Here is a 54,177-nt window from a genome sequence, read left to right as displayed (position 1 = left end):
GGCTCCTCCAACTTGGCCTCGCCGCTGCGGACGAGCACGACATAGTCACCGGGCTCGATGCTCTCCTTGAAGTCGTTGTAGCCGGAAACGACGCGATCGCCCGGGCTGCCTGCCGAGTCCTTCTTGAAGACTTCGTAATAAACGTCGATCGGCGGCTTCTCGCCACCGGCCGACAGGACGGCCGAGGGCACGAAATTGAACTCCGGCTTGGCCGGCTCTTGCGCCGGCTGGGGAGAGGGAGCCGGCGCGGGCGCCGCCACCGTCTGGACCAGTGCCTCCTCGAGACCATTGGCGTCGGAGGCCTGGATGTATTTGCCGCCGGTGTTCTGCGCCAGGCACGCCACCTGCCTGCCCTCTTCCGCCGTGAGACCGAAGCCGACGACATGGGCAGTGAAGTCGACGCCCGCCTGCTCCAGTTCCTTGCCCAGTGCGCAGGCATCGGCGTTGCAGGTCTCGAGCCCGTCGGTGATGAGAATGACGGTCGCCTTGTCCTCCGTGTATTTGAGGTCCTCGGCAGCCTGCTTGACGGCAGCCGTCAGCGGCGTCTTGCCCAGGAACTTCAGGCCGTCGGCAGCGGCGGTGATGGCACCAGCAGAACCGGCCGCCGGCGGCACCACCAGCTCGATGTCGTTGCAGCTGCCCTTTTCGCGGTGGCCATAGGCCATGAGCCCGAGCTCGGTGTCGGCGGGAACCGTCTTCAGCACCGAGCGCAGCGCCTCGCGGGCGATCTCGAGCTTGGGCTTGCCGTCGATCTGGCCCCACATGGACCCCGACGCGTCGAGCACGATGATGGCGCGCTCGGCGGCATGCACGGCTACTGCTCCCGACAGCATGAACATGGCCGTCAGGACACCTCGTGAGAACGTCTTCATGCTGCCCCCTCGCCGGTTCAGATGTTCCGTTCATCGGAAGCTAAACAAGCCTGCGTGCCCTGACAACCCTGCGGCCTAGTAGGTCGTTCTCCGTTCCTCGCTCGGCGGCCGGCCGAACTGGAGGCGGTAGCTCTGGGCGAAATAGGAATGCGAGGTGAAGCCGGTGGCGATCGCCACGTCGAGGATCGGCATATTGGTCTGACGCAGCAGTTCGCGGGCGCGCTCGAGCCTCAGCCGCATGTAGTAGCGTCCGGGCGTGACGTTGAGATGGCGCAGGAACAGCCGCTCGACCTGGCGGACCGAAAGCCCCGCCGTCTTGGCGAGCTGCACGGCCGACAGCGGCTCGTCGAGGTGATCGGCCATCAGCTCGACGATGCGCTTGAGCTTGTCCGACTTGCCGGTCAGGTCGCGTTCGGGGCCGACGCGCTGGCGGTCGCCTGCGTTGCGGATGCGCTCGTGCTGGAACTGGTTGGCGACCTCGTTGGCGAGATTGGAGCCGAAGTCGCGCCGGATGATCTCCAGCATCAGGTCGATCGAGGTCGTCACGCCGGCGCAGGTGTAACGCTTGCGGTCGATCTCGAAGACGTTGTTGGTGCACTCGATATCCGGGAACTTCTCCATGAAGCCGGCGCGGTTCTCCCAGTGGATGGTGCAGCGGTAGCCGTCGAGCTGGCCAGCCTCGGCCAGGATCTGGGAGCCGACCGAAAGCGCGCCGAGCGCGCCGCCCCGCCGCCCCCAGGAGCGCAGCGCGCCGAGCACCTTGCTCTTGCCCGGGAACTCGGTGACCACGCCGACGCAGGCGAACAGGATGTCGACCGGGGGTATGTCGGCGACGCTGTAGTCGACCTTGAGCGGCAGGCCGTTGGAGGCCATGACGGCCTCTCCATCCGCGGAGACCGTGGTCCAGCTGTAGATATCGCGGCCGATCAGGCGGTTGGCCGAACGGCAGGTGTCGATGGCCGCGACCAGCGAGAACATCGAAAATTTGTCGACCAGGAGGAAGGCGAACTGGCGACGTTCGGGATCGGCATGCGACATGGCGGCCAAGTCTACAGGAAGTGTCGAAAGGAAAGCAGCGCCCGGCTGGGAGATGCGGTCCCTGCTCAGAAATCCTGACGGCCCACGCCCGCGTGCCGGGATGCCGACACCAGCGTGTTGGCCATCAGCATGGCGATGGTCATGGGGCCGACACCGCCCGGAACCGGGGTAATGGCGCCAGCCACCCGCTCGGCCTCGGCATAGGCGACATCGCCCACCAGCTTCGACTTGCCCTCGCCCTTCTCGGGTGCGGGAATGCGGTTGATGCCGACGTCGATGACGGTCGCGCCCGGCTTGACCCAGTCGCCCTTGATCATTTCAGGTCTTCCCACCGCGCCAACCAGGATATCGGCCGTCCGGCAGAGCGCCGGCAGGTCCTTCGTGCGGCTGTGGGCGATGGTGACTGTGGCATTGGCGGCAAGCAGCAAATTGGCCATCGGCTTGCCGACGATGTTGGAGCGGCCGACCACCACAGCGCTGAGACCGGAAAGATCCTTGCCGTGCCGGCGCTCGATGAGCAGCATCGAGCCGAAGGGCGTGCAGGGCACGAGCGCCGTCTCGATCTCGCCGGTGGCGAGCTTGCCGACATTGACGAAGTGGAAGCCGTCGACGTCCTTGTCCGGCGCGATCGTCTGGATGATCCTGCCGGCGTCGATGTGGCTGGGCAGCGGCAATTGCACCAATATGCCGTGGATCGCCGGATCGGCATTGAGCCGTTCGACCAGGGCAACCAGCTCGGCCTCCGAGGTTTCGGCGGCCAGCGTATGCTGGACCGAATGGAAGCCGCATTCCTTGGCCGTGCGCGACTTGTTGGCCACGTAGACCTGGCTGGCCGGATCCTCGCCGACGATCACCACGGCGAGGCCCGGCTGGATGCCCTTGGCGGCGAGTTCGGCAACGGACTTCTTGACGCCCGCGACCACCTCGGCCGCTACACTCTTGCCGTCTATGATCTCTGCCATGGGCTTTCTCCGTATGCCTTCGGTCTCGGGCGGCATTGTCACCATATTTTCGACCTGCAACACCGCCAATGCGGCGTCCGGTGCCGTAAACTCGAAACCGAAGTCTAATTCAGAAATAGCGACGCGCCCGCCGCTCCCGCAGCAGATTCAGCTCCTTGCGCAGTTCGCGCAAGCTCTCGCCGATTTCATCGATCTGGCTCCGCGACGCGCTGTCGGACGACGGCGAGACCAACGGTTCGGCCGGTTGATACCGCAGCCGGTCGCTTTCGCGGTGTTCGGCAGCATTCGCCGCCTGCGGCACGGGCTGGCCAGGGTCGGAGCGCGGCGATGCCAGCCGAGCGTCGTCGTCCGCATCGGGAGACCGTGGCCGGGCCGGCGCTTCGGCGGATGCGGCAACGGCGGGAACATCGCCGCCCGTCCCGGGAACGCGTTCCTGCGACGGACCCTCAGCCCGTCGCCGCGCGCGGGCACGGCGACGATCGGCGGTCTCGCGCAGCCCGTCGAGGGCACCGCGCAGGCCGCCCAGGCCGATGCCGGCGAGAAGCCCCAGCAGCGATCCGGCGACGGCGATGATCGCGCGCCGCGGTCCCGTCGATTCGAGCGGGGGATTGGCGCGGGAAATGACCGTGATGTTGGCCGGGTTGATGTCCTTCTGTTCTCCCGTCTCGCGGGCGCGCAGCAGGAAGGATTCGTACACGGCACGCTTGGCCGCCACGTCGCGGTCGAGCTCGCGCAGCGTCACGAGCTCGTTGCTGACCTCGCCCTGGCGCACCTTGAGCTGGGCCAGCCGCGCGGCGAGTTCCTGTTCCGTCTGCACGGCGCGCCGGAGTTCCACCTGGATCGAGGCGGCGACGCGGCGCAGCTCCGCGGCGATGCGTTCGCGCGCGCCGGTCAGCTGGGCCTCCACGGCGAGCCGTTCGGGATGGCGGGGGCCCAGCTTCACCGACAGCCTGTCGGCTTCCTGGGTGAGCGTCGCATACTGCGCCCGCAACTCGGTGATCGCCTGCGAGGCCACTGCCTCCGGCAGCGAGCCGCTCAGCGCCGACTCGATATTGACGTTACGCGTCGAAGCCGCGCGCGCATTGAGTTCGAGCGTGCGCGCCCGGGCCGCGGTGAGCTGGTCGTTGACGCGCTGGATCTCGTCGTCGGTGATCAGGCGGCCCTGGGCATCGATGATGTCGTTTTCCGCCTTGAAGGCCTCGACCTTGCGCTCGGCCCCCTCGACTGCCTTGCGCAGTTCCTCCAGCCGGGCATTGAGCTCCTCGGTTGCCCGGCCGGCCGTCCCCGCCTGCATCTCGGCGTTGGTCTGCATGAAGACTTCGGTCATCGTGTTGGCGATGAGCGCGGATTTTTCGGCGCTTTGCGTCTTGGCGCCGATCGAGACGACGAAACTCTTGTTGCCGCGCTCGATGGTCAGCGCCTCGAAGAGGTTGTTGACCGCCAGCACGTGGGCACGGTCCGCTCCGTTCGCCGCAGGCGTCGTCTCGCGGCCGGGCATGATCTCGCCCAGGAGCGACCGGAGGCCACCCCCGCCGGTCCCCTTGCCGTTGAACTCGGGATCGTTGGCAAGGTCGAGCCGGTCGACGACCTTGGTCAGAACCGATCCCGACGTCAGCACGCGCACCTGGTTCTCGACCAGCGTCAGCGTGGCATCCCACGGCAATCCGCTGTCGGTGAGTTCCCGTTCGGTCAGCTTGAGATTGCGCGGATCGACGATCATCTCCGTCCACGCCTGGAACATCTTCGGCGTCGAAAGCGCGATGGCAACGCCGGCCAGCGCGCCGATCAGGGTGGTCGTGGCGATCAGGAGCTTGGACCGGGCGATCCCGCGCACGATCGCCATCGGCTCGAGCATCGGCTCGCGCGGGCCGTCGTCCCGCATCAGCTGTTCCTCGAGCGAAGGGGCATCCGGGGGGGGCGGCATGTTCTGGATGGCGGCGATCTGTTCGGCCACCGGCGCGACGCTGCGCGCCAGCCGGCCACGCCAGCCGTCGACGGCAGAATCCTTCGCTTGCGAATCGGCAGCGGCTTCCGGCTCGCGGTCGGCCAGCTCCGCACCCCGAGCGGCTTCCGACGACGCGATGTCTGCTTCGGCCGCGCGTTCGGCTTCGCGGCGGAACCGCGCGAAGCGATGGCGGACGGCCTGGTCCTGCCCGTCGTCCTGCTCTGATGGCGTGACCGACAGCAGCGAGCCGCCGCGGGGCTTGCCGGACGCATCGCGTGCGCGCCGCGCGGGCTGCCGATCGTCAGTGTCTCCGATGTCCGCCATAGGGGGCTGCTTCCAACACGATGGGCCCGGATCGGGTGCCCGGGCGTTAACCCACGCTAAACAGACATGGGAAACAAAAGGTTAATCGATCGGCGGCCGATGTTCATTGAAGCAAATCACGCGCCGGCCATAGTCATGCGCGCCGCGATGGAAAGCTTGATCGCAGCATCGGCGAGGAACATTGTACGGGCATGAGCCGACCAATCTCGAGACGTCGATTTCTGGCGCAGACCATGGGCGTGGGCCTGTTTTCCCTGACGGGAGCGCGGGCAGCCAATGCCAACTGGCCGAAGATCGACGCGACGTTCCTCTTCGCCGCCGATATCCATGCCTGCCGCATGGCCAGCGGCCTCAGCCCCAATTGCCTGCAGGAAGGCAAGACGGACGAGAACCTGCGCCGGCATATCGCGGCGCTCAACGCCGTCGAGGCGCACACATGGCCGGTGCAGATCGGTGGCGCGCCGACGGGCCTGGCGAGCGCCGGCCAGCGCATCGGGCGCCCGCTCGGCCTGGTCATCGGCGGCGACATGACCGACGACGGCGGCGGGCAGGTGACGGAGCCGCGGGAAGGCACGCAGCTCCTGCAGTTCAGCCACCGCTACCAGGAGGGCGCCGGCCCCGACCGGGTACATGTCCCCGTCTATGTCGGGCTGGGCAACCACGATCTCGACCAGGACGGCCCCTCGCCGAATGTCGACTGGTACCGGCGCGAAATGCGCGACTATGTCGAGATAAACCATCGGCCAAGCGTGTTCTTCAAGCCGCCGGTGCCGGCCGCCAACTACGATGCGCTGTCGGACTGCTATTCGTGGGACTGGGGCGGGTTGCACCTTATCCAATTGCACCGCTTCGCCGGCGATGCCTCCAAGGGAGCAGTCGGCGCGCTTGGCTGGCTCGGCAACGACCTGCAGACATACGCCGGCGACAGCCGGCCGGTGATCCTGTTCCAGCACTATGGCTGGGATACGTTCTCGATCGAGCGATGGGACCCGTCGGCAAGAACGTTCGACGCCACCGGCGCCGGCAAGCCGCACTGGTGGAGCGACGAAGACCGGCGTGCCATGCTGGCGGCGCTCAGGGGCTACAACGTGATCGGCGTCTTCCATGGCCACCAGCACGAGACGCCCATGGTCTACGCGCGCGACGGCCTCGACCTGTTCAAGCCCAAGGCGGCCTTCATGGGCGGCTTCGCCCTGGCGCGCGTGACAGACGCCTTCCTCGACGTCGTTCTGGCCGAGGCCGGGCCGCGTGGCGACGTCACGTTTACCAACGCCTTCACCAAACGGCTGGACGATGCACGTTGAGCGGGCATTCGGGCTTCCTCCAGGTGGAGAGTCGGTCTATGTCAGGTTGTTCGGAGGGCATTGAATGAGCACCAGACTGATCCTCGCCGGCTGCGGCAACATGGGCTACGCCATGCTCAAGGGCTGGCTGAATTCCGGCAAGCTGGCGCCCGGCGAGACCTTCGTGGTCGAACCCAACGCGGAACTCAGGGCCCGCGCGGCGGAGCTCGGCAGCCGCGTCGCCTCCGAGGTCGGCGGCATTCCGGCCGATGCCGCGCCGGAAATCGTCGTCATCGCGGTCAAGCCGCAGGTCATCCGCGAAGTCACCTCGGACTACCGTCGTTTCGGCAATGGCCGCACGACCTTCGTCAGCGTCGCCGCCGGCACGCCGGTCGGCACCTTCGTCGACATCCTCGGCGCACGCACCCCGATCGTCCGCTGCATGCCCAACACGCCGGCCTCGATCGGCAAGGGCATGATGGTGGTCTTTGCCAACGATCACGTCACCGACCAGGCGAAGGACTTCGTCGGCGACCTGTTGTCGGCCAGCGGCGAGGTGACGACGATCGCCGACGAGGGCCTGATGGACGCCGTGACTGCCGTTTCGGGTTCGGGGCCGGCCTATATCTTCCACTTCATCGAATGCCTGACGGCGGCGGCCGAGAGCGCCGGCCTCCCCGGGGACACTGCCCGGCTGCTCGCCATGCAGACCGTCTATGGCGCGGCGAGCCTCGCCGCCGAAAGCCGGGAAGACCCGGCCGTGCTGCGCAGGCAGGTGACCAGTCCGAACGGCACGACCGCGGCGGCACTCGCCGTGCTGATGGGCGAGGACAGGCTCAAGACCCTGCTGACCGAGGCGGTCGAGGCCGCCCGGCTGCGCTCGATCGAACTCGGAAAATAGCTAACGCCTGTCGGCTTCGGCCTGCAGTGCCCGGATGTGGGGAGCCGCGGCCTCGTTGACCGCGCGCTCCATGTCGCGGAACCGGCGGACGACCTCCGCGCCAAGCGGCGTCAACTCGGCGCCGCCGCCATGCCTGCCGCCGGTCTTGGCCTCCACGACCGGCTTGCCGAACATGTCCTTGAGTTCCTCGACCAGGTCCCAGGCGCGCTTGTAGGACATCTCCATGGCGCGCGCGGCCGCCGAGATCGAGCCGGTGGCGGCGATTTGTTCGAGAAGCTCGACCTTGCCGGGGCCGAGGCGGCCCTTGGGATCGAGATAGAGGCGCAAGGTCAGCGACGGCATCGGCTACTCCAGTCAGTCGCTGGTTAGCACAGCCCCGGTCCCTCTAGAAAGATTGGCGCGGTCGAAGGCCACCGTCTTGATCACCGCGAAGACGTCGCGGCCAGGCGCCAGCCCGAGCGTTTCCAGCGACTGGCGGGTGATGCGCGAGACAAGCATGTCGCCGCCGCAGTCGAGGCGGAGGTCGACCTGCGCACCGTCGACCGCGCCGATCTCGACGATGCGTCCCGGCAGGACGTTGAGCGCGCTCAGCCCGTGCGGCCGTTCGGTGGCGATCATCACGTCGCGCGCCCTGACGCGGACGCGCACCGTCGCGCCATCGCCGAGCGGGAGCCGCGGCACGCGCATCTGCCCCGCCGCGGTACCCAGCACCGTCATGCCGAATGCCTCGTCGTGGCCGAGCACCTTCATGTCGAGCACGGCACCGCCCTCGCCCACTTCCTCCGGCGGCAACAGGTCGAGCCGCTGCATGATGTCGGTGGTCGGGCCGGCGGCGGCGACCTTGCCGTTCGCCATCACCACGATGTCGGTGGCGAGCCGCGCCACCTCGGCGACGGAGTGGCTGACATAGACGATCGGGACCTTCGTCTCGTCGCGCAGCCGCTCGAGATAGGGCATGATCTCGGCCTTGCGGGCGTCATCCAGCGAAGCCAGCGGCTCGTCCATCAGCAACAGCCGGGGACTGGCGAGCAGCGCCCGTCCGATGGCGACGCGTTGCTTTTCGCCGCCCGACAGCAGCGCCGGGCGTCGCGCCAGGATATGGCCGATGCCGAGCATGTCGACCACGCGGTCGAATTCGGCATAGCGCTCGGCGCGCGGCGTGAACCAGCGGCCGTAGAGCAGGTTCGAGCGCACGGTCAAATGCGGGAACAGCCGGGCGTCCTGAAACACGCAGCCGACGCGTCGCCCGTGGGCGGGCAGGAAGGTGCGGGACGCAGTGTCGACCAGCGTCCGCCCGTCGATGACGATGCGGCCCGTATCCGGGCGGATCAGGCCGGCAACGAGGTTGACGAGCGAGGTCTTGCCCGAGCCCGACGGCCCGAACAGGGCGGTCAGATGCCCGGCACTCTCGAACCGGACTTCGAGCTTCAGCGCGCCGAGGCGGTGGCCGATGTCGACGGAGAGCGTCATTCCACGACCATCCGCTGGCCGACCTTGCGGGCGAACATCTCCGACACCACGAGCGCCAGCATCGATATGGCGACCGAGATCAGCGTCAGCCTCAGCGCGCCGGCGTCGCCGCCGGGCACCTGGGTGAATGTGTAGATCGCAGAGGGAAGGGTCTGGGTTTCGCCGGGAATGTTGGAAACGAAGGTGATGGTGGCGCCGAATTCGCCCATTGCCTTGGCAAAGGACAGGATCATGCCGGCGACGATGCCCGGCAGGATCAGCGGCAGGGTCACCGTCGCGAACACCCAGATTGGGCTCGCGCCCAGCGTGCCTGCGGCCTGTTCCAGCCGGCGGTCGACCGATTCGATGGAGAGGCGGATGGCGCGCACCATGAGCGGAAAGCCCATGACGGCGCAGGCAAGGGCAGCACCCGTCCAGCGGAACGAAAAGACGATGCCGAAATTCTCGGCCAGGAAGGAGCCGATCGGCCCGCGGCGGCCGAAGCTCAGGAGCAGCAGGTAGCCGGTCACCACTGGCGGCAGGACGAGCGGCAGGTGGACGACGCCGTTGAGCAGCGACTTGCCCCAGAACTTTCCGCGCGCCAGCAGAAGCGCAATCAGGATGCCGAAAGGCAGGCTGCCGGCCATCGCCCACAGCCCGACCTTGATCGACAGGCGGACCGCATTCCATTCGTCAGGAGTGAGGTCCAGCATTCCCTTGTCGCATTCCCTCAAAAAGCCTGTCCCACCCCGGCAGGCGGGATGGGACGCAAGTTTCCCCTATGGCGTGAGCTTACCCGGAAAGCGGTAAACCACTCCCTAGTCTAGTTGGAAGCCACCGGAGCGATCATGGTGAAACCCTGCGCTTCGAAAAGCTCCTTTGCCTTGGCGGACTGAAGATACTTCACGTACGCAGCCGCGTCCGGGTTCTTCGCGTCCGCCGTCAGGCCCACCGGGTAGACGATGGGAGGATGCGTCTCTTCCGGGAAGGTGGCGATGATCTTGACGCCCGGCTCGGCCGTTGCGTCGGTCTGGTAGACGATGCCTGCCGGCGCCTCGCCGGTGGCCACCAGCTTGAGGGCGGCGCGCACGTTCTCGGCCTGGGCCAGCTTGCCCTCCACCGACGACCAGACGCCGAGCTTTTCCAGCGCGGCCTTGCCGTATTTGCCGGCCGGCACGGCCTTGACGTCACCGATCGCGAGGCGGCCGTCGCCGAGCAGCTTGGCGAGATCGAAATTGGGCGCGATCTCGACGGCCGCGGCCGAGTCCTTCGGCGCGATGAGCACGATGCGGTTGCCGAGCAGCTTGACGTCGGAGCCTTCCTTGATGAGCTTCTTGTCGGCAAGATACTTCATCCAGTCGAGATCGGCGGAGATGAACACGTCGGCCGGCGCGCCTTCCTCGATCTGCTTGGCCAGCGCCGAGCTCGCCGCATAGGAAGCCGTCGCAGCCTTGCCGTTCTCGGCCTTCCAGGCCGCGTCGACGGCGTCGAGCGCGTTCTTGAGGCTTGCCGCCGCAAACACCACGACGTCGCCGTCGGCGCGCGCCGAAGGCAGGCCGAACGACAGCACCGCGGCCAGGCCGCCCGCGATCGCGGCGAGCCGCAAGCCAAATCCCCTACGCGTGAACATCATGATCCCTCCGAAATCTTTCGGCCGTCGGCGGCCGAGTTCGTTATATTCATACGGATATAACACATGGCAGGCAACTACCCGACCAGGTGGTTTTCCGAAGAAAGATCTGTCGTCCATTTGACGGTTGTCGACTGCACTTGGCACTGCAATCCGAGGGAGACTGGCCGCCCGGTTCATGGCATATGTCGCTGGCTTACCATGGGGATCGGGAAGTCTTGGCGACCGCGCCGGCGCCCTTGCCCCCTGCCGCCACACCGAGAAGAGCTTCCCCCAATGTCCGGCATCACCACCTACGAGATCATCTGGCTCGCCGTCGCCCTGCTCGGAGCAGGCGCCATCACCGGCCTCCTCGCAGGCGTGTTCGGCGTCGGCGGCGGCGCAGTCATCGTGCCGGTGCTCTATGAGCTGTTCCAGGCCGTCGGAGTGCCCGAAGAGGTGCGCATGCCGCTCTGCGTCGGCACCTCGCTCGCCATCATCATCCCGACCTCGATCCGCTCGTATGCCGCCCACCGCGCCAAGGGCGCGGTCGACATGACCATCCTCCGGCAATGGGCGGTTCCCGTCATCGTCGGCGTCGTCATGGGCAGCGTGATTGCGCGCTTCGCACCGGCCGACCTGTTCAAGGCGGTGTTCGTGGTGGTGGCGGGCATTTCGGCGATCCGGTTGCTGTTCGGCAAGGATTCCTGGCGGCTCGGCCTCGACATGCCGGGCAAGCTGGTGATGAACGCCTACGGCTGGATCATCGGCGTGCTGTCGAGCCTGATGGGCATCGGCGGCGGCCAATTGTCGAACCTGTTCATGACCTTCTACGGCCGCCCCATCCACCAGGCGGTGGCGACCTCCTCGGGCCTCGGCGTGCTGATCTCGATCCCCGGCGCGATCGGCTACATTTATGCCGGCTGGCCGCGCGCGGCCGAGTACCCCGACGTAGCGGCGCTGCAGTTCCCCTTCGCGCTCGGCTATGTCTCGCTCGTCGGCCTGATCCTGTTCGTGCCCACCAGCGTGCTGACGGCGCCGCTCGGCGCAAGGCTCGCGCACGCCCTGTCGAAGCGCAAGCTGGAGGTCGCCTTCGGCATCTTCCTGCTGCTCATCAGCCTGCGCTTCCTGCTCAGCCTGATCGGCTGAGGGGTTCCGGTCTCACCAAACGAAAACGCCCGGCACTGCCGGGCGTTCGCATTTTTGAAGATGAGCCGGTCACGCCCTTTCGAGAGCGACAGCGATGCCCTGCCCGACCCCGATGCACATGGTGGCAAGCGCCAGCCTGCCGCCGCGCAGGTTGAGCTCCAGCGCCGCCGTGCCGGCGATGCGGGCGCCCGACATGCCAAGCGGATGGCCAAGCGCGATCGCGCCGCCGTTCGGGTTCACGTGCTCCGCGTCCTCGGCAATGCCGAGTTCACGGAGCACGGCGATGCCTTGGGAGGCGAATGCTTCGTTGAGTTCGATCACGTCGAAGGCGGACGGCTGGATGCCGAGCCGCGCGCACAGCTTCTTCGTCGCCGGCGCGGGGCCGATGCCCATGACGCGCGGCGCGACACCCGCCGAGGCGCCGCCCAGGACGCGGGCGATCGGGGTCAGGCCATATTTCCTCACCGCCGCCGCCGAAGCGACGATCAGTGCCGCCGCCCCGTCGTTGACGCCCGAGGCATTGCCGGCCGTCACCGTGCCGCCCGGGCGGAACGGCGTCGGCAGCTTGGCCAGCGTCTCGATGGTGGTGCCGGCGCGCGGATGCTCGTCCTTGGCGACGACGATCGGGTCGCCCTTGCGCTGCGGGATCGTCACAGGGGTGATCTCCTTACCCAGCCGGCCGCTCTCCTGTGCCGCAACCGCCTTGTTCTGGCTGCGCACGGCAAAGGCGTCCTGGTCGGCGCGGCTGACGGAGAAGTCCTCGGCGACGTTCTCGCCGGTCTCGGGCATCGAATCGACGCCGTACTGCTTCTTCATGACAGGATTGACGAAACGCCAGCCGATGGTCGTGTCGTGGATCTCGGCATGGCGCGAGAAGGCGGTCTCCGCCTTGGGCATGACGAACGGCGCGCGGCTCATGCTTTCGACGCCGCCGGCGATCATCAGCTCGGCCTCGCCGGCCTTGATCGAACGGGCGGCATAGATCAGCGCGTCCATGCCCGAGCCGCAGAGCCGGTTGATGGTCGTGCCCGGCACCTCGACCGGCAGTCCGGCCAGAAGCAGCGACATGCGCGCGACATTGCGGTTGTCCTCGCCGGCCTGGTTGGCACAGCCGAAGACGACGTCGTCGACGGCCGCCCAGTCCACCGAGGCGTTGCGTTCCAGGAGCGCCTTGAGCGGCACCGCGCCAAGGTCGTCGGCGCGGACCGACGACAGTACGCCGCCGAAACGGCCGATGGGGGTGCGGATGTAGTCGCAGATGAAGGCTTCAGCCATCCTTGGATCCTCTCTTGGCGGAAACTGCCTCGCCCTTGTGGGCGGCGTCGGTGCGCGCCTTTAGATCACGCAGCGTCTGCAATTCCAACTGTGTCGGCACTGGCGTTTCCTCCAGCGTATCGGCGAATTTCACCGTCCAGCCGCAGGTCTCCTGGACCTTGTCGCGGGTGACGCCGGGATGCAGCGAAACGACCGTGAATTCCTTGGTCACCGGGTCCGGCTTCCAGATCGCCAGGTCGGTGATCAGCAGTGTCGGCCCCTTGGTGTCAATGCCGAGGCGCCGGCGGTGGTCGCCGCCCTCGCCATGGCCGAAGGAGGTGTAGAAGTCGATCTTCTCGACCATGCCGCGCTTGGACTGCGCCATGGTGATGTAGATCTCCTTCGAGGAGGTCGCGATCTCCGGCGCGCCGCCGCCGCCCGGCAGGCGGGTCTTCGGATGGGCGTAGTCGCCGATGACGGTGGTGTTGATGTTGCCGAACTTGTCGAGCTGGGCAGCCCCCAGGAAGCCGATGGAAATACGGCCTCCCTGCAGCCAGTAGCGGAACATCTCCGGCACCGAGACGGTGGTGACGGCGGTGTCGCACAATTCGCCGTCGCCGATCGACAGCGGCAGCACGTCGGGTGCCGTGCCGATGGTGCCGGATTCGTAGATCAGCGTGATGTCGGGCGCATGCGTCAGCCGCGCGACGTTGCAGGCGGCCGAGGGCGCGCCGATGCCGACGAAGCAGACGTCGTCGTTCTTGAGCGCGCGCGAAGCGGCGATCGTCATCATTTCATTGGGGGTGAAGCCGAGCTCGCTCATGCCGCGTTCCTCAGGTGTTCGACGCGCCCGGCAAAGTCGTCGGCGGTCTTTTCGATGACGTTCTTCTGCATCCATGCGGCGAAGCGGTCGCGGTCGGCGGCGATCTCGTCCCATTCGAGATAGGCGGCGTTGTCGCGAACGTAGTAGCCATGGGCGTAGGACGGGTGCGCCCCGCCCGGCACCACCGAGATCGCCGTCACCGACCAGCTGGGCAGCACCGTCAGGTTCGGGTGCAGGTCGTCGAAATCGTCGACCACCTCCTCGACGGTCACCACCGCGCGCCTGGCGGCAAGGGCCGCCTCCTTCTGGATGCCGATGATGCCTTCGACCAGCACGTCGCCCTTCCTGTTGGCCTTCTGGGCATGGATGAAGGTGACGTCGGGGCGAACCGCCGGCACCGCCGCCAGCACCTCGCCGGTGAACGGGCACGTCACCGACTTGATGTTCGGGTTGACCCTTGCGAGTTCGGCGCCGCGATAGCCGCGGAAGATGGCGCAAGGCAGACCGGCCGCCCCCGCCTCATAGGCGTTGGCCATGGCGGCATGGCTGTGCTCCTCGATCTCGAGGGCGTGCGGAAAGCCGTTCTCGACGGCGTCGCGCAGGCGGCGCAGCAGGCCGACGCCGGGATTGCCGGCATAGGAGAAGATCGCCTTCTTCGCCATGCCCATGCCGATCATCTGGTCGTAGATCAGGTCCGGCGTCATGCGCACCAGCGTCAGATCCTTGAAGCCCTGTCGGATCGCCTCATGCGCGGCGGCCGTGGGAATGAGATGCGTAAAGCCTTCGAAGGCCACGGTGTCGCCGTTGCCGAGGTTTTCGGCGACCGCCCTCGACAAGGGGAGGAATTTGGTCATCGCGTTTCGTCCCAATGGTCAAAAGTTCGTATTGCGAACATTTGTTTTCTATGCGATACATTCTTGGAGCAAGATTGCCGCAGAGTCAAGAACGAGGCTCTGCCCAGCCGGTTTTCGGGGAATGCCGCCATGCGCGACGATGAGAATGGGCGAGACCACGTCACCTCGCTTGAGCGCGGCCTGGCCGTGATGGAGATCCTGGCGGCCAATCCGCGCGGACTGACGCTCACCGAAACGGCCGAGAAGGCCGGGCTGACGCGCGCCGGCGCACGCCGCTTCCTGCTGACGCTTACGGCAACCGGCTACGCCGTTCAGGCCGGCCGCAACTTCTCGCTGTCGCCTAGGCTCTTGGCGCAGGCGCGCATCTGGCTGCACGGCGTGCCGCTATGGACCTTCGCCGAACCCTTCATGAAGGAAACGGCCGCCAAGCTGCACGAGTCCTGCTCGGCCGCGATCCTCTCGGGCGAGGACATGGTCTATGTCGCGCGCGTGCCAGGGCCGCGCATCATCGCCGTCGACCTGCAGGTCGGCGCCCACCTGCCCGCCTTCTGCACCGCCATGGGCCGGGTACTGCTGTCGGGACTTTCCGAGCCGGATCTCGGGGCCTTCCTGGCGCGCGCGGCACTGGAGCGGCGCACGCCGAAGACCGTCACCGACGTGGCGAAGCTCAGCGAGATCATCGCCTCGGTGCGGACGAACGGCTACGCCCTGGTCGACGAGGAACTGGAAATCGGCCTGCGGTCGATCGCCGTGCCCCTGCGCGATCGCTCGGGCGCGATCGTCGCGGCAGTCAACGTTTCGACGCAGTCGACGCGCCACACGCCGACGGAAATGGAGGCGGAGATCCTGCCGATCCTGAAACAGACCGCGGCACGGATCAGCGACTTCTTCGTCGGGCAGTGATCAGGGGCGCATCGAGCCGGTTTCGACATAGCGCTGGTGCCAGGACAGCGCCTCGCTGAGCAGCGACGGCGACTGCAGGCCGTAGGAATGCTTCAGCGCCCGCTCGAAATAGTCGGCCAGCGCCGGGCGATAGTCCGGATGGGCGCAGTTGTCGATGATTAGCCGCGCGCGCTGTTTGGGCGACAGGCCGCGCAGGTCCGCAAGCCCCTGCTCGGTGACCAGCACCTGGACGTCCTGGTTGATGTGATCGACATGGCTCGCCTGCGGCACGATGGCCGAGATCTTGCCGCCCTTGGCCGTCGATGGTGTCATGAAGATCGACACATAGGCGTTGCGGGCGAAGTCGCCGGAACCGCCGATGCCGTTCTGGATGCGCGACCCCATGATGTGAGTCGAGTTGACGTTGCCGTAGATGTCGGCCTCGATCAGGCCGTTCATGGCGATGCAGCCGAGCCGGCGGATCAGTTCGGGATGATTGCTGATCTCCTGGGGGCGCAGGATCATCTTGTCGCGGTAGCGGCCCATGTCGGCGTTTAGGCTGGCCGCGGCTTCCGGGCTCAGCGAAAAAGCAGTGGCGGAGGCCATGCGTAGCTTGCCCGAGTCGATCAGGTCGAGCATGCCGTCCTGGATGACCTCGGTGAAGGCGGTCATGTTCTCGAACGGGCCGTCGACGAGCCCGGTCAGCACCGCATTGGCGATGTTGCCGACTCCCGACTGGATCGGCAGCAGCGACGCCGGCAGCCTGCCCTTGTTCACCTCATGGGCGAAGAATTCGAGCAGATGGCCGGCGATCGCATGGGCTGTCTCGTCGGGCTTGGAAAACGGCTGGTTGCGATCGGGCGCGTCGGTCTCGACGATCGCCACGATCTTTGCGGGGTCGCAGCGGAAATAGGCCTCGCCGATGCGGTCGTCGGCCTTGACCAGCGGGATCGGCACGCGATGCGGCGGCAGCGCCGTGCCGTAGTAGATATCGTGCATGCCCTCGAGCTCGGCATTCTGCCAGCGGTTCACCTCGAGGATCACCTGCTCGGCACGGTCGAGCCAAGTCTTGTTGTTGCCGACCGACGACGACGGCACCAGCGAGCCGTCGGGCCGGATGGCCGAGACTTCGACGACAGCCGTGTCGAGCGGGCCGAGAAAGCCCTGCCAGGCGACTGGCGCCACCTGGCTCAGATGCATGTCGAAATATTCCATCTCGCCGCGGTTGATCTTGTCGCGGGCGATCGGGTCGGAATTGTAGGGAAGGCGGAACTCGATGCCGTCGGCCTTGGCCAGCGCCCCGTCGAGTTCAGGCCCCGTCGAAGCGCCGGTCCAGACGCGCAGACTGAACGGATTGCCCCTGGCGTGCTCGGCCTCGATGCGGGCGGCGAGCGCCACGGGCACGGTCTTGGGATAGCCAGAGCCGGTGAAGCCGCTCATGCCCACGGTGGTATCCGGCCTGATCAGGGACGCCGCCTCCTCGGCGGTCATCACCTTCGAACGCAAGCTCTCGCAGCCGATCCGTGCCATGTCGCCTCTCCAGCGCTTGTCGTTTCGCCCTCTCCCATCGCCGGCTGTCGTGCCGGGTTCCATTTTTTGGAAGGTGATATGGCATCCGACACGGCGCGCAAAGGGGCCATTGTGCCGCGACCGACTTACGTCGCGGCAGATTCAGGCGGCTTCGGCCAGTCCGTTGCGCTTGCCGTTGAGGCGGATCACGGCCTTGATCGGCAGATGGTCCGAGGCGACGCGCGCCAGCGCGCTGTCATGCGCCTCGATGTCGACGAGCAGATTGTGCGGCCGCGCCATCACCCGGTCGAGCGCGAGCACGGGGAAGCGCGACGGGAAGCTCGGCACGATGGCGTGCGTGGGGCCGAAGGCCGGCTCCAGGCTGCGCAGCGACGAGCGCTTGCCCAGCCGCCACTCGTTGAGGTCGCCGACCAGCACCGTGGGCTTGTCGCTATGCAGTTCGGCGGCTGTCAGCAGCGTGCCGGCCTGCAGCTTGCGCGAATGGCGCAGCAGGCCAAAATGCGCGGCGATCACGCGCAGGGGACCGGCGTCGAGTTCGAGATCGACGATGACCGCGCCGCGCGGCTCGGCACCGGGCAGCACGAGCTGCTGCGCCGAGCTTACCGATCCTTTGCGGAAAAGCACGACGTTGCCATGCCAGCCATGGCTCTTGCGCCGTCCGGCGAGTGGAACCGGCACGAGCCCGGTCTCGCGCTCCACCGCATTCAGGTCCAGCAGGCCCGCGCGGTCGCCAAAACGCTGGTCGGCTTCCTGCAGGGCTATGACGTCGGCATCGATCTCGGAGATCACCTGCATCGTCCGCCGCGGATCGAAGCGGCGGTCCAGCCCGACGCATTTATGTACGTTGTAGGAGGCGATCACGATCTCGCTGAAGCCGGCGTTTTCGTGGGTCAGCTCCGCCGCCCGCTGCGATGGGGCGTCGATGAGCTGTTCTCCACTGGCCTTTGCGGGACTCTCCAAGCCGTGTCTGCTAACCATCACTCGTCTGGAATCTCTGGGAAATTCGTGGTCACTTGAGGCAGGCGTCGTCGTTGAGTGTAACCTATATGGTCCAAGTGTTCGAGATTTTCCACGTGCGTCACTATGGCCATCCACGATACAGATATTGCGGCATGCGGCCGCATGGGCCGCCGGGCAGGACGCGGCATGAAACTCCTGGCCATCGTGATCGCCGTGGTGGGGGTTCTGGTGATCGCCTCCCTGCTGGCCGTCTATGCCTACGGGCGCTTCGCCAAGCGAGCACGGGGTGCGCCGACCTTCGCCTTGCCAAGGGCGCCGGGCGAAACCGAGTTCGACGTCCTGGCCGGGCCGCTTCTGGCCAACCACCCGGGACAAACCGGCCTGGCGCTGCTCTCCAGCAACCTTCACGCCTTCGCCGTCCGAGCCTATCTGGCGCGCCATGCGGCGCGCAGCCTCGATCTGCAGTACTACTACTGGAAAGGCGACCTGACCGGGCGCCTGCTCGCCCGTGAAATCCTCGCCGCCGCCGACCGCGGCGTCCGCGTGCGGCTGCTCATTGACGACATCAACACGCGTGGCTTCGACCGCGACTACCTCGCTCTCGACAGCCACCCCAACATCCACCTGCGGCTGTTCAACCCCAGCTGGGCACGCTCGTTCGGGCTGCAGCGCGGGCTGGAGCTGGTGCTGCGCGCGGTGCGAACCACGCGCCGCATGCACAACAAGGCCTGGATCGCCGACGGCAGGCTGGCCATCGTCGGCGGCCGCAACATCGGCGACGCCTATTTCGACGCTTCGGAAGAGGCCAATTTCCGCGACATGGACCTGCTGATCGTGGGTCCTGCGGTCGACCAGGCCGAAAGCATCTTCGACCGGTACTGGAACAGCGAGGCCGTGCTGCCGATCCGTCCGCTCGCCGGCTTCGCCAGGCCCGACCTTCCGGCATTGAGGAAGCGTCTCGACCGTGCAGCGACCACCGGCCGGGCGGAGCCCTATCTCCGCCGCATCGCCGAGGAGCGCAGCGAATGGTCGGGCTCCGGCATGGGTCGGCTGCGCTGGGGCGGCGAGGTCGCGGTGGTTTCCGACCCGCCGGAAAAGGCGATGGGCGTCGGCGAAGACGGATGGCTGATCCGGTCGATCGGCCCGGTATTGCGGTCGGCCGTGCGCGAACTGAGGATCGTCTCGCCCTACTTCATACCGGGCGAGGACGGCACGCGGCAGCTCGCGGCGCTGGCCCGGAGCGGCGTCGCGGTCACGGTGCTGACGAATTCCCTGGCCGCGACCGACGTCGCCGCGGTGCACGGCGCCTATGTGCGCTATCGCAGGGCCCTCATCGACCAGGGCGTCGAGATCTTCGAGCTCAAGCCGAACGACGAGCGGACCGACATCTCGCTGTTCGGCTCGAAGGGCGCCAGCCTGCATACCAAGGCATTCGTCGCGGACGGATCGGCGGGGTTCGTCGGCTCCTTCAACTTCGACCCGCGCTCGGCCTCGCTCAACACCGAGATGGGCGTGCTGTTCCGCCAGGAGCAACTTGCCCGCGAGGTGGAGCAGGTCATCGCCACGCAGACCTGCCCGCGGGCCAGCTTCCGCGTGACGATCGTCGACGGCGCGCTCAGATGGACCGACATGTCGTCGAACCGACCACGCGAGATGAAGCATGAGCCGCAGGCCAGCCTGCGGCGCAGGGTCGTCGCCAGGGTCATCGGCTGGCTGCCGGTCGAATCGCAGCTGTAGCGCCGCTGGCCGAAACCCGGGACGCTACCCCGTCTACCAATCAGGAACTCAACGCCGCCAGGACCTGCGCGGCCAGCTGCAGCCCGATCGTCACGATCAGGGCCGCGGCGATCGGCACGCCGAACGGCACGACACGCCTGCGGTCGAGATGCTCGACATAGACGCGGAACGCCGGCGACGGCAAAAGCATCGGGTTCCTCACCACCATCACGGTGACGATCGCGAAGACCAGCAGGGCGATGGCGAAGACCATGAGATCCGCCCCGCCCGACACGAACGGCGCGACCGCCATCAGCTTGACGTCGCCCGCCCCCACCTTCTTGAGCAGCCAGAACGGAAACAGCGCCAGGAAAAGCGCCAGCCCTGCCGCCGCGCTGAGGCCGAGGTCCCACCACGAGCCCTGCGCGAGCCCCGCCAGGAACAGCGATGCCGCTCCCAGGCAAAGCAAGAGGAGCACGTTGCTGTTGGCGATGCGATGGGTCGTGAAGTCGAGCCTGGCGATCCTGAAAAGCAGCGGGATCGCCAGGAGCTTCATGAGCATCGCGGCGGCCGGCAGCATGTTCAGCGCTCGATGTTGTTGACGCTCGACGAGAGCAGCTTGAGGTTGTTTGCCACCGTCGGATCGTTGGGCGCGATCTCATAGGCCTTGAGGAAGTTGCTGCGCGCCTGTTGCAGGTTTCCCCGCAGCAGATACGAGTAGCCGACATTGTTGTAATATTCGACCGTCGGGCCGAGATGCTTGACCGCCTGCCTGTAGGCGAGGTCCGACAGGTCGAAACGACGGATGCGGTCCGTCGAAGCGGCAAGCCCCAGCCAGGCGACGCCGTCATTCGGCGCAAGCTGCACGGCCTTGTAGAACAAGGCGCCGGCATTGCCGTAGTTCTCCTGCCGGAACTGGTTCTTGGCCTCGGTCACGGCCTGGTCGGAGGCGTAGTATTCGACGTCGGAGACGGTCTTGAGCCCCTGGAAGGCGTCGCCGAAGGCGGTGAATTCCGGGGAGACCGGTTCGTTGGTGCGCACCACGCCGTCGTCGAGCGCACTACCGGTCTGGCAGCCGGCAAGCGCGGCCCCAATGAAAAGGGCAGCCGCGGCAATCAGGATAGGCCTTGTCATGCTTGTCTCGTCCCCTCGGCGCACCGGGCACCATCTGCATTTTGCCCCGGTTCGCATGCCCCGTCAAAAGAACACGCCCCTCATGCGGATAATGACCGGCAGCATGATGATCATCAATACCACCGGGAAGATGCACAGGCCCAGCGGTATCATCATTTTCACCGGCAAAGAATTGGCTCGGTCCTCGGCGCGCAGGATGCGCTGGGTCCGCATCTCGTCGCTGTAGACGCGCAGCGCTTCGGTGAGACTGGTCCCGAGTTCCTCGGACTGACGGAACAGCACGGCGAGCGACCGCGCCTCGTCGAGGCCCATGCGATCGGCGAGGTCGCGCAGCGCATCGCGCAGCGGCTTGCCGGCCCTGAGCTGCAGATTCATGATCGACAGCTGGATGCCGAGCCACTTGTGCGTGCCGGCGAGCTCGCTGCTCACCCGTTCCACCGCCGCCTCGAGACTCATGCCGGCATCGGCGCAGGTGATCATCATGTCCATGAAGTCGGGGAAGCCAATGCGGTACTGGCGCTGCCTGGCGCGCTCGAAGCGGTCGAGCGCGACGCTCGGGACGACGAGGCAGGCAAGCCCGAACAGCGCCGCTCCCGCGAAGGCCACGAAGCCGGGCAGCTGCGGCGGCAGCACCCGCGACAGCAGCAGATAGGCGCCGAGAAAGCCCAAGACCACCGCCCCGATCCGGCTCAACATGTAGATCAGCGGCGCGCCCTTCTGGTGGAAGCCGGCGCGGAACAGTCTCAGTTCGAGCGCGTCGGGCTTGCCGCGTTCCTTTTCGAGCGCGCGGAAATAGGCATCGACCGGCCGCTGCGCCGCGGCCCGCGCCACCTGCTCCTGGGCCGCAAGCGACCGTCGGTCGGGGATCCCGTCGGCAAGCAGGCTGCGGGCGACCATCCTGCGCGTCTGGATGACCGGCAGGATCACCAGCGCGCCGAACAGGAACAGCGAGGCGGCCGCGGCAAACACCGCCGTCGAGAGCAGAAGACCCGAATTCTCGACGCTGGAGAGGAGTTCCATGCCAGCCCCCTCAGATCTCGAAATTGACCATGCGGTACATGATGAACGCGCCCAGCAGTCCCCAGACGCCGAAAGCCACGAATACGGGCATGATCAAGGGGTTGCCCCAGACCCCGCCATAGTAGGCCGGGGCGATCAGCTGGAGGATGAAGAACATCACGATCGGAAAGAGCGAGATGATCCAGGCCGACACCCGGCCCTCTGACGAGAGCGCGCGTATCTTGAGCCGCAGCTTCTGGCGCTCGCGCAGCACGCGCCCCAGGTTGGAAAGGATCTCGGTCAGGTTGCCGCCGGTCTTGGCCTGGATCGACAGCGACACCGACAGGAGGTTGAGCCCCTCGAAGCCGACGCGCTGGGCGAGTTTCTTGACCGCCTGTTCGAGGCTCAGGCCGAAAGTGATCTCGTCGGCGACGATGCCGAATTCCGTGCCGATCGGGTCCGGCATCTCGCGGGCAACCAGTGCGATCGCAACGGTGGTCGGGTGGCCGGCGCGCAGCGAGCGCACGATCATGTCGAGCGCGTCCGGCAGCTGCTTGGCGAATTTCCGGATGCGCTTGTTGCGCGCCCGCCGCAGCACGAGCAGCGGCAGCACGAAAGCGACTACCGCGAAGACCATCGCTCCCAGGGCCGGCGAAAAGGCCAGGAGCAGCATGGCCAGCAGCGCCAGCGCCAGACCGGCAAGCATGAAGACGGCGGCGAAGGCCAGCGGATTTCCGGTGATGCCGGACTGCGTGTAGAGCCGGTTGAGCCAGACGATGCCGTAGCTGAAGTCGCCGCTCTCGGTCAGGCCGCGCTCGCGTAGCAGGCCCTGCAGCGTCTGCTCGGCCGCCCCCTCTTCGGCCAGGCGCTTCAGCCTGCGGTTGATCGCGCCCGCGGTCGCCCGCCGGCCGGCATAGGAAAGATAGAGGGTTTCAACCGCCAGGATGGCCGCCGCCGCCGCCAGCACGTAGATGACATAGAGGAGCGTCTGGCCGGTCAGCATCAGAGCGCCACCTGCGGGTTGAAGGCGTCCTTGGCGAAGTGGTGGCCCAGCGTCGCCGCTTCCTGGGCGAAACGCGGCCGGATGCCGGTGGCGCGGAAGTCGCCGACGATCTTGCCGTCCTCGGCCACGTCGCGGCGGACGAAGTGGTAGATCTCCTGCAGTTGGATGACGCTGCCTTCCATGCCGGTCAGCTCCGAGATCGAGATCACCCGCCTGCCGCCGTCGGACAGGCGCTGGGTCTGGACGATGATGTCGATGGCCGAGGCGATCTGGGCGCGGATGGATTCTGCCGTCATCGGCATTCCGGCCATGCCGACCATCTGCTCGAGGCGCGACAGCGCATCGCGCGGCGTGTTCGCGTGGATCGTGGTCATCGATCCCTCGTGGCCGGTGTTCATCGCCTGCAGCATGTCGAAGGCTTCCTCGCCGCGCACCTCGCCGACGATGATGCGGTCGGGGCGCATGCGCAGCGCGTTCTTGACCAGCTCGCGCTGGCGCACCTCGCCCTTGCCCTCGACATTGGGAGGCCGCGTCTCCAGCCGGCCGACATGCGGCTGCTGCAGCTGCAGCTCGGCCGCGTCCTCGATGGTGATCAGCCGCTCGCGGTGCGAGATGTAGCTCGACAGCGCGTTGAGCAAGGTGGTCTTGCCGCTGCCGGTGCCGCCCGAAACCAGGATCGACTTGCGCGACTGCACCGCGATCCTGAGCATGTCGATCATCGGCGGGCGGATGGAGTTGAATTCGACCAGGCGCTCCAGCGAATAGGGATGCCGGGAAAACTTGCGGATCGATACCAGCGGCCCGTCGACCGAGATCGGGCGCACGGCCACGTTGACACGCGACCCGTCCTCGAGGCGAGCGTCCACCATGGGATAGGATTCGTCGACGCGGCGGCCGATCGCCGAGACGATCTTGTTGATGACGCGCAACAGATGCGCCTCGTCGCGGAAGCGGATCGGCGTCTCTTCGAGCACGCCGCGGCGCTCGATGAACACGCGCCTGTGCGTGTTGATCAGGATGTCGGCGATGGAATCGTCCTTGAGCAGCGGCTCGATCGGGCCGAGGCCGAGCATCTCGTCGGCCGTGTCGCTGGTCAGCTGGTCGAGCTCGCGGGCGTTGAAGGGCAGGTTTCGGTTGCGCACGAACTCGCGCACGATCGGCCGGATCTCGTTGAGGATCTCGTCCTTCGAGGCGGTGTCGAGCGCGGCCAGGTTGAACCGCTCGATCAGGTGGCTGTGGATGTCGACCTTGAGCGCCAGCAGGCGGTCCGCCTCGCTGTCCGTGTCTTCAGGGGTCGGAACGAAATTGGCCGCAATTTCAGGAACAGGTGTCACGACCTGGGGAACGGCTGCGCCGTTCGATCTGGTAAAGCGTCCGAGCATGACTACGCCTCACTCCTTGTGCCCGGCACCTGCGACCCGCGTGGATCGCGGTCCGAACCGATCTCCGCCTTGCGCGGCGGCCGATGAGGAGGCCATTTGCATTTGAGCAGCAGCGAGCCGGACCCGCATGTCGGATCGCAGATGTCGTCGCCTTCCTCCGGCTCGACCAGCCTTGCCATCAGCATCGACACTTCCGCTGGCGTATAGAATTCGCCCGCCTTCTTGCCAGCCGACGCTGCGAACTTCGAGATCAGGAACTCGTAGGCCCCGCCTATGATGTCGAGATCGCCCACGCGGCTCGGGCGCATGTCGAGTTCGGGCTTGGCAAAATCCTCCAGCAGATGGCGGAGAATGTCATTCTTCTGCTCCTCGTCGCCTAGCCTGTTGGCGTTGAACGAGATGTCCTGGAACACGTCGCGCAGCTTCGACCCGTTCGCCTCCTCGATGGCGTGCAGCGCCTTGTCGATGCGCTCGCCATTGCCCGCCTTGTGCCGGTCGCGGTGGAGATCATAGAAGTTCGCGCGCTTCGGCAGCACAAACTGCTCCTGCGCCATCATCGCTTCGATGAGTTCGGGATGATCCCCGTGCTTGGACTTGTAGCTGTCGTAGTGGTCCTTCCAGACATCGGAGATGTATTTCAGGAACAGCATGGTCAGCACGTAGTCCTTGTAGACCGATGCATCGACCGTGCCCCGGAAGGTGTCGCACGCCGCCCATGCCGCCTTATTGATAGTGTCCTGTGTGATGCGCTGCTGCATTAACTCAACTATGCCCGCCTGACTGAACCCTTGTTGCGATCAGGCTTGTATCGCAATGTTTCGTGCAAGGCGAAGCATTGGTTGAGTGGGTCTAAAATTTGCCGAAAAATCCGAGAGATCACCTCGACAGGGATGGATCGCGCGATACCCCCCGTAGGGGTACGCTTCTCGTGTGGACTGGCGTCGGATGAGTCTTTGAGGTCGACCCCATGGCGACAGCGGCGCGATCATGTCGCCCATGTTTGTCGCGTCAGCACGTATTAGAACATCTGCATCGCTTGCGGAAAGCGTCGGTCAAGCCAAATCGTTAGCCATTGTCCACAAAAGTTTACTTAATGGACACCGCCCGCTTGACCGTCCATTTCGCGTCCACTATCCGTATGTCCACCATAGCCTTTAATAAAAAGGGACGAGCATGATAGTCGGGTATGCACGAGTGAGTTCGGTCGGACAGGGCTACGAGACGCAGGTGGAGCGGCTGAAGGCTGAAGGATGTGAGAAAGTTTTCAGCGAGAAGAAGAGCGGCCTCGACAATGAGCGCCCGACACTTGCGAAAGCACTGGAGTTTGTGCGGGAGGGAGACGTGCTCGTTATCACCAAGCTCGACCGCCTGGCACGTAGCGCGTCACACCTTCACCAGATCGTGGACGGACTGGTCGCGAAGGGTGTCGGCTTCAAGGTGTTGGACGACAGCGGCATCGACACGACCACCAGATCGGGCAAGCTCCTGTTCGGCATTCTTGCATCGTTTGCGGAGTTTGAGACGGCGCTGCGCCGCGAGCGCCAGATGGAAGGCATCGCCAAGGCGAAGGCCGAGGGGCGCACTGGCGGACGCCCCGCTCTGATCACGTCGGACATTAAGGCTGACATCATCCGGTTGAGCGAGAGTGGCGAGAGCGTTCGCAAGATCGCTGCGCAAGTCGGTTTCAGTAAGTCGGCGGTGCAGAAGGTTCTAGGAGCTTGATAATCGGGCGGACTGGGGCGCCTCCATTAAGCGCCCCTGCCCGACAACACCTCATCGCTTATACGCGATCCTTCCGCCTTGCGTGGAAGATGATGTCCAGCGCGGCAGGTACGTCCGCTTCTCCCGTTACCTTGAACAGGGTATTGCCCCGGTCGTCCTTTATCGGGAGCTTCGCCACTGGGGTGAAGTGACCAACGTCACCGCGAACGGTGATCGACAACTGCTGTACCCTTGGCTGGACGATTACATACCAAAAGTTGTCGGGTGTTTCGGAGAAGTTCATCGACTGACCACGCTTCAGGTCGCCCGGAGTTCGAGCCCTGACACCTTCGAGCAAGAGGCGCGCTGCCCTTGTCATTTCTGGTCCCAACTTTCCTTCGCACATTGCCAGGAATTCGCGGTCACCCGGACCTGTGTAAGGTGAAATCTCCGGCATCGATGAGGCAGCCCCTTCAGGCGCAATCTCTGCGGCAAGAGCGATCGTTGCTGGCGTCGTTCCAATATTGACAGGGACCACCGCGTCCATCGCGAACGACAGAGTTGCCGCGTTCTTGTCGAACACACTCTGCTTCAGCATCAAGACACTGCGTTCGCCAACAGCTGTCTGACAATTCCCGAACAAGCGAACCTCGTGGGGTGGTAGCGTCATAGCCCATACACCGGGCGCGAGTTCCCTTACGTCTGCTGCTGTGATCCTGAGGACCATATCGACCTCCATTCCAGATAGAATATTATCTGCGCAGATAGTCTGAGATTACGCAACCAGAAAATTCTGCAGATAGTCACTTGACCGATCTGCGCAGATAGTTGATAACGGCGTGGTGAGGTTGATGCCTCTATCGCCTACCCGAGCGGCGGAGACCGAAAGGTCTGGGGCCGCTGAACCCTAAGTGGTCAACCCGAGCTCCCTCCGGAGCCGCCGACGAGGTTCTCGCGGTCACCCCCCCAACCCTCCTGAACTGCCACCCGCTTCGGCGGGAACGAGAACTGCTTTCCGCAGCCTCGGGTTCTTTGACATCGTGGTTAGGAAAACCTGCCAGGCTTGAAAGAAGCCCCGAGCAGGGCCGGGAAACGCTCGCCGGTTAGCAAGCAGCCAGCAAAGTCTTGCGATGATGAAACGGGCCGAACGGGGGCGTGAAAACCGCTCCGAAATTCAACAGTGTCCCTGTGCCTCTGGGTACGGGTACAAATATTAGGATATCTAAGATGGAAAAGCTGACCAACATCATTGCCGATGTCCAAGGCCGCAGAGACGTGTTCAGCGGACAGCTTGCCGATGTCGAGGGCAACATCATGGAGGCCGTTGCCGAACATGATGACGTTCTTTCCGACCGCAACATCGACGCGATTGCTCACACGAGCGCGCTAGCTTCCAAGCTTTTCACCCTAGCCCACGACTTGGCTCTCGGACTTTCGGTGGACAGCGTGGAAACGCAACAGCAAGTTCGGGAAGCTCTTGTCGCGTTGTCCGAACTCGCCGACCAATCGTTTCTGTCGGAAGACGAAGACGATGACGGCACTTGGGACCGTGCATGAGCGGTTGCTGCCGCGTTCGACACTGCGGAGAGCCGACTACCTCGCGCTACTCACCTTACTGCCGCCGCCACAAATCAACCCGCCGTCGCCAAGGAGACCCGACCCAGACGGCCATAGGCGCAACTGAACTCAAACCCTTCCGCGATCGCGTGAAGGCCCGAATAGAGAAGAACCAAGACAACCCTCTGTGGGAACATCTCGATGCCCTTTGGGGCACCATCGCCGCACAGGCGAGGAACGATGCCGAGCGCCAGACCGGCAATCGCTACCAGCGTAGCGCCGCCCACGAGCTTCTGAACATCAGCGCCGACAACAACCCGCGTGAGATCGTCGTCACAACGCTCGCCATGTTCGTGCTGTGGCATGACATGCCGTGGCGTTTCCGTTCGGATGCCGCCTTTCGGCTCCAGCTTGCCCGCCGTGTCCGTGCCCTCACCAGCCGGCACACTGGGCTTATCTACGACCACGCTACCGGCAAACATAGGCGCGTCTACCGCGAGATGACGCCCAAGGCCGGGAACATCATCGGCCAAAAACTGTCCAGCGCATTCGGTGCAGCCGGGTTTCAACTCGCCCTTCTGGACGAGCGGGAACGGGATGAAGTCCGCAAGGCGAAGGACGCCATAGCTAATGCAATCAAGGAACTGAAATGACCGTTACTCCAATGACTAGAACCGACAACGACGCTGTCCCCAGCATTGAAGCTGCCAACGAGGGCAAACACATTCTGATCTACGCCGACGGCTCTTGCTACGGCAATCCCGGCCCCGGAGGATATGCGGCCGTCCTTCGTCGTATGGACGGGAACACCCTACGGAAGATGCCGAAGACAGTCGGTGGTTGCGACACTGAGACCACTAGTGTGCGGATGGAGATGATTGCCGCAGCGACTGCATTGGAGGTGCTCAAGCCGGGAGAGCCCGAGCCAATCGTCATTTATTGCGATAGCAAACAGATTCATGACGGCATGACCCAATGGCTTCCAGGCTGGATTGCGAGAGGCTGGAAAGGATCAGGCGGGAAGTCTGTCAAGAACCGCGATCTTTGGGAGCGCCTTCTAATCGCCTCCGAGGGAAAGACCATTATCTGGAGGTGGGTGAAGGGTCACGCCGGACATCTCTTCAACGAGGAAGTGGATCGGCTGGCGCGGAAGCAAATGGCAAAGGCCCGACCGATGTCTTACGGGTTCGTTGCTGCCTAGGTCCCCATTGTCTCTTGACCGTCGTTTGAAGGTAACTAGGGATCAGAAGTTCCGCTTCGACCTCAACCCCGCAGGGCCCGCGCTCGTGGCCCTTGCCGGAGACATCGGCAACGAACTGCTGGCCTATGAGCACCGCAACCAACTTCGCGAACGTAAACGCAAGCCCGCCGATCTAGCCGCATTTGAGAACGCGGTCGGCGTGATAGTTGCCAACCTTGCACACTTCACGCTGTTCCCACCGGAGGCCGGGGCAATCATCCTGCCCATGGGTCACCCGAGAGCAGCACGTGTCGAAGCTTCCGTTCCCGGTTTCGGCACTGCCCTGAGGGCTATCGTCTCAGTAATGGAAGCCACTGGCGTCCTGCGCAGCACCGAGCCGGAGATTGCCCGCTTCGCTACCACAATCGCCCCCACCCAGGCATTTCGCGATGAAGTCCTTGCGCGCCATATCGGCGGTGAGGATTTCGAATGGCGGAGTATCGGGGACAATCTACGGCTCACGCACAAGGACACCAAAGGTAGGAAGACGCGGCTTCCAGTTCCGAAGACGGAGGAAGCAGCGTCGCTCCGGCAGGACGTGGAAGCAATCAACGAGTGGCTTGCGCGCGCAAACATCTCCTACACCGGCAACATGCCCCTCGATGTCCGAGACCGACGCCTCGTGCGGTGCTTCAATCAGCCGCCACACATAAACTTCCCATCACTGAGCTACGGCGGGCGGTTGTTCGGTGGGTTCTGGCAACGACATGGTTGGCACGTACGCCAACATATCCGCATTGGGGGCGAGCCCGTGGTGGAAGTCGACTACGGGCAGATGCTTCCCCGTCTCGCCTATGCTGAAGCGGATAGAGAACCACCGACCGGGGACCTCTATGCCGTCACCGGTACGGAGAGTTGCCGTGCTACGATGAAGAAGGCGTTCAACGCACTCCTGTTCAAGGTCGGTACGCTGCGCAGGTGGCCCCTAGAAATCCTTGACGGGTTACCGGAAGGGTGGACCGGGAGAACCCTCCGCACTGCCATCCTCAGTGTCCATCCGGGCATATCGCGCCTCGCCGGGACTGGGATTGGCTATCGCCTGTTCCATCATGAGAGCACGATAATGTGTGCAGTGCTCATGCGTTGCATGGCGGTGGGCGTCGTCGCCCTGCCCGTTCACGATGCAGTTGTTTGTCCGGCCTCCGCCGTTCATGTCGTCAGCAACATAATGCGGGAGGAAGCCTACCGTCATTGTGGTGTTGCCATTCCAGTGAGCGTCCAAGGGGGAGATTGCCTCGGAGGCTCTACGTAGGTCGGACATCCTCAAATCCAACCACATAGAACCTACATTCACCCTAACTATATCCCTTAGTGAGGGCCATAAGCCCAAACGAGCCACCAACTGTAGTCTCACCGCTGCTGGCGGTCGATGGGCTCCAACCACTCGCCTTGGTCGGCCCCGCTTCGGCGGGTCGTCCATTATCGCCCTCAGTCATCAGGTCGCTCACTCCGGATAGCGAGGGAACTTCTGTATCTCGCGATAAAGCGCAGAGATGGGGTGCTCAGCGACACAGCTACGCATCGAAGTGCCGCCCTTCGATCTCGGCTTCCAGCACCTCGACATAGTGTCGGGCAGCTTCATGGAACTGGACCTGCTCGTATCGCTGGCACTGATCCAGCAGCATCAGGCGCATGGCGATCTTCAACGTCTCGGCCCGGTGCCTGCCGTATCTAGTTCTGACGTTGGCCAGCATCGTCTTCTTGCGGTCTTGAAGGGCTTTGATTTCTTCCTCGACCGCCGCCCAATGCTCATGAAATCCGTGGAGAAATTCGGGGCTTAGGTCTTCGGGGTAGTTCCACTCGTGGTCCTCGCGCACGTAAGCGCGCCGCGCACGAGACTGACTTTCAGACGATCCCACCATATTTGTACTCCTCACATTCATGGCGGCAGGGTCAGGCCGCGTCGGGGCGGCCTTCGTCGGCCCGCTTCGTTGCTCGCAGGATTTGCACGAGTTCGGAGGTCATGGACCGTCCGTTGCTCTTGGCCCGAGCGATCAGCCACGCCTTCAGGTCGGGCGGAGTTCGGAATATGGTTTTCGGCTGGTTAGACACGTTCATGGGGGCTTGTCTCCGATGGTTATCGTATGCCACACAGGTATACGCTATTCAGATTGCCCCCGAAGTCAAATCGCCCGCACGGGGCCTCGACAGGTGAGATCATGGGAAGACCGCCAAGCCCGGACAAAGACAGGTTCATCGTCCGCCTGCCGGACGGCATGAGGGACCAGATCAACGCGGCAGCGCAGGCGAACAACAGGACGATGACAGCCGAGATTGTTGCCCGGCTGCGATGGTCATTCGAGGCGGGACAGGATGCGTATCCGCTTAACATCCCCGTGGCATCGAGCGTCGAAAAACGCCTCTCCACGGTGGAGCAGGACTACGTGTCGCGAGAGGAGTTTGTGGACTTCAAGTTGCTGGTTGAAGCCAGTCTCAAGCGCAAATGAAATTGATTTCCCACTACCATCGACTGGCGGCGGCTGGAGCCATATCTGGCTCCGACCAACGACATTTTCTCCCGGCAAGGTCAGCTACATGCTCCCGCATCGGTGGCGGTATCACGAAACGTCCATAAAATCCGCTACGGCGATGTTCAACTGCCATCCCGTGGTCGGGGCGGTGAAGTCCCTCGACATCACCATGACGCCTGCCTTCGACCTCATGAAGGGTGGCTCGGATGGCCCCCGCGCCAAATCAGATTGCCTGTTGATTAGGCTACCAGTTCACACCATTGAGGTCGGGGCGATTGTTTACGTCCGGCACATAGCGGGAGATGTATCCCAACAGGTCATTGCTATCCGGCCTCACTACTTTGATTTTCAGCCAATCCCCGCCAAATTCCAGAAGCTCTACAGTATGCCCTGCCTTGAGGCGTATGCAATCATTCAGAAATTCGTAGTACGCGGCATCGCTTGTCCGGCAAAAATCTATATCGGCTGGAAGCTCGATCCGAGTACCGCTCGAATGCCCGATTTTCCGGCTCACCAAATTCTCCATACGCGCCTGCGCTCCCGACACGGATGCAGCCAGTAGGGAGAGCGCAAACCCGACCGTAACGAACCTCGTAGCGATCAATCGCATTTGGCTGCTCCTGTGATTTTCAGTTTCAGAGAAGCAACGCCAAAATATCTAATTTTTGGATAAATCTGATTTTCAAATACCGCCAAGTCGAGCGAATGTTTTCTCGACGGGCGGATGGCCACCAAGTCACTTTATTCGGAGCGCCACCGCCGCTTGGCTGCTCTGCTCGTGGAAAAGCGGAAGCAGGCAGGGTTGACGCAGGCCACCGTTGCCGCAGCACTCGGTCGTCATCAACCCTTCATCGCCAACATCGAGAATGGGGAACGTAGACTGGACGTGGTGGAGTTTCTGGCGCTGGCTGACATCATCGGCTTCGATCCCCACGAGATAGTCAACGATCTTCTACAGATTGACCCACACGCCGCTCATTGAGCCGGAAACCTTTGACCCCACCGGCAAATCGGGTACTGCTTCCAGCCATTGAGGGTCTGGGGCGATACGTAGCGAATGCCGATACTGCGATGGTTGACGAGGGACGATGACATCCGGGCGGCTGATTGCGTCCCGTATAGGCTGCTGGAGGAAGTCCCCGAACTCGGTCATGGCGACCGCGACATCGGCAACATGCTCATTCAGGGCGATAATCTCGACGCGCTCAAGGCGCTGCTGCCATTCTACGCCGGTCAGGTGAAGTGCATCTACATCGACCCGCCCTACAACACTCGGTCGGCCTTCGAGCACTACGACGACAATCTGGAGCACTCGCAGTGGCTGGCCATGATGTGGCCTCGCCTCGAACTGCTGCGCGAACTCCTTGCCGAGGACGGCTCCATCTGGGTCAGCATTGACGACAACGAGAGCCACTACCTCAAGGTCGTCATGGATGAGGTTTTCGGTAGAGCGGATTTCGTGACCAATGTGGTGTGGCAGAAATCCTATACGTCCAATCAGACTGCGAAGTTCATCTCCGACACGCATGACCACATTCTGGTCTATGCGAAAGATCGTGATCGTTACTCGATGGGCAAGGTTGGGCGGACTGAGGAGCAGCGTAAGAAATTCAAGAACTCGGACGGGGACCCACGCGGCCCGTGGAAGGCAGAGAACCTGTCGGCAGGCAAGTTTTACGATGCTGGGCAGTTTGAGATTGTTGGCCCGACAGGAAAGCGCTTTCTGCCACCGAAGAATAGGTATTGGCGCTGCAATGAAGCAGTTTTCCAACAGTGGAAAGCTGAGGGGCGGATTACATTCGGACGCGACAATGAACGGCGACCGATGTTGAAGAAGTATCTCGCCGAAATGAATGACGGGCTGACACCGAACACATGGTGGACATATGCGGAAGTCGGAGGGAATAAACAAGCAAGCTCTGATCTAAAGAAGCTCTTCCCGGATCAGGAGGTCTTCGGAACACCGAAACCTGAAAGCCTGATCGAACGCATCCTTACGTTGTCTACTCAATCAGGCGATCTCGTGCTCGACAGCTTCCTCGGCTCGGGAACGACTGCCGCCGTGGCCCAGAAAATGGGTCGTCGCTACATCGGCATCGAAATGGGCGATCATGCCGAGACCCATTGCCAGCCGCGCCTCACCAAGGTGGTGGATGGTGAGCAGGGCGGCATCTCCGAGGCGGTGAACTGGAAAGGTGGCGGCGGCTTCCGCTACTACCGGCTCGGCGCGTCGGTGTTCGATGAGACCGGGCAGATACGTCCCGACATCGAGTTTCCGGTTCTCGCCGCGCATGTGTGGTTCTCGGAGGTCCGTTCGCCATGGTCGCAGCCCGACCTGCTGTCGCCGGTGCTCGGCGTTCATGACGGTCGAGCTTACGCTCTGCTTTACAATGGCATCTTGGGCGACAAGTCGGCCAGCGGCGGCAACGTGCTGACGCGCAAGACGCTGGCCGTGATCCGTGACGCGCTGCCCGAAGGCTTGACCGGCCCGGTCACGGTCTACGGCGAACGCTCGGTCTTGTCCGATGCCTCGCTGGTGCGTGAGCAGATCACCTTCAAGCAGACCCCCTATGACGTGAAGGCGCGGGCGTGATGGAACTTAAAGAGTATCAGGCCCAGACCCTCGCCACACTTCGCAGGTTCCTCGTCAAGGCCCGTGTAGAAGGCCCCGGCGCGGCCTACGAGGCCATCGTCGCCGAACCCGATATGGCGAAGCGGCTGAAAGGCTTCGCAGGCTCCTACAAGGCTCTGAACGGTCTGGACGAAACACCCTATGTCTGCCTGCGGCTGCCGACCGGCGGCGGCAAGACGGTTCTCGCCTCCCATGCCGTGAACATCGCCAAGGAGACGTGGATCGAGCGCGACTTCCCGCTGGTACTGTGGCTGGTGCCCACGACCACCATCCGCAGGCAGACGGTGGATGCGCTCAAGAACCCGCGCCATCCCTATCGCGCCGCACTGGACGAAGCCTTCTCCGGTCGGGTGCGCGTGTTCGACATTGGCGACTTCACGCAACTCCTGCCGCATGACCTGCGCTCGAACTGCTGCGTCGTGGTCGGCACGATCCAGGCGCTACGCGTGAAGGACACCGATGGCCGTAAGGTCTATGCCCACCACGAGATGCTGGAACCGCACTTCACCGGTGTGCCCGACAGGATGCCGGGGCTGGAGGTGATCGAAGACGGCAGGGGCGCGGGAACGATCAAGTTCTCGTTCGCCAACCTGATGCACCTGCACCGCCCACTGATGATCGTTGACGAGGCGCACAAGGCCGTCACCGGGCTATCTCGGGATATGCAGACCCGCGTGAACCCAACCGCCATCATAGAGTTCACCGCGACCCCGCGCACCAACTCCAACATCCTGCACTCGGTCTCGGCTCAGGAACTCAAAGACGAGGAAATGATCAAGCTGCCGGTCATGCTCGCCGAGCATCAGACATGGCAGGCTGCCGTGACCGGCGCAATCTCCAAGCGGGCCGAGCTTGCCGAAGATGCCAGCCGGGAACGCGACTACATCCGGCCCATCGTGCTGTTTCAGGCCCAGAACAAGGACGAGGAAGTCACCGTCGCTGTACTCAAACAGCACCTGATCGACGTGGAGGGGATCGACCCCAACCGCATCGCCATTGCCACCGGCGACCAGCGCGACCTTGACGGCATCAACCTGTTCGATCCCGACTGCGAGATAGACTTCATCATCACGGTCGAGGCTCTGAAAGAGGGCTGGGACTGCTCCTTCGCCTATGTGTTCTGTTCGGTCGCCAACATCCACAGCGCCACCGATGCCGAGCAGCTACTCGGGCGCGTACTGCGTATGCCCTACGCCAAGCGGCGGTCGATCCCGTCGCTCAACCGCGCCTATGCCAACCTGACCTCGAAATCCTTCTCGGAAGCCGCCTTTGCCCTCAAGGACCGGCTCGTCGCCATGGGCTTCGAGGAAGGCGAGGCCGAGGACAACATCATCCCCGAGCAGCTTGACCTTACCGAAGGGCTGTTCGGCCATGCCCGCCGACCGCAGCCGAGCGTCACCGTGTCGCTCGACGCTGACCCCGCCGCCGTCAAGGAACTGGAAGCTGCCGCGCCGACCAAGGTCCGCGTCACTGCCGGGGAGGATGGCAAGGCCGTGGTGAAGATAACCGGCTTCCTCAGCCCTGCCGAGAAGGAAAAGCTGATTGCGGCATTGCCCGAGACGGAAGTCGGCGGCTTCTCCGAACAGGTCGCCAGCTACGAGGCCGAGCATCTGCATCAAGCCTCGCCTGCCGAACGCGGCGAGACGTTTACCGTCCCGGCGCTGATGACGTGGGTGCAGGGCGAGCTTGAACTCGCCGACACCGACATATTGATGGAGTATCACGACTGGTCACTCGCCGACCATTCGCCGAAGCTTGAGGCGAAGGACTTCGCGATACAGGCGACGGCGGACACGTTCGAGATCGACATCGACCAGCAACGGCTGTTCGTGAAGCACGCCGACCAGAGCGCCCAGCTTCTGCTCGACATCCCTGTCGAGGGCTGGAGCGAACAGACGCTCGTGCTGTTTCTCGACCGGCAGGTGCGCGACAAGTTCATCGGACAGGGTGAACTCGTTCGCTGGCTGACCGATCTGGTGAACTACCTGACCGGCCCGCGTAACATCCCGTTGTCAGCGCTGATGCAGTGCAAGTACCCCTTGGCCCGCAAGGTCAAGGAGAGGATCGCCGACATCCGGGCCAAGGAGCGGACGGGCGTCTATCAACACTCGCTGTTCGCGCCGGAGGCCAAGCCCGAAATCTCCTTCGACAACGGTTTCGTCTTCGCCGACGACATGTTCGCCGGGGTCCGCACCTATCGCGGTGACTATCGGTTCTCGAAGCACTTCATCGGCTGGGACCGGGTGGCGGCATTCGACGGTGCTGACGATGGCGAGGAACTGGCCTGTGCCAAGCTGCTCGACAGCCTGACCGAGGTGAAGCACTGGATCAGGAACGTACCCCGCCACCCCGGCGCGTTCTGGCTCCCGACCGCATCCGGTAAGTTCTACCCCGACTTCGTGGCAGAACTGACCGATGGGCGCATCCTCGTGGTCGAATACAAGGGTGCGCACCTGACCGACGCCGCTGACACTGACGAGAAACGCGCCATAGGGGCGCTCTGGGAGCAGACCAGCGGCGGCAAGGGTCTGTTCCTCATGGCCGAAAAGCAGGTGGACGGCAAGGACGTGCGGGGTCAGATGCTGGCGAAGGTCCGCTGACCTTCTGCAATCCGCGACATCGAAGGCGGCCACCTTCGTTACAAAGCAAAGCGCAATTGATTTTACACCCGATACAGGAGAAAATCGGGAGAATGTAAATTTGGCATGGGAAAGAATTTGTATAGCGGCTCGCCATTCGTAAGAGAACTTACGATCAACAATTTCCGTTGTTTCTCGACGCGAGCTATCGATTTTGCGGTACCAGATGGCGGCCTTGGAAGTGGGTTGAACCTCTTTGTTGGCAACAACGGGACCGGGAAAACGTCCGTCCTTGAAGCTTTGGACTATCTATTCGGAGGAAAGTATAAGGCCGAAAATAGGCTTACCATCAAGGATTTCCATGATTTTGAAAGGCCAATCTCGGTCTCTGGGCGAACGGAAAGGTTTAGCGTCAAATCTGGTCTGGAGTATCACAGGACAAGATACTTCAATTGCATTGGGTTAAACGTCTCTGCCCAGCCACGAGACAGGAAGCAGCCGGGGAAATTTCTATCATCTCCGATTTCAGCCAAGAACCATTTCACCATTGATGAAGACACCTACTACAACGAAAGCGACGGGCAGCCTTACATCCAAAAGAGATCGGGGGATACCCGGACTGTAGATGCAAGAGAGTTGACGCTTGATACCGGCAAGATGGGTCCGAACGGTGTCAACGTCTTCTACTTCGATAAAAACCGTGCGCGTCATCTGGTCAGTGGCACGTATCGCACAACCTTCGATGCGATATGCGATGACCTGAACTGGAAATTTCAGAAGAAGCTCCGCGAAGAAGGGGGCGGTTCGGACTATGCTGCCAAGGTCTCAAACGACCTTTTCGTGTGGGCTATGGAGCTGGCGCAAAAAGGAACAGGAAACAAGCTCGGCGATCAGTTCAGCGAGTTTTTCGACAACACCCATTTCAAAAACCTAAGGTTTGAACTGCTGTCCCTGCTGGAGCCGTTTTCGTCGGCGTTCCTCGCAGTTAGGGCCGAAGGTCAAATCCAGCAGATTACGACAAAGAGCCTTGGTTCGGGGGTGGAGCTTGTCTTAGCCCTGCTGCTTCAACGGTTGCTGTCAGACACGGCCAGTGGCGATAAAATACTTCTGATAGATGAGCCGGAAATGCACTTGCACCCGACTGCTCAACGGAAGCTGGCCGACTTACTCCTTGAAGAAGCGAAAACCAGTCAGGTCATTGTCAGCAGTCATTCCCCTTACATGTTGCAACGCTTGGTAAAATTCGGGAAGACGAATGTCTTCACTGCCACAGAGACTGGAGAAATCGAAATCCAAGCGCAAGACGAGCTTGCAGCTTATTTCCCATGGAGCCCCTCGTTTGGCGAGGTGAACTTCAAAGCGTTCGCCATGCCGACCGTAGAGTTTCACAACGAGCTGTATGGCTTCATTCAAGATAAATACGCCCCCGCTGGTGGGGGAAAAGACATGGATAGCTTTCTCGCCACCAAGGGCATCCCCGCCGATCATACGTGGAAACGTGGAACATCCTCACATTCGGTGACCGAATGCACATACGTTCGCCACAGCATCCACCATCCCGAAAACACTCTCAATCCAGCATGTGACGAGGCTAAATTAGGCGCTTCGATAAGAAAGATGATCAGCGTTCTGTAGCGATATTAGCTTTGGCGGGAGTTTATCTATCTTAATCTCGACTGGTATCGGGGGATACGTTTTCGAGATACGGAAGCCGGAGGTATAGTCGAGAAAGCTACCGGGGACAAAATTGGCTGGCCCCGGCGGCTATGGACAACAGCCCTAATATGGACATCGGCCGAGGCTTATAAAATCCGCCACGCTCGCAATGAGCGATGCCCCGACGACAGGGCTTTTCCAAGCTACTAAAAGTAAAGCGTTTCGGAGGTTAGGCGCTCATGATCCGGCAGTCGCGTATCGCGCCGTTCATCATGCTCAACGAAAGTCTCGGGGTGTCGGACCTGTCCGGCAGTCCGCTGGCGATCAACGGCATGAAGGTGCTCACCTGCGCTGCCGAGGATGGCGGTATCAATCTCACCAAGTCCGGCGCGTTCTACCGGAAATTCGTTACGTGGGCTGCGGAGGACTTCCAATGGCCGGGGTACGAGGCCGAAGAACTCTACGCCCTGAACAAGGTGCTGAACGAGCAGGATTTCATGCCACTCGCCATCATGCACGAGCTTCTGGTCGGCTCTCGCCTGCTGCGGCACTACAAGGGCAAGGCGGTGCCGACGAAGGCGGGAAAGGCAATGATCGGCGACCACGGCGCGTTACAGGCCGAACTGTTCGACACCTACTTCCTTGCTCTCGACCATGGAGCCTATGAGCGGTTCCCCATCGACCATGACGACCCCGACTTTGTGCATTTCCTCGGGGTGATCCAGAACCGACTTGACGATTGGGTGCCGCTAACGGAACTGGCGGGCTGGTGCCTGCCCCTCGACCTCATCACCAACTATCGGTTCAGCCCGGTGGAGGATGCCTGCTACTATCTTCTGTCGCGCCTCGTGCGCCCGCTGACGTGGCTGGGCATGATCGAACGTCATCCCGGCGCGGAGAGATACTGCGGCTTTCATGAACTGCAATACCGCAAGACGCCGCTCTATGACCGTTTCCTGCACTTCAACTTCACAAAGGTGATGAGCGGGACGATCCACTGAACGCCGCGACAGCACCGCTTTTCCCGGCGTTTATAGCTCCCGTTAATTGAGATTATCCCGGTTGACGGCCTGCTCGTAGAACTCCAACAATAAAGGGTGGAGCGATCATGTCCCGATACTACGAGCAGATGCAGCACGGGAACAACGAGGCGAGGCACCTGTTGCAGGAGCGGCTTGCTCGTGAGGAAATGGGCGGCGAAGCCTACGACAAGATGGTCTCGAACCATGATGATCGCGCCTTCAAGGTTTTCGGCGTCGTGTTCATAGCCTTCTTTGCCGTTGCGGTTCTCGTCGTGGCGTGGCTGGGCTACTGAACCAATCACACAACCGGGCGATGCGGAGAGGAACTGATGTCGGCAGGATGGGTGAACCTGATAGTGCTGGTCGCGGTCGTGCTGATCGTCGCAAGCGCCGCCACGATCTTCTATGTCGCGGCAACCCGGCGAGGCGGACGCAAGAAGCCCGGACTGGCCAAGCCGTCGAAAGCCCACTACCGGCAGGTCAATCCCAAGACGGGAGACCTGTTCCGGTAGGCCGTCAGACTTACGCGCAGTGCCTTCACAGAACTCTCGCCGCCGCGCTGTCGGTGAACAGGTTGACGGTGCGCAGGTAGGGCGCAAGGCCCGCCTCACTGCGGTGGCCCGTGACTTCACGTATCTTGTGGCTGGTCGCGCCCGCCATTGCTGCCGAGGTCGCGAACCCGCTGCGCAACGAGTGTGCCGAGAACCCGCTTGGATCGTATCCGGCGGCGCTGACACGGGCCTTGAGTACATCGGTTACGACCTCGCCGGTCACGCGCTCGGGGAGAATGTTGCCGTGTTTGTCCATGCTGGGGAAGATCGCGCCAGTTTCGATGCCCGCAACCTCCAGCCAGCGTTTCAGCGAGGCGATGGGGCAATGGCGCGTGCGCCCGAACGGCACCGCGATTTCTCGACCACGGGCCTCTTGATCGGTCTTGGACCGCCGCACCGTGACCAGAGCGCCTTGGCCGGTGAACGCGATGTCCTCGACATCCAGCGCCACCAATTCACTACGTCTCATGGCGCAGGCCCAGCCCAGCAACAGCATGGCGCGGTCCCGGTGGTCCTTCGTTCGGTCGCCAAGCAGGTCGAGGACTGCGAACAGATCGGCGCGGAGCAGAGCCTGTGCCTGTCGCTGCTTGACCCCGAGGGTGCGGCGAACACCACGTAGAGTAGCACGGACCAGTTCGGCCTTGGTCGGATCGTCCACCGCGAGGGCGCGATGGGCTTTGCTGATCGACGCCAGCCGCCGCTGCAAGGTCGCCACGGCGTAGGTCTCCGCACCTTCGGCCAGATACGACGCCACGGTTTCCGGGGTCGCCGGGAGCCGCCTGCCTGTCCCCTCGAAATGGGCAATGTCGAGACGCATCGCTCGTTTACTCGCCTCGGACAATGAAGCCGTCACAAGGCGCTGGACATCGGCAGGCAGGACGGTCGGCGTCATGTTGCTGGCAGGGACCACGGTCCCGGCGTCGTGGCGGCGCTCAACGAACATTTGCACGCTCCTCATCAATCGTAGGCAGGTCGCCGCGAACCGTATCGAGCCATTCGGCAGGGTCAGTCAGCTTCATGCGATGGTGTCCCGCGTCCGCCAGCCACTTGAGCGTCATGGCGCATGGCCACTCGACCCGCCGCCTGACAAGCCCGCCCTCAACTCGGAAGATCGCACCTGCCAGAACCGCCATACGGCGTTCGGCAGGAACATGGCGGCGCAACCAGCGCCCGGTCGTTGTATTCCGTTTCAGGAACCGGGAGAGTGCCGACTTCCCTTCCCACGAGAACGCATCGTAAACGTAGGTCGGCAGGCCGCTCTTGTGTCCGATCACGACTTTCGGGAACTCGTCGTCTTGAGCAGGAAGGACGCCAGACGGCAGAGCACCGGACAGCAAGGGCAACAACACCGGCAACGCCTCCCGCGTCCGGCGAAAGCCCCGTTCGGCCAGCGCTACTATCTCGTGGTCGATCCCCGCTTCACGCATCGCGTCGAAGGTAGCGGCGGCATTCCCGGTCCTGCCCGAAATCTGTCCTGTCCACCTGACGCCGGATGCGTGTAACGCGGCCAGAGAGGCCCCCAACGCTGCGCCGCGCTCCCGGATGCGGGAAAGGTGCTCCGAGAGGTCAACGCCCGTCAGTGAGGCCCGTAGCTCCTCAAGCTCATGGTGCTGGGCGACGGTCCACAATAGATCATCGGTTGCCCTGCACTTCGGGGAGATAGCCATCTGCTCGACCAGCAACGATGCCACGGCCCACTCACCACCGAACTCTTCGCGTAACGACTTGCTTGTCGCCGCCGCCATAACGAGACGGATCGTATCGACCGATGCCAGACCGACATCCTCGAACGCGATCCCCGTGAGCCTGCGCCAGAGCTTCGCCGGATCGGATTTCAACAGGGTCGCGGCGGCACGCAAGGCCAGATCGACATCACCACGCCGTATCGACTTCTGCATGGCTGACATGGCAACGAACGGTGACGTGAGCAGAGGCTCGACGGTTGGAACCTTTCTGTCGGCGAACAGAGGCTTGAGGGCGGGGTCGATGGTGAAAAGGTCGTACATGGCGAAACTCCCGAGAACTGGGAGGGCCGGAACCTCGACCCCGCTGCCAACGTGGGCGGCAAGGCTGGTGCATGCGAACTTAAACGACCGTGTGCCGGAGCTTCCCGACCTGATGGTTAACCATCGCTACGGCAGGCAACATCACGACCTCGCTCGCCGTGGTCGATCTGGTCAGTCGTGCCGCGCACATGCGTAATGCATAAACTTTCCAGCAAGCTCGGGTTGGCTGTGAAATTGATTTCATACACGGCGGGTAGGTTCGTCATGCTACTGCCGAGCATTGTCTCGGGCTACGCCGATGTCTCTGTGAACGTGCCTGTCTTTCTAGGCTAGGGACACGCTACTGAGGGTCAACTCTAACCCACGCCTACCCGTTGGTCATCCGGGGCTTGGGGATTTTCTCGTACCGTCAAAGCTCGTTTCGTCGGTGTTGTCGTTTTCGGTGCCTACCTGTCTCCGCTACACCCCCGCGACCTGCATGAAACCTAGGGGCTACAGGGTGAGGAAGGCGGGAAGGAACGAAGTGACTGACCGGGTAGCGAAGCGACCTCTTGGAAGGAGCGATAGCGAGTGATCGGGAACACGAAAACCCGAAGGGGGTTTCGTCTTCTCCCGTTACTCTTAAATCCAATTCAAAATAAGTTTATAATTATCTACTGTATATGAGCCGGACGCCGTTTAGAAATTTCATTGAGAAATCAGTCCATTGCACCCCGAAAAATCGCAAAAAAACAGCCGGACACTTTTTATTTCTAAACGGGGTCGATTTCATCTGGCCTAGATGGCTTCCATAAGGCGCTTGTAGCGGTAGCTCCCGAACTCTGCGAAGGGCTGCTTGACGTGATTTTTGGTCAGCGGGATGGGCTTGGTCAACTTCTCCCATATGAGTTTTTTCATTTCCGGGGTGAGGCCGGTTAGCTCGTGATGAATGACCTGCCTGTATAGAGCTAAGTTCTCGTCATCAATCTGTTTGTGCCTCGCACTAAGGCCACGCGGCTTCTTACCCGACTTCGGCTTGGTCACCTTTGCAGGGGCGTATTTGTCCCGGACCTGATCCCAGTACCCCGGCTCGAACAGGATACGCGAAAACTCGGTGGTCGGCTTCAACCAGATGCGCCTTCCTCTCGGGAAATCCTTCCGCGTCTGTTCGATCAGGCCCAGCGCGATCAAGTCTTCCTTGATGCGGCGGAAGGTCCGTTCGTTGACGCGGCGGGACGCCTTGGACTTCATCTTGGGGTCATTCACCTGTGGCTGTAGCCAACCGTCCGCGTCCCGCGCTCCCCAGCGTTCCCAGCGGCCTAGTTCCGGGTTCCACAAGCCGTTCGTGGATTGGTGGTGCTGGAAATCTATGTCGCGAAGGAGGTCCGCGGCATAGTATCCCTTATGCGTGGTCTTGTCGGGTGTTCTTATCGCCCTGCCGATGGCAAGCAGTATCTTGCGGCCCCCTTTAACCCGAGGGACTTTTTCGTCAGCTATAACGCTCTTGGGGAGGATCGCGGCCCCGTTCTCAAAGACCTTCACCGCATGGGCGGCTGTAGACGTGATTTGCCAAGGGGCAAGCGAAGGGTCCGGTTCAAGATGATCGGAAATCACCTTGTCCGCCGCGCCCTTGGCGACGGCCATGGAAGCCTTCAAATCATTCCGCTGTTCGGGCGGCAGTATCTTTTTCAGATGCGTCATGGCCGTTCCCCCACGAAGCAGGGGAACAGGCGTAGAACATTCTCCCCCGATTTTCCCCTGATTTGCTGGGGAAAGCTGGGGAAAGTTCCGGTTTTGGACCTTGGGGAAAGGGGAGAGGGCGTCCCCTTGGAAAGCGATTTTCTCAATTTTTCCAAGGGGAAAATGGTGCTGCCAGCGAGGATTGAACTCGCGACCTCTCCCTTACCAACACAGATGTCGGGATTTTGTAGGTCGTTGTCTGGCAACGTTTTTCCAGCTTTTGCGCTGGTTTGAGCTGGATCAATGTAGGTCGTTGTAGGTCAATGTCCGGCATTTTCGATGCGCACTATGAGCACAAGTGCGCAGCGGGAGTGCTCAAGATTGGAGTTTCGCGCCCCGGTCAAAAAGCCGATATTCGGCCTCATCGACCTCCGCGACGTAGCCAGCATTGATGTCTTTCTGGCACTCGTAGCGGAACACCCGGCGGTCTAGTGTTGCGGCCGGAGAGACGCCTGCAAGAATTTCGCGGACGTAGTTTTCATCGTAACGAGAGCGCTTCATTCTGCTGCCTCCAGCGTTCCAGAGATTGAGTTGACCGCGGCCTGAAGCCGGCCGGGACAATGCTTGGCGTAGACCTTCTCGACCATAGCGAGCGTGTTGCCGAGGATCCCGGCGATATCGTAGAGCGGCACGCCGCGGCGCGCCATCTGCGTCGCCGCCGTGTGGCGCAGGGTGTGCGGCGAGATGCCGGTTGACTTGATGCGCTCTCCAGTCCCGCGCGGCAGCTTCGGCGCCAGCCCGGCCTTGACGACGATCGCCTGAATGGTGGCCCACACCTCGCCGTCGTGGTCCAGCACCAGATCGCCGGCACGCTCCTTGTGCATGGCCTCCAGCACCGGACGCAGCGCCCGCGAGATCGGCACCGAAGGCCGGCGCTTTTTCGTCTGCTTCTTGCCGGGCACGGCGTAGTGAATGACGTTCGTCTCGAAGTCGACGCGGCCCCACGTCAGGTCAAGGATGGCCTGCTTGCGAGCGGCCGTCTCCAACGCCAGCCACAGGAAGCGCTCCCCGCGCGTCATGCGCTCGGCGCCAGGGTGCAAAGCCTTCGCCGCAGCGAGCATTGCCTTGATCTCGGCCGTTGTCAGCCAGCGGTCGCGAGGGTCGGCCTCTTCCGGCAGTTTGAAGATCGGCAGGTCCGTGTGCTCGAGCAGCTTCCTGCGGCCTCGCTCGGGCGCTGCGTGCCAGTTGAGACAGGCCCGGAGTGCGGCGAGCTCCTTGCGGACGGTCGACGACTTTGCGGGCCGTCCGATCCGGCCTTCCCCGCGGGCGTCGCCATAGTCCTCCGCCGTCGTCTGGTCGATCTCGCCGGGCGTCAGCGCGCCGAAGTGCGGCTTCAGGTTCGCCCAGGCGTATTCGATGCTCGCCGGCGCCGCAGTTTCCTTCTGGACGTGCTTGACGTCGTAGACGTGCCACAGCTCGGCGATCGTCAGCCCGACGCGGCCTTCTTGCGAGACCTGGCCTTTGTGCCCGCCGAGCGCGAGCCATTGGCCGAAACGTGTCTCTGCAACAGCAAGGTCTTTAGTGCCCATGCTCTTGCGTCGGCTACGTCGATTTTCGCTCCAGAAGGCGTAGAAGGTGCCGTTTTCGGCTGGTCGGAGTTCTGGCGTCGGCATTTCACGCTCTCCAGGTATGCACGCAGATCGGTTTCGTCGATCTTGATCGGCCGTCCGGGGATGTAGGTCAGCTTTCCGGACAATCGGAGCCGCTTAACGGTGCTCGCCGAGCACCGCAAGCGTTCAGCTACCTCTGCTTCGGTCAAGAGCATTGTCGGCCTGCAGCAGCTTCATGATCTCCAGCGCAGTCGCCGTTGTGACAAGACGGTTAACGCGGAGCCAAGCGACGTCCGGCGCGTTCGGGCTCACCTTCATCTCGATAGCCGGGATGTCGGCGTCGATCGCGCTTTCCACATGATTTGGGAGGATTTCTTCCGGCTCCACACCAAGAGCGGCCGACAGTTTTTGTAGGCTGAGCGGCGTCGGAAGCGATTTGCCGCGGACGTACACGGAAATGCTGTCGCGCGGCAGTTCGGACTGGCGGGCCAGTTCACTCTGGTTCCAGCCTTTCGCCAGCATCAGCGCGTAGAGACGCTTGCCAAACTCCTGTTTTACTAAGCTTTTCGGCGCAAGGCCTTGGCCGGACATAATGTCCTCAACAATGTGAGTACGCACCTCTCTAGGCATTTAGAACACTCCGGTTGCGAGTCGATACTGTATCTCGGTTGTATATCGCAATTTGCAGACACGCAAGACATTTTGTCCGACACGCCGCTTGACTGTCCGTTTTGTCTGTCGTATAGTTAACATACATCAGACATGCAGTTTGGCGATTTCGACTTTCGGCCAACTGGACAAAGAGGGTTATTTTCCTATCATGTTCGACACGGTCGGGTTTCTCAGGCAGCACTTTCAGGACGTGGATGCGCTTCTCGCTACCCTCTCTTCGTTCGGGCTGCCCGCGCCAAATCGCGAAACTGCAAGGAAATGGTTCACCAGGGCGTCTATCCCTAGCGAGTGGTTTCCCGTGCTGGTGTGTGCAGCGGAAATCGAGAATGGCGGGCCGATCACACATTCATCCGCTGCACCTCCGGCGAGGACTACAAGCCGAAGGTCTTCGACCGGAAGCGCAATCCGGTCCTCGACAAGGCTGATTGCCCGTCCGGCTCGCGCGGCTTTGCAGTCGTCAACGCCTTCACCTGGGAAAACGAAGAAAACGGCAAGGGCATCAGCTTCGGCATCTCCATGTTCCAGGTGACGAAGAAAGCCGAGGGCGGCGAGATCCTGGGCGGCACCGGCGGACCCGACCCGGACAAGTTCTTCGAGACGATCGACGACGAGGGCGACGCGCCCGCGTCGACGAAGACCGGCAACGGGGCGGCCAGTTTGTTTGGCTGATTTGTAGGTTATTGCGACCGACAATGGCCGACATTCGGCCATTGTCTCACCCTCAAACCAAGGAGAAATGAAATGTTTTCTGCTACTGCGGTAGGCCTTGCCGGCTCTGTCCGCGCCGATGCGCCTCGCACTTCTTCCGTGGAAATGCTCGGAAACGCCGTCGTGCGGCTCGGCGAGGTGTCCAGCCAGTCAGTGTCGATAGCGATGAAACTCGCTGGGGCGTGGCCGGACAACGGGGGCGCCAGCGGCGAAGCTCGCCATTCCGACGGTGTCTTCGACAACATCGAAGGCCTCGCTCAGATCATCCATCGCATCTGCGACGACCTCGCCGAGGCGAACGCAGCCGTGACCAGGAGGCTCTGATGTCGGAGATCGGTCACAACAGCAAGAATGCCGATGACGTCGCCGAAACCAGCCAGACGATCGCCGCCGGCCAGCTACGTTCCTTCGTCGAGCGCATCGAGCGCTTGCAGGAGGAAAAGAAGTCGATCGCCGACGATATTCGCGACGTCAAAGCCGAGGCGAAGGGCGTCGGGTTCGATATTTCCGCGATCAACGAGATGCTGAAACTTCGCGCCATGGACAAGGCCGAGCGCGACGAGCGGGAAGCCATGCGCGACCTATACGGCCACGCCTTGGGGATCTTCGGATGACCCACGTAATGCTTGACCTCGAGACGTTCGGCACGTTGCCGGGCAGCGTCATCCGATCGATTGGCGCCGTGCAGTTCGACCTGCGTGGCAACACCGGAAAGACATTTTACGCCAACATCGAACCCGAGAGCTGCAAGGCGGTCGGGCTCGTAATTGACCTGAGAACCGAACAGTGGTGGTCCGAGCAGTCGAAGGCCGCTCAGCAATCCCTGCTAATCGACCAGCTACCGCTCAAGGCCGTCGCCGTTGCGTTCCGCTCCTGGTTCCATGAGATCGGCGGAGAGCAGGTTTGGGGGCAAGGCGCCAACTTCGACATCCCGCTTTGGGAGGCCGCGAGCTTGGCCGTCTCTGTTCCTCCGCCTTGGAAGTTCTGGAACGTCCGCGATACGCGGACGGTCTACGACTTGTTCGACTTCGACACGCGCGAGCTCGCCATCGAGCGCGTCAAGCACAACGCCCTCGATGACGCGCGACATCAGGTTCGGCTCGTAGCAGCCGCGCTGAGGCACGGTCGCCCGCCAACGCCAGTCGTGGAGGACGTGTTCGGATGAAGAACGGCTTCGGACAGCAAACCCTGTCCGGAGACGTCGTGAAGGTGACGGACGGCGCCGTGCTGTTCGTCACCGATGACGGCTCCGAATTTTGGGTTCCACGGTCAGTCTGCCTCGATGGGCAGGCCATCGACGAGGGCGACACGGAGATCATCGTGGCGTCCTAGTGGCTGGAGCGGGAGGGGCACGCCTAGATGCCCTCGCTCGACGAGCTCATCAGGGAGGCCGCCCGCCGGGGCGACCTCCGCTCCCTGACTCTCTGGACGACCGAGCAGGGCTACCAGGCCAGCGTCTCCGCTACCGGCGTATCGGTCTGGCGGGTGGAGATCCACGCCGATCCCGTAGAAGCGCTGCGGCGCGCTCTTGGTGCGCCCGCGGTGTCCGTTTTAGCGAACGACACTAGTATTCAAGAGGACATTTTTGGATGATTGAGGTTTTGCAAGGCGACTGCCGCAACGTACTCGAAATGATGCCGTCGGCCTCTGTTCACGCCGTAGTGACCGATCCTCCCTACGGCCTCAGCTTCATGGGGAAGAAGTGGGACTGCGACGTGCCGGGCGTGGAGGTCTGGCGCGAATGTTTGCGCGTGCTGAAGCCTGGCGGCCACCTGCTGTCCTTCTTCGGGACGCGAACCTATCACCGCGGCGCGGTTCCGATCGAGGACGCCGGCTTCGAAATCCGCGATCAGATCGGCTGGCTATACGGCTCCGGTTTTCCGAAATCGTCGAACCAGGCCGGTGAGTGGCAAGGTTGGGGTACGGCGCTAAAGCCCGCATGGGAGCCCATTGTTGTTGCGCGCAAGCCGCTAGACGGCACTGTGCCGGAAAACCTGGCGCGGCACGGCGTAGGCGCGTTGAACGTTGACGGCTGCAGAGTTCCGTTCGCGAGCGAAGCGGACGAAGCCGAGAGTAAGCTAAGGAACCGACACGCTGACTTCGGAAGCGGCCCGATGACGAACCGGGTCTTCGGGAAATTCAGCAAAGACCGCGACAACTACGATCCGACCGGGCGTTGGCCGGCGAACGTCATTCACGACGGCAGCGCCGAAACGTTAGAAGCCTTCGAAGCCTACGGAGACAGTCGTTCCGGATCCGCAGCCCGGTTCTTCTATTGCGCCAAAGCGTCACGTTCCGACCGAAACGACGGCCTTGCCGACTTTGCCAAGAAGCCGCTCCTGTGGTCTACAGGTACGCAGAACCCCGGCTCCTTCCAATCCCCTGGCACCGAGAAGGCGGCGCAGAACCCGCACCCTACCGTCAAGCCGACGGACCTCATGCGTTATCTGTGCCGATTGGTGACGCCCCCTGGCGGCACGGTGTTGGACCCCTTTGCCGGTTCCGGCAGTACCGGCCGCGGCGCCGCGCTCGAAGGGCTGAGCTTCATCGGCATTGAGCGGGAGGCTGAGTACGTCGCAATAGCGCGGGCGCGCATTGCTGCTGCGTCTGTTTTGACGAACGACAAGCCCGTACAGGAGGACATTTTCGCATGAACTGGCCGGAATACCTGATGGGCTTTGCCCGACACGCAGCGACGAAATCCAAGGACACGACGCAGGTCGGCGCCGTGCTGGTCGGCCCGGATCGCGAAGTCCGGCTGACGGCCTACAACGGACCACCTCGGGGCGTGTTCGACATGCCCGAGCGCCGGGAGCGGCCGACGAAATATCTCTTCGCCAGCCACGCCGAAGCGAACCTGGTCGCGTTCGCGGCCCGCGAGGGCATCCGCACCAAGGACTGCACGGTCTACGTCACCCACATGCCCTGCGCGGCCTGCGCGCGGACGCTGATCCAGGCCGGCATCCGCGCGGTCGCCTACGGCCCTGGCACCACGTCCATGCCTGCTGAAGAGTTCGCGGCGGCGAGCGAGATGTTCGCCGAAGCCCGCGTGACGACGTGGAGGTGCGAATGAGCCGGAAAAGAGGCATGGGGAGCCACCAGTCGGCCGATATGAAGCGCGATGAATGGCTCACCCCTCCCGCAATCCTGGCGGCGCTCGGCCCCTTTGACCTCGATCCTTGCTCCCCGATCGATAGGCCTTGGCCGACAGCGTCGCAGCATTTCACAGTTACCGATGATGGTCTGACGCGGCCGTGGCGAGGTTTCGTTTGGTGCAACCCGCCCTACGGTCGAGAAACCGGGCTGTGGATGGCAAAGCTGGCGGCGCACGGCTCCGGCCTCGCGCTGATCTTCGCCCGAACCGAAACTGAGGACTTTGTACGCGAGGTTTGGGGTAAGGCCGACGGTGTCATGTTCCTGCACGGCCGTCTCTACTTCCATGTCAACGAAGACACGCTCGTCGAGCGCAAAGGGAAGCCGTCCAAACTAATCAGGCGGGGCGAAGCGGCGGACGCGAACAGCGGCGCGCCATCCTGTCTAGTGGCCTACGGCCAAGCTGCCGTGGCCCGGCTCGAGCAAAGCGGCCTCTCGGGGACGATCGTCAAGGGCTGGCGTGGCGAGGGGATTTTCGCATGACCTCCGGCCTTGAGATCGACTTCGAAACGCGGTCGGACGTCGACCTGAAAAAGCATGGCGTCTACCGCTATATGGCCTCGCCGCACACGGAAGCCCTGCTGGCCTCCTACAAGATCGACGGCGGCCCTCGCAAACGTTGGCGCCGCGGCGAGCCGTGCCCGGCTGACATCGACGAGCACGTCGAGAGCGGCGGTATCGTCTCGGCCCACAACAACAGCTTCGAGCGGCTACTTTGGCAGATGGTGCTGACGCCCCGCTTCGGCTGGCCGGTGCTGCGGCTCGAGCAGTGCCGCTGCACCGCCGCGACCGCTGCGGCCATGTCGCTGCCGCGCGACCTGGCCGGGCTCGGCGCAGCTCTCGGCCTGTCGACACAAAAGAACAAGGAGGGTATGCGGCTCATCCGGAAGTTCTCCATCCCGCGCCGGCCGCGCAAAGGCGAGGATCCGAACGGGCTCTACTGGAACGAGCCCGAGGACCACCCGGAGGACTTCGAGCTTTTCCACGACTACTGCGACGACGACGTCGAGGCGGAAGCCGAGGCCGACCGCCGCATGGTGCCGCTTTCCGACACCGAGCAGGCCGTCTGGCTGCTGACGGAGCGCATCAACCAGCGCGGCATCCGTATCGACCGCAAATCGGCCCGCGCTGCGCTCGCGATGGCCGAGAAGGCGAAGCGCGGGCTCGACCGCGAAATGCGGCTCGCCACCGACGGATATGTGCCCTCGACGACGCAGCCCGGCAAGCTGGTCGAATGGGTTCAGCGCCAGGGCATCGAACTGTCGTCGGCGGCGAAGGCCGAGATCACCGACCTGCTCGAGGCCGACGACCTGCCGGCAAAGGTCCGCAAGGCGCTCGAGATACGTGCGGAGGCCGCTAAGACGTCCGTGTCGAAGCTGAACGCCATGCTCGACCGTGCCAGCGCCGACGGCCGCGTGCGTGGCGGCTTCATATACCACCAGGCCGGCACAGGCCGCACGCAGAGCGTCGGCGTCAACTGGACTAATCTACCGCGTCCGCGCAAGGTCTATGACGACGAGAAGCCGCGCACGGACGTGCTGTTCCAGGCGTTCCGTACCGAAGAGCCGGGCATTCTGCCGCTGTTCTACGGCGACGAGCTCGGCCGTCCGCTGCACCTGATTTCCGACGCGATCCGCGGCTTCATTTGGGCCGCGCCCGGCCATGAGCTGGTGCAGGCCGACTTCTCCAACATCGAAGGTAACACCGTCGCGTGGACGGCCAACGAGCGCTGGAAGCTCAAGGCGATCCACGAACTCAACGCCGACCCGTCACTGCCGGACATGTATCGACGGACGGCCGCTTCGATCCTTGGGCTGACCACCGACGAGGTCACAAAGAAGCATTGGGCGCGACAGGCCGTCGGCAAGCCGGCCGAGCTTGGCCTGTCTTATGGTGGCGGCGTGATGGCGTTCGTCACCTTTGCGCGCGGCTATGGCGTGAAGCTGGACGGCATCGCCGCCGGCGTCATCGAGCGGGCCAGCGAAGAGCGGCTGGAGAAGGCCACGAAGCGCTACGAGGGGCAGATGAAGCGCGGCCTGTCCGGCACGAAGGACTTGTCGCGCGAGGCGTGGATTGCCTGCGAGATCATCAAGCTCGGCTGGCGCGCGCAGAACGCGGCGATCGCGCAGTCGTGGAAGGACGTCGAGGCCGCGGTGCGCGACGCGGTCGCCTCGCCCGGCACGGTCACGTCGGCGGCCAAGGTGTCGTACATCGCCGCCCGCGGCTTCCTGTGGGCTCGCCTGCCCTCCGGCCGCTGCCTGGCTTATGGCTCCCCGAAGCTGAAGGCGCAGGTTTGGGCCAAGATCAAGCTGCCGGACGGTGATTGGTCCGACAGCGAGGTCATGGACCGCGAAACGGCCGAGCGGCTGGAAGTGAAGGGCGAGGTCAAGATCGAAGGCAACACCTCCGACAAGGTGACGGCGCTCGGCGTCAACAGCGTCACCCGGAAGTGGGATCGTTCGGCCCTCTATGGCGGCCTGCTGGTCGAGAACAACACCCAAGCCATTGCCCGCGACCTGCTCGTCAACGGCATGTGGAAGTCCGAAGGGGCCGGCTATCCGATCATCGCGACCGTCTATGACGAAATCATCACCGAGGTGCCGCGCGATTTCGGCTCGGTCGAAGCGTTCGAAAAGCTGATCTGCGAGCTACCGGCGTGGGCATCAGGCCTACCCCTCACGGCCGGTGGCTGGCGCGGCAAGCGCTACCGTAAGGACTGACGCGAAACCCCGGCTCATCACCGGGGCTTCGTTCTATTCCACGATACCGAGCTTGGCCTTGACCAGGTCGTTGACCGCCTGAGGGTTGGCCTTGCCGCCGGTGGCCTTCATCACCTGGCCGACGAACCAGCCGGCCATGGTCGGCTTGGCGCGCGCCTGCTCGGCCTTGTCGGGATTGGCGGCGATGACGTCGTCGACGGCCTTCTCGATGGCGCCGGTGTCCGTCACCTGCTTCATGCCGCGGCTCTCGACCAGTTCCTTCGGGTCGCCGCCCTCGTTCCAGACGATCTCGAACAGGTCCTTGGCGATCTTGCCGGAGATCGTGCCTTCCTTGATGAGGTCGATGATGGCGCCGAGCTGGTCGGGCGACACCGGAGCTTCCTCGATGTCCTTACCGGCCTTGTTGAGCGCGCCGAGCAGGTCGTTGATGACCCAGTTCGCAGCGAGCTTGCCGTCGCGCCCGGTAGCCACCTTCTCGAAATAGTCGGCGATCGACTTTTCCGACACCAGGATCGAGGCGTCGTAGACCGACAGGCCGAGCGCCTTGACCAGGCGGTCCTTCTTGTCGTCGGGCAGCTCGACGAGATCCTTGGCGAGCGCGTCGACATAGGCCTGGTTGAATTCGAGCGGCAGAAGGTCCGGATCGGGGAAATAGCGGTAGTCGTGCGCCTCTTCCTTGGAGCGCATCGAGCGCGTCTCGCCCTTGTTGGGGTCGAACAGGCGGGTCTCCTGGTCGATCTTGCCGCCGTCCTCGAGGATGGCGATCTGGCGCCGCGCCTCGTATTCGATGGCCTGGCCGACGAAGCGGATCGAGTTGACGTTCTTGATCTCGCAGCGCGTGCCGAACTCGCCGCCGGGGCGGCGCACCGAGACGTTGACGTCGGCGCGCATCGAGCCCTCGTCCATGTTGCCGTCGCAGGTGCCGAGATAGCGCACGATGGTGCGCAGCTTGGTGACGTAGGCCTTGGCCTCGTCGGCCGAGCGCATGTCGGGCTTGGAGACGATCTCCATCAGCGCCACGCCCGAACGGTTGAGGTCGACATAGGACATGGTCGGATGCTGGTCGTGGATCGACTTGCCCGCGTCCTGCTCGAGATGCAGGCGCTCGATGCCGATGTCGATGTCCTCGAACTCGCCCTTGCGGTCGGGGCCGACCGAAATGGTGATCGTGCCCTCGCCGACGATCGGCTGCTTGAACTGCGAGATCTGGTAGCCCTGCGGCAGGTCGGGATAGAAGTAGTTCTTGCGGTCGAAGACCGATTTCAGGTTGATCTGCGCCTTCAGCCCGAGGCCGGTGCGGATCGCCTGGCGCACGCATTCCTCGTTGATGACGGGCAGCATGCCGGGCATCGCCGCGTCGACGAGGCTGACATTGGCGTTGGGCTCGGCGCCGAACGCCGTCGAGGCGCCCGAAAACAGCTTCGCCTCCGAAGTCACCCGGGCATGAACCTCGAGGCCGATGATGACTTCCCAGTCGCCGGTGGCGCCGGGGATCAGTCGCTTGGGATCGGGCGTGCGGGTGTCGATGATGGTCATGGTGATCCGAAAATCGCGTGTTTACGGTTTCGCTAGATCAATCGTTGCCGTGATGCAACCTGTCACGCTCGGAATTGCTACGGGCGCCCTGCTAAGCCGGGTCGTTTGAGCGCGGCGGCGTTGAAAGCCGCGGCCCCGCAGATATCAGTCTTCGACCTTTTCGAGCCTGCCGTTCTTGGCGCTATACCAAGTATCGGGCTCTATACCGTCGGCCCCTACAATACCGCAGGCGACTGAAAGGATGGGATAACCATCGCCGCCCCATTCGCCACGCTCGACGGCAAACAATGCGTTTCCTTTCGCGCCTCGCACCCGGCCGTTGCGGCCCGAGGCGGTCGCCGCGCCCTGATAGCCCGAGGCGGTCGCCGCGCCCTGATCGCCCGAGGCGGTCGCCGCGCCCCGAGTGCCCGAGGCGGTCGCCGCGCCCCGAGTGCCCGAGGCGGTCGCCGCGCCCCGAGTGCCCGAGGCGGTCGCCGCGCCCCGAGTGCCCGAGGCGGTCGCCGCGCCCCGAGTGCCCGAGGCGGTCGCCGCGCCCCGAGTGCCCGAGGCGGTCGCCGCGCCCCGAGTGCCCGAGGCGGTCGCCGCGCCCCGAGTGCCCGAGGCGGTCGCCGCGCCCCGAGTGCCCGAGGCGGTCG

General features: G+C 63.4%; 58 protein-coding genes and 2 pseudogenes (1 of these 60 only partly in view). 28 read left to right on the top strand and 32 right to left on the bottom strand.

What is annotated here, in order from left to right; translation table 11 throughout:
* The 4 genes from J2X50_RS13560 to J2X50_RS13545 form a co-directional block, all read right to left on the bottom strand.
* Nucleotides 1-872 carry the 5' portion of a vWA domain-containing protein gene (locus J2X50_RS13560; RefSeq protein ID WP_429095711.1) on the bottom strand. The gene continues 778 nt to the left of window position 1, outside the view, so the window shows 872 of its 1,650 coding nt (coding positions 1-872); the start codon lies at nt 870-872; its stop codon lies off the left edge, out of view.
* Nucleotides 873-947: 75 nt separating this feature from the next.
* On the bottom strand, nt 948-1,910 hold the full coding sequence (locus tag J2X50_RS13555) for a GlxA family transcriptional regulator (protein WP_429095708.1): 963 nt from the start codon (nt 1,908-1,910) through the stop codon (nt 948-950).
* A 65-nt stretch (nt 1,911-1,975) separates the two neighbouring features.
* Entirely contained in the window at nt 1,976-2,872 is an 897-nt protein-coding gene (gene folD, locus J2X50_RS13550) for a bifunctional methylenetetrahydrofolate dehydrogenase/methenyltetrahydrofolate cyclohydrolase FolD (protein WP_429095706.1), read from the bottom strand.
* 109 nt (nt 2,873-2,981) lie between these two features.
* On the bottom strand, nt 2,982-5,141 hold the full coding sequence (locus J2X50_RS13545; protein ID WP_429095704.1) for a GumC family protein: 2,160 nt from the start codon (nt 5,139-5,141) through the stop codon (nt 2,982-2,984).
* A gap of 191 nt (nt 5,142-5,332) precedes the next feature.
* Here J2X50_RS13545 and J2X50_RS13540 point away from each other — a divergent pair, with 191 nt between their 5' ends.
* Together J2X50_RS13540 and proC are read left to right on the top strand one after the other, a co-directional pair.
* Complete coding sequence (locus J2X50_RS13540) at nt 5,333-6,445, top strand: metallophosphoesterase (RefSeq protein WP_429095702.1); 1,113 nt, start codon at nt 5,333-5,335, stop codon at nt 6,443-6,445.
* Between the two features lie 64 nt (nt 6,446-6,509).
* Nucleotides 6,510-7,325 (top strand): pyrroline-5-carboxylate reductase, encoded by an 816-nt coding sequence (gene proC / locus J2X50_RS13535; RefSeq protein WP_429095699.1) that lies wholly within the window; start codon nt 6,510-6,512, stop codon nt 7,323-7,325.
* Here the strand turns inward: proC and J2X50_RS13530 are convergent, their stop codons facing one another.
* From J2X50_RS13530 to modA, 4 genes are all read right to left on the bottom strand, one after another.
* Nucleotides 7,326-7,667 (bottom strand): winged helix-turn-helix domain-containing protein, encoded by a 342-nt coding sequence (locus J2X50_RS13530; RefSeq protein WP_429095696.1) that lies wholly within the window; start codon nt 7,665-7,667, stop codon nt 7,326-7,328.
* A gap of 12 nt (nt 7,668-7,679) precedes the next feature.
* A complete protein-coding gene (gene modC / locus J2X50_RS13525) occupies nt 7,680-8,795 on the bottom strand; it encodes a molybdenum ABC transporter ATP-binding protein (protein ID WP_429095693.1) in 1,116 nt (371 codons plus the stop codon).
* On the bottom strand, nt 8,792-9,487 hold the full coding sequence (gene modB, locus J2X50_RS13520) for a molybdate ABC transporter permease subunit (protein WP_429095690.1): 696 nt from the start codon (nt 9,485-9,487) through the stop codon (nt 8,792-8,794). The genes modC and modB overlap by 4 nt, the downstream gene beginning before the upstream one ends.
* Nucleotides 9,488-9,597: 110 nt before the next feature.
* Nucleotides 9,598-10,404, bottom strand: coding sequence for a molybdate ABC transporter substrate-binding protein (gene modA, locus J2X50_RS13515; RefSeq protein WP_429095905.1), 807 nt, complete (start codon nt 10,402-10,404; stop codon nt 9,598-9,600).
* A 276-nt stretch (nt 10,405-10,680) separates the two neighbouring features.
* On the opposite strand from modA, the gene J2X50_RS13510 reads away from it, so the two are divergent.
* Nucleotides 10,681-11,532: a sulfite exporter TauE/SafE family protein gene (locus tag J2X50_RS13510; RefSeq protein WP_429095687.1), complete on the top strand. Its 852-nt coding sequence runs from the start codon at nt 10,681-10,683 to the stop codon at nt 11,530-11,532.
* Nucleotides 11,533-11,601: 69 nt separating this feature from the next.
* Here J2X50_RS13510 and pcaF read toward each other — a convergent pair whose 3' ends face one another.
* Genes pcaF through J2X50_RS13495 form a run of 3 tightly spaced genes read right to left on the bottom strand, consistent with a single transcriptional unit; the run spans nt 11,602 to nt 14,463 of the window.
* The gene (gene pcaF / locus J2X50_RS13505; protein ID WP_429095684.1) at nt 11,602-12,807 is read right to left on the bottom strand and encodes a 3-oxoadipyl-CoA thiolase; all 1,206 of its coding nucleotides are present in this window, start codon (nt 12,805-12,807) and stop codon (nt 11,602-11,604) included.
* Nucleotides 12,800-13,609, bottom strand: a complete 810-nt coding sequence (locus tag J2X50_RS13500) for a CoA-transferase subunit beta (protein WP_429095682.1) — start codon at nt 13,607-13,609, stop codon at nt 12,800-12,802. Before J2X50_RS13500 ends, pcaF begins: the two co-directional genes overlap by 8 nt.
* Nucleotides 13,606-14,463, bottom strand: coding sequence for a CoA transferase subunit A (locus tag J2X50_RS13495; protein WP_429095680.1), 858 nt, complete (start codon nt 14,461-14,463; stop codon nt 13,606-13,608). Before J2X50_RS13495 ends, J2X50_RS13500 begins: the two co-directional genes overlap by 4 nt.
* 129 nt (nt 14,464-14,592) lie before the next feature.
* On the opposite strand from J2X50_RS13495, the gene J2X50_RS13490 reads away from it, so the two are divergent.
* On the top strand, nt 14,593-15,366 hold the full coding sequence (locus tag J2X50_RS13490; RefSeq protein WP_429095678.1) for an IclR family transcriptional regulator domain-containing protein: 774 nt from the start codon (nt 14,593-14,595) through the stop codon (nt 15,364-15,366).
* Here the strand turns inward: J2X50_RS13490 and J2X50_RS13485 are convergent, their stop codons facing one another.
* Nucleotides 15,367-16,875, bottom strand: coding sequence for an acetyl-CoA hydrolase/transferase family protein (locus tag J2X50_RS13485; protein WP_429095675.1), 1,509 nt, complete (start codon nt 16,873-16,875; stop codon nt 15,367-15,369).
* A 141-nt stretch (nt 16,876-17,016) separates the two neighbouring features.
* Nucleotides 17,017-17,799 (bottom strand): endonuclease/exonuclease/phosphatase family protein, encoded by a 783-nt coding sequence (locus J2X50_RS13480; RefSeq protein WP_429095903.1) that lies wholly within the window; start codon nt 17,797-17,799, stop codon nt 17,017-17,019.
* 222 nt (nt 17,800-18,021) lie between these two features.
* Between J2X50_RS13480 and J2X50_RS13475 the strand changes: the two genes are divergently transcribed.
* Nucleotides 18,022-19,572, top strand: a complete 1,551-nt coding sequence (locus J2X50_RS13475; protein WP_429095673.1) for a phospholipase D family protein — start codon at nt 18,022-18,024, stop codon at nt 19,570-19,572.
* A 40-nt stretch (nt 19,573-19,612) separates the two neighbouring features.
* Here the strand turns inward: J2X50_RS13475 and J2X50_RS13470 are convergent, their stop codons facing one another.
* The 6 genes from J2X50_RS13470 to J2X50_RS13445 form a co-directional block, all read right to left on the bottom strand.
* Nucleotides 19,613-20,131: a prepilin peptidase gene (locus J2X50_RS13470; protein ID WP_429095670.1), complete on the bottom strand. Its 519-nt coding sequence runs from the start codon at nt 20,129-20,131 to the stop codon at nt 19,613-19,615.
* A gap of 2 nt (nt 20,132-20,133) precedes the next feature.
* Nucleotides 20,134-20,685 carry a tetratricopeptide repeat protein gene (locus J2X50_RS13465; protein WP_429095667.1) on the bottom strand — a complete coding sequence of 184 codons (552 nt, stop codon included), beginning with the start codon at nt 20,683-20,685 and terminating at the stop codon, nt 20,134-20,136.
* Nucleotides 20,686-20,748: 63 nt separating this feature from the next.
* Nucleotides 20,749-21,705 carry a type II secretion system F family protein gene (locus J2X50_RS13460; RefSeq protein WP_429095664.1) on the bottom strand — a complete coding sequence of 319 codons (957 nt, stop codon included), beginning with the start codon at nt 21,703-21,705 and terminating at the stop codon, nt 20,749-20,751.
* 10 nt (nt 21,706-21,715) lie between these two features.
* Nucleotides 21,716-22,687 carry a type II secretion system F family protein gene (locus J2X50_RS13455; RefSeq protein WP_429095661.1) on the bottom strand — a complete coding sequence of 324 codons (972 nt, stop codon included), beginning with the start codon at nt 22,685-22,687 and terminating at the stop codon, nt 21,716-21,718.
* Nucleotides 22,687-24,069 carry a CpaF family protein gene (locus J2X50_RS13450; protein WP_429095658.1) on the bottom strand — a complete coding sequence of 461 codons (1,383 nt, stop codon included), beginning with the start codon at nt 24,067-24,069 and terminating at the stop codon, nt 22,687-22,689. The genes J2X50_RS13455 and J2X50_RS13450 overlap by 1 nt, the downstream gene beginning before the upstream one ends.
* A 2-nt stretch (nt 24,070-24,071) precedes the next feature.
* Complete coding sequence (locus tag J2X50_RS13445; RefSeq protein WP_429095655.1) at nt 24,072-24,827, bottom strand: type I restriction-modification system subunit M N-terminal domain-containing protein; 756 nt, start codon at nt 24,825-24,827, stop codon at nt 24,072-24,074.
* Nucleotides 24,828-25,242: 415 nt separating this feature from the next.
* On the opposite strand from J2X50_RS13445, the gene J2X50_RS13440 reads away from it, so the two are divergent.
* A complete protein-coding gene (locus tag J2X50_RS13440; protein WP_429095653.1) occupies nt 25,243-25,791 on the top strand; it encodes a recombinase family protein in 549 nt (182 codons plus the stop codon).
* A gap of 58 nt (nt 25,792-25,849) precedes the next feature.
* Here J2X50_RS13440 and J2X50_RS13435 read toward each other — a convergent pair whose 3' ends face one another.
* Complete coding sequence (locus J2X50_RS13435) at nt 25,850-26,368, bottom strand: hypothetical protein (RefSeq protein WP_429095650.1); 519 nt, start codon at nt 26,366-26,368, stop codon at nt 25,850-25,852.
* A 629-nt stretch (nt 26,369-26,997) separates the two neighbouring features.
* Between J2X50_RS13435 and J2X50_RS13430 the strand changes: the two genes are divergently transcribed.
* The 4 genes from J2X50_RS13430 to J2X50_RS13415 are packed head-to-tail and all read left to right on the top strand — an operon-like array spanning nt 26,998 to nt 29,819.
* Nucleotides 26,998-27,327: a hypothetical protein gene (locus tag J2X50_RS13430; RefSeq protein WP_429095649.1), complete on the top strand. Its 330-nt coding sequence runs from the start codon at nt 26,998-27,000 to the stop codon at nt 27,325-27,327.
* Nucleotides 27,324-27,980 carry a hypothetical protein gene (locus J2X50_RS13425; RefSeq protein ID WP_429095647.1) on the top strand — a complete coding sequence of 219 codons (657 nt, stop codon included), beginning with the start codon at nt 27,324-27,326 and terminating at the stop codon, nt 27,978-27,980. Before J2X50_RS13430 ends, J2X50_RS13425 begins: the two co-directional genes overlap by 4 nt.
* Entirely contained in the window at nt 27,977-28,528 is a 552-nt protein-coding gene (locus J2X50_RS13420) for a ribonuclease H family protein (RefSeq protein ID WP_429095644.1), read from the top strand. The genes J2X50_RS13425 and J2X50_RS13420 overlap by 4 nt, the downstream gene beginning before the upstream one ends.
* A gap of 7 nt (nt 28,529-28,535) precedes the next feature.
* Nucleotides 28,536-29,819 (top strand): hypothetical protein, encoded by a 1,284-nt coding sequence (locus J2X50_RS13415; protein WP_429095642.1) that lies wholly within the window; start codon nt 28,536-28,538, stop codon nt 29,817-29,819.
* 262 nt (nt 29,820-30,081) lie between these two features.
* Here J2X50_RS13415 and J2X50_RS13410 read toward each other — a convergent pair whose 3' ends face one another.
* Both J2X50_RS13410 and J2X50_RS13405 read right to left on the bottom strand, forming a co-directional pair.
* Nucleotides 30,082-30,429, bottom strand: coding sequence for a hypothetical protein (locus J2X50_RS13410; RefSeq protein ID WP_429095639.1), 348 nt, complete (start codon nt 30,427-30,429; stop codon nt 30,082-30,084).
* Between the two features lie 31 nt (nt 30,430-30,460).
* Entirely contained in the window at nt 30,461-30,625 is a 165-nt protein-coding gene (locus J2X50_RS13405) for an Arc family DNA-binding protein (protein ID WP_429095637.1), read from the bottom strand.
* A 101-nt stretch (nt 30,626-30,726) separates the two neighbouring features.
* On the opposite strand from J2X50_RS13405, the gene J2X50_RS13400 reads away from it, so the two are divergent.
* Nucleotides 30,727-31,014 (top strand): Arc family DNA-binding protein, encoded by a 288-nt coding sequence (locus J2X50_RS13400; protein WP_429095634.1) that lies wholly within the window; start codon nt 30,727-30,729, stop codon nt 31,012-31,014.
* Nucleotides 31,015-31,282: 268 nt separating this feature from the next.
* Here the strand turns inward: J2X50_RS13400 and J2X50_RS13395 are convergent, their stop codons facing one another.
* Nucleotides 31,283-31,648 (bottom strand): hypothetical protein, encoded by a 366-nt coding sequence (locus J2X50_RS13395; protein ID WP_429095632.1) that lies wholly within the window; start codon nt 31,646-31,648, stop codon nt 31,283-31,285.
* A 114-nt stretch (nt 31,649-31,762) separates the two neighbouring features.
* Here J2X50_RS13395 and J2X50_RS13390 point away from each other — a divergent pair, with 114 nt between their 5' ends.
* The 7 genes from J2X50_RS13390 (at nt 31,763) to J2X50_RS13360 (ending at nt 39,439) form a co-directional block, all read left to right on the top strand.
* Nucleotides 31,763-32,020 carry a helix-turn-helix domain-containing protein gene (locus J2X50_RS13390; RefSeq protein ID WP_429095630.1) on the top strand — a complete coding sequence of 86 codons (258 nt, stop codon included), beginning with the start codon at nt 31,763-31,765 and terminating at the stop codon, nt 32,018-32,020.
* Nucleotides 32,021-32,095: 75 nt separating this feature from the next.
* Nucleotides 32,096-33,631: a site-specific DNA-methyltransferase gene (locus tag J2X50_RS13385; RefSeq protein ID WP_429095627.1), complete on the top strand. Its 1,536-nt coding sequence runs from the start codon at nt 32,096-32,098 to the stop codon at nt 33,629-33,631.
* A complete protein-coding gene (locus J2X50_RS13380; protein WP_429095624.1) occupies nt 33,631-36,270 on the top strand; it encodes a DEAD/DEAH box helicase in 2,640 nt (879 codons plus the stop codon). The genes J2X50_RS13385 and J2X50_RS13380 overlap by 1 nt, the downstream gene beginning before the upstream one ends.
* Nucleotides 36,271-36,375: 105 nt before the next feature.
* Nucleotides 36,376-37,884, top strand: a complete 1,509-nt coding sequence (locus J2X50_RS13375) for an AAA family ATPase (protein WP_429095621.1) — start codon at nt 36,376-36,378, stop codon at nt 37,882-37,884.
* 260 nt (nt 37,885-38,144) lie between these two features.
* Entirely contained in the window at nt 38,145-38,906 is a 762-nt protein-coding gene (locus J2X50_RS13370) for a hypothetical protein (RefSeq protein ID WP_429095618.1), read from the top strand.
* A 107-nt stretch (nt 38,907-39,013) separates the two neighbouring features.
* Nucleotides 39,014-39,220 (top strand): hypothetical protein, encoded by a 207-nt coding sequence (locus J2X50_RS13365; protein WP_429095615.1) that lies wholly within the window; start codon nt 39,014-39,016, stop codon nt 39,218-39,220.
* A 36-nt stretch (nt 39,221-39,256) separates the two neighbouring features.
* The gene (locus J2X50_RS13360; RefSeq protein ID WP_429095613.1) at nt 39,257-39,439 is read left to right on the top strand and encodes a hypothetical protein; all 183 of its coding nucleotides are present in this window, start codon (nt 39,257-39,259) and stop codon (nt 39,437-39,439) included.
* Between the two features lie 25 nt (nt 39,440-39,464).
* Here the strand turns inward: J2X50_RS13360 and J2X50_RS13355 are convergent, their stop codons facing one another.
* The 7 genes and pseudogenes from J2X50_RS13355 to J2X50_RS13325 all read right to left on the bottom strand — a co-directional run bounded on the left by J2X50_RS13355 (nt 39,465) and on the right by J2X50_RS13325 (nt 45,383).
* Nucleotides 39,465-40,421, bottom strand: a complete 957-nt coding sequence (locus tag J2X50_RS13355) for a site-specific integrase (RefSeq protein WP_429095610.1) — start codon at nt 40,419-40,421, stop codon at nt 39,465-39,467.
* Nucleotides 40,411-41,484, bottom strand: coding sequence for a hypothetical protein (locus tag J2X50_RS13350; protein WP_429095608.1), 1,074 nt, complete (start codon nt 41,482-41,484; stop codon nt 40,411-40,413). The genes J2X50_RS13355 and J2X50_RS13350 overlap by 11 nt, the downstream gene beginning before the upstream one ends.
* A 777-nt stretch (nt 41,485-42,261) precedes the next feature.
* Nucleotides 42,262-43,164 (bottom strand): hypothetical protein, encoded by a 903-nt coding sequence (locus J2X50_RS13345; protein ID WP_429095606.1) that lies wholly within the window; start codon nt 43,162-43,164, stop codon nt 42,262-42,264.
* A gap of 354 nt (nt 43,165-43,518) precedes the next feature.
* Complete coding sequence (locus J2X50_RS13340; protein ID WP_429095605.1) at nt 43,519-43,704, bottom strand: hypothetical protein; 186 nt, start codon at nt 43,702-43,704, stop codon at nt 43,519-43,521.
* Entirely contained in the window at nt 43,701-44,816 is a 1,116-nt protein-coding gene (locus J2X50_RS13335; protein WP_429095603.1) for a tyrosine-type recombinase/integrase, read from the bottom strand. The genes J2X50_RS13340 and J2X50_RS13335 overlap by 4 nt, the downstream gene beginning before the upstream one ends.
* 65 nt (nt 44,817-44,881) lie before the next feature.
* Nucleotides 44,882-44,968: pseudogene (locus tag J2X50_RS13330) on the bottom strand (helix-turn-helix domain-containing protein); the annotation flags it as partial.
* Nucleotides 44,940-45,383, bottom strand: coding sequence for a helix-turn-helix domain-containing protein (locus tag J2X50_RS13325; RefSeq protein WP_429095601.1), 444 nt, complete (start codon nt 45,381-45,383; stop codon nt 44,940-44,942). The gene J2X50_RS13325 and the pseudogene J2X50_RS13330, both read right to left, overlap by 29 nt.
* Before the next feature lie 348 nt (nt 45,384-45,731).
* Between J2X50_RS13325 and J2X50_RS13320 the strand changes: the two genes are divergently transcribed.
* From J2X50_RS13320 to J2X50_RS13275, 10 genes are all read left to right on the top strand, one after another.
* A complete protein-coding gene (locus J2X50_RS13320; RefSeq protein ID WP_429095599.1) occupies nt 45,732-46,094 on the top strand; it encodes an ssDNA-binding protein in 363 nt (120 codons plus the stop codon).
* Nucleotides 46,095-46,166: 72 nt separating this feature from the next.
* Nucleotides 46,167-46,457, top strand: a complete 291-nt coding sequence (locus tag J2X50_RS13315) for a hypothetical protein (RefSeq protein ID WP_429095596.1) — start codon at nt 46,167-46,169, stop codon at nt 46,455-46,457.
* Nucleotides 46,457-46,747, top strand: a complete 291-nt coding sequence (locus J2X50_RS13310) for a DUF2312 domain-containing protein (RefSeq protein ID WP_429095593.1) — start codon at nt 46,457-46,459, stop codon at nt 46,745-46,747. The genes J2X50_RS13315 and J2X50_RS13310 overlap by 1 nt, the downstream gene beginning before the upstream one ends.
* On the top strand, nt 46,744-47,298 hold the full coding sequence (locus J2X50_RS13305) for a 3'-5' exonuclease (RefSeq protein WP_429095590.1): 555 nt from the start codon (nt 46,744-46,746) through the stop codon (nt 47,296-47,298). The genes J2X50_RS13310 and J2X50_RS13305 overlap by 4 nt, the downstream gene beginning before the upstream one ends.
* Complete coding sequence (locus J2X50_RS13300; protein ID WP_429095588.1) at nt 47,295-47,465, top strand: hypothetical protein; 171 nt, start codon at nt 47,295-47,297, stop codon at nt 47,463-47,465. The genes J2X50_RS13305 and J2X50_RS13300 overlap by 4 nt, the downstream gene beginning before the upstream one ends.
* A 27-nt stretch (nt 47,466-47,492) precedes the next feature.
* A complete protein-coding gene (locus tag J2X50_RS13295; protein ID WP_429095586.1) occupies nt 47,493-47,726 on the top strand; it encodes a hypothetical protein in 234 nt (77 codons plus the stop codon).
* Nucleotides 47,723-48,787 (top strand): DNA-methyltransferase, encoded by a 1,065-nt coding sequence (locus J2X50_RS13290; protein ID WP_429095583.1) that lies wholly within the window; start codon nt 47,723-47,725, stop codon nt 48,785-48,787. Before J2X50_RS13295 ends, J2X50_RS13290 begins: the two co-directional genes overlap by 4 nt.
* On the top strand, nt 48,784-49,206 hold the full coding sequence (locus J2X50_RS13285) for a deoxycytidylate deaminase (RefSeq protein ID WP_429095581.1): 423 nt from the start codon (nt 48,784-48,786) through the stop codon (nt 49,204-49,206). The genes J2X50_RS13290 and J2X50_RS13285 overlap by 4 nt, the downstream gene beginning before the upstream one ends.
* Nucleotides 49,203-49,769 (top strand): DNA N-6-adenine-methyltransferase, encoded by a 567-nt coding sequence (locus J2X50_RS13280; protein WP_429095579.1) that lies wholly within the window; start codon nt 49,203-49,205, stop codon nt 49,767-49,769. Before J2X50_RS13285 ends, J2X50_RS13280 begins: the two co-directional genes overlap by 4 nt.
* Nucleotides 49,766-52,006 (top strand): hypothetical protein, encoded by a 2,241-nt coding sequence (locus tag J2X50_RS13275; RefSeq protein ID WP_429095578.1) that lies wholly within the window; start codon nt 49,766-49,768, stop codon nt 52,004-52,006. The genes J2X50_RS13280 and J2X50_RS13275 overlap by 4 nt, the downstream gene beginning before the upstream one ends.
* A gap of 33 nt (nt 52,007-52,039) precedes the next feature.
* Here the strand turns inward: J2X50_RS13275 and gatB are convergent, their stop codons facing one another.
* Both gatB and J2X50_RS13265 read right to left on the bottom strand, forming a co-directional pair.
* Nucleotides 52,040-53,542 carry an Asp-tRNA(Asn)/Glu-tRNA(Gln) amidotransferase subunit GatB gene (gene gatB, locus J2X50_RS13270; RefSeq protein WP_429095576.1) on the bottom strand — a complete coding sequence of 501 codons (1,503 nt, stop codon included), beginning with the start codon at nt 53,540-53,542 and terminating at the stop codon, nt 52,040-52,042.
* A gap of 144 nt (nt 53,543-53,686) precedes the next feature.
* Nucleotides 53,687-54,177: pseudogene (locus tag J2X50_RS13265) on the bottom strand (DUF7666 domain-containing protein); the annotation flags it as partial.

The organism is Aminobacter sp. BE322, from assembly GCF_050433525.1.
In the GTDB taxonomy this organism is placed as follows: Bacteria; Pseudomonadota; Alphaproteobacteria; order Rhizobiales; family Rhizobiaceae; genus Aminobacter.
This window is presented reverse-complemented; position numbering and strand designations above follow the sequence as displayed.

Bases quoted from the DNA above. Each gene is read 5' to 3' on its own strand.
- J2X50_RS13470 (WP_429095670.1), bottom strand. From the start codon at position 20,131: ATGCTGCCGGCCGCCGCGATGCTCATGAAGCTCCTGGCGATCCCGCTG.
- J2X50_RS13355 (WP_429095610.1), bottom strand. From the start codon at position 40,421: ATGTTCGTTGAGCGCCGCCACGACGCCGGGACCGTGGTCCCTGCCAGC.
- J2X50_RS13380 (WP_429095624.1), top strand. From the start codon at position 33,631: ATGGAACTTAAAGAGTATCAGGCCCAGACCCTCGCCACACTTCGCAGG.
- J2X50_RS13400 (WP_429095634.1), top strand. From the start codon at position 30,727: ATGGGAAGACCGCCAAGCCCGGACAAAGACAGGTTCATCGTCCGCCTG.
- modC (WP_429095693.1), bottom strand. From the start codon at position 8,795: ATGACGCTCTCCGTCGACATCGGCCACCGCCTCGGCGCGCTGAAGCTC.
- J2X50_RS13425 (WP_429095647.1), top strand. From the start codon at position 27,324: ATGAGCGGTTGCTGCCGCGTTCGACACTGCGGAGAGCCGACTACCTCG.
- J2X50_RS13305 (WP_429095590.1), top strand. From the start codon at position 46,744: ATGACCCACGTAATGCTTGACCTCGAGACGTTCGGCACGTTGCCGGGC.
- J2X50_RS13445 (WP_429095655.1), bottom strand. From the start codon at position 24,827: ATGCAGCAGCGCATCACACAGGACACTATCAATAAGGCGGCATGGGCG.
- J2X50_RS13495 (WP_429095680.1), bottom strand. From the start codon at position 14,463: ATGACCAAATTCCTCCCCTTGTCGAGGGCGGTCGCCGAAAACCTCGGC.
- J2X50_RS13485 (WP_429095675.1), bottom strand. From the start codon at position 16,875: ATGGCACGGATCGGCTGCGAGAGCTTGCGTTCGAAGGTGATGACCGCC.
- J2X50_RS13280 (WP_429095579.1), top strand. From the start codon at position 49,203: ATGAGCCGGAAAAGAGGCATGGGGAGCCACCAGTCGGCCGATATGAAG.
- J2X50_RS13350 (WP_429095608.1), bottom strand. From the start codon at position 41,484: ATGTACGACCTTTTCACCATCGACCCCGCCCTCAAGCCTCTGTTCGCC.
- J2X50_RS13390 (WP_429095630.1), top strand. From the start codon at position 31,763: ATGGCCACCAAGTCACTTTATTCGGAGCGCCACCGCCGCTTGGCTGCT.
- J2X50_RS13435 (WP_429095650.1), bottom strand. From the start codon at position 26,368: ATGCTGAAGCAGAGTGTGTTCGACAAGAACGCGGCAACTCTGTCGTTC.
- J2X50_RS13500 (WP_429095682.1), bottom strand. From the start codon at position 13,609: ATGAGCGAGCTCGGCTTCACCCCCAATGAAATGATGACGATCGCCGCT.
- J2X50_RS13375 (WP_429095621.1), top strand. From the start codon at position 36,376: ATGGGAAAGAATTTGTATAGCGGCTCGCCATTCGTAAGAGAACTTACG.
- J2X50_RS13545 (WP_429095704.1), bottom strand. From the start codon at position 5,141: ATGGCGGACATCGGAGACACTGACGATCGGCAGCCCGCGCGGCGCGCA.
- J2X50_RS13325 (WP_429095601.1), bottom strand. From the start codon at position 45,383: ATGCCTAGAGAGGTGCGTACTCACATTGTTGAGGACATTATGTCCGGC.
- J2X50_RS13440 (WP_429095653.1), top strand. From the start codon at position 25,243: ATGATAGTCGGGTATGCACGAGTGAGTTCGGTCGGACAGGGCTACGAG.
- modA (WP_429095905.1), bottom strand. From the start codon at position 10,404: ATGTTCACGCGTAGGGGATTTGGCTTGCGGCTCGCCGCGATCGCGGGC.
- gatB (WP_429095576.1), bottom strand. From the start codon at position 53,542: ATGACCATCATCGACACCCGCACGCCCGATCCCAAGCGACTGATCCCC.
- J2X50_RS13365 (WP_429095615.1), top strand. From the start codon at position 39,014: ATGTCCCGATACTACGAGCAGATGCAGCACGGGAACAACGAGGCGAGG.
- J2X50_RS13465 (WP_429095667.1), bottom strand. From the start codon at position 20,685: ATGACAAGGCCTATCCTGATTGCCGCGGCTGCCCTTTTCATTGGGGCC.
- J2X50_RS13460 (WP_429095664.1), bottom strand. From the start codon at position 21,705: ATGGAACTCCTCTCCAGCGTCGAGAATTCGGGTCTTCTGCTCTCGACG.
- J2X50_RS13310 (WP_429095593.1), top strand. From the start codon at position 46,457: ATGTCGGAGATCGGTCACAACAGCAAGAATGCCGATGACGTCGCCGAA.
- J2X50_RS13430 (WP_429095649.1), top strand. From the start codon at position 26,998: ATGGAAAAGCTGACCAACATCATTGCCGATGTCCAAGGCCGCAGAGAC.
- J2X50_RS13450 (WP_429095658.1), bottom strand. From the start codon at position 24,069: ATGCTCGGACGCTTTACCAGATCGAACGGCGCAGCCGTTCCCCAGGTC.
- J2X50_RS13290 (WP_429095583.1), top strand. From the start codon at position 47,723: ATGATTGAGGTTTTGCAAGGCGACTGCCGCAACGTACTCGAAATGATG.
- J2X50_RS13410 (WP_429095639.1), bottom strand. From the start codon at position 30,429: ATGGTGGGATCGTCTGAAAGTCAGTCTCGTGCGCGGCGCGCTTACGTG.
- J2X50_RS13285 (WP_429095581.1), top strand. From the start codon at position 48,784: ATGAACTGGCCGGAATACCTGATGGGCTTTGCCCGACACGCAGCGACG.
- J2X50_RS13510 (WP_429095687.1), top strand. From the start codon at position 10,681: ATGTCCGGCATCACCACCTACGAGATCATCTGGCTCGCCGTCGCCCTG.
- J2X50_RS13540 (WP_429095702.1), top strand. From the start codon at position 5,333: ATGAGCCGACCAATCTCGAGACGTCGATTTCTGGCGCAGACCATGGGC.
- pcaF (WP_429095684.1), bottom strand. From the start codon at position 12,807: ATGGCTGAAGCCTTCATCTGCGACTACATCCGCACCCCCATCGGCCGT.
- J2X50_RS13340 (WP_429095605.1), bottom strand. From the start codon at position 43,704: ATGAAGCGCTCTCGTTACGATGAAAACTACGTCCGCGAAATTCTTGCA.
- J2X50_RS13275 (WP_429095578.1), top strand. From the start codon at position 49,766: ATGACCTCCGGCCTTGAGATCGACTTCGAAACGCGGTCGGACGTCGAC.
- J2X50_RS13490 (WP_429095678.1), top strand. From the start codon at position 14,593: ATGCGCGACGATGAGAATGGGCGAGACCACGTCACCTCGCTTGAGCGC.
- J2X50_RS13370 (WP_429095618.1), top strand. From the start codon at position 38,145: ATGATCCGGCAGTCGCGTATCGCGCCGTTCATCATGCTCAACGAAAGT.
- J2X50_RS13420 (WP_429095644.1), top strand. From the start codon at position 27,977: ATGACCGTTACTCCAATGACTAGAACCGACAACGACGCTGTCCCCAGC.
- J2X50_RS13475 (WP_429095673.1), top strand. From the start codon at position 18,022: ATGAAACTCCTGGCCATCGTGATCGCCGTGGTGGGGGTTCTGGTGATC.
- J2X50_RS13385 (WP_429095627.1), top strand. From the start codon at position 32,096: ATGCCGATACTGCGATGGTTGACGAGGGACGATGACATCCGGGCGGCT.
- J2X50_RS13405 (WP_429095637.1), bottom strand. From the start codon at position 30,625: ATGAACGTGTCTAACCAGCCGAAAACCATATTCCGAACTCCGCCCGAC.
- J2X50_RS13335 (WP_429095603.1), bottom strand. From the start codon at position 44,816: ATGCCGACGCCAGAACTCCGACCAGCCGAAAACGGCACCTTCTACGCC.
- J2X50_RS13455 (WP_429095661.1), bottom strand. From the start codon at position 22,687: ATGCTGACCGGCCAGACGCTCCTCTATGTCATCTACGTGCTGGCGGCG.
- J2X50_RS13555 (WP_429095708.1), bottom strand. From the start codon at position 1,910: ATGTCGCATGCCGATCCCGAACGTCGCCAGTTCGCCTTCCTCCTGGTC.
- proC (WP_429095699.1), top strand. From the start codon at position 6,510: ATGAGCACCAGACTGATCCTCGCCGGCTGCGGCAACATGGGCTACGCC.
- J2X50_RS13530 (WP_429095696.1), bottom strand. From the start codon at position 7,667: ATGCCGTCGCTGACCTTGCGCCTCTATCTCGATCCCAAGGGCCGCCTC.
- J2X50_RS13360 (WP_429095613.1), top strand. From the start codon at position 39,257: ATGTCGGCAGGATGGGTGAACCTGATAGTGCTGGTCGCGGTCGTGCTG.
- modB (WP_429095690.1), bottom strand. From the start codon at position 9,487: ATGCTGGACCTCACTCCTGACGAATGGAATGCGGTCCGCCTGTCGATC.
- J2X50_RS13345 (WP_429095606.1), bottom strand. From the start codon at position 43,164: ATGACGCATCTGAAAAAGATACTGCCGCCCGAACAGCGGAATGATTTG.
- folD (WP_429095706.1), bottom strand. From the start codon at position 2,872: ATGGCAGAGATCATAGACGGCAAGAGTGTAGCGGCCGAGGTGGTCGCG.
- J2X50_RS13295 (WP_429095586.1), top strand. From the start codon at position 47,493: ATGCCCTCGCTCGACGAGCTCATCAGGGAGGCCGCCCGCCGGGGCGAC.
- J2X50_RS13315 (WP_429095596.1), top strand. From the start codon at position 46,167: ATGTTTTCTGCTACTGCGGTAGGCCTTGCCGGCTCTGTCCGCGCCGAT.
- J2X50_RS13395 (WP_429095632.1), bottom strand. From the start codon at position 31,648: ATGCGATTGATCGCTACGAGGTTCGTTACGGTCGGGTTTGCGCTCTCC.
- J2X50_RS13300 (WP_429095588.1), top strand. From the start codon at position 47,295: ATGAAGAACGGCTTCGGACAGCAAACCCTGTCCGGAGACGTCGTGAAG.